56 protein-coding genes and 1 riboswitch (2 of these 57 only partly in view) are annotated in these 56,560 nt (G+C 60.9%); of the genes, 21 read left to right on the top strand and 35 right to left on the bottom strand.

Features of this window, described 5'->3' with window-relative positions; all coding sequences use genetic code 11:
- Both NCHU2750_RS25445 and NCHU2750_RS25440 read right to left on the bottom strand, forming a co-directional pair.
- Positions 1-4,420: the 5' portion of a glutamate synthase-related protein gene (locus tag NCHU2750_RS25445; RefSeq protein WP_119944583.1), read on the bottom strand. The gene continues 1,076 nt to the left of window position 1, outside the view; 4,420 of the gene's 5,496 nt are visible here — the first part of the coding sequence; the start codon lies at positions 4,418-4,420; its stop codon lies off the left edge, out of view.
- Between the two features lie 148 nt (positions 4,421-4,568).
- Positions 4,569-5,657: a LacI family DNA-binding transcriptional regulator gene (locus NCHU2750_RS25440; RefSeq protein WP_119944582.1), complete on the bottom strand. Its 1,089-nt coding sequence runs from the start codon at positions 5,655-5,657 to the stop codon at positions 4,569-4,571.
- A 43-nt stretch (positions 5,658-5,700) separates the two neighbouring features.
- Between NCHU2750_RS25440 and NCHU2750_RS25435 the strand changes: the two genes are divergently transcribed.
- The 8 genes from NCHU2750_RS25435 (at position 5,701) to NCHU2750_RS25400 (ending at position 13,031) form a co-directional block, all read left to right on the top strand.
- Entirely contained in the window at positions 5,701-5,901 is a 201-nt protein-coding gene (locus tag NCHU2750_RS25435) for a hypothetical protein (RefSeq protein WP_162939790.1), read from the top strand.
- Positions 5,898-6,875, top strand: a complete 978-nt coding sequence (locus NCHU2750_RS25430) for a substrate-binding domain-containing protein (RefSeq protein WP_119944580.1) — start codon at positions 5,898-5,900, stop codon at positions 6,873-6,875. Before NCHU2750_RS25435 ends, NCHU2750_RS25430 begins: the two co-directional genes overlap by 4 nt.
- Positions 6,876-6,982: 107 nt before the next feature.
- Positions 6,983-8,473 (top strand): sugar ABC transporter ATP-binding protein, encoded by a 1,491-nt coding sequence (locus tag NCHU2750_RS25425; RefSeq protein ID WP_119944730.1) that lies wholly within the window; start codon positions 6,983-6,985, stop codon positions 8,471-8,473.
- Positions 8,466-9,479 (top strand): ABC transporter permease, encoded by a 1,014-nt coding sequence (locus tag NCHU2750_RS25420; protein WP_119944579.1) that lies wholly within the window; start codon positions 8,466-8,468, stop codon positions 9,477-9,479. Before NCHU2750_RS25425 ends, NCHU2750_RS25420 begins: the two co-directional genes overlap by 8 nt.
- Positions 9,479-10,474, top strand: a complete 996-nt coding sequence (locus NCHU2750_RS25415; RefSeq protein ID WP_119944578.1) for an ABC transporter permease — start codon at positions 9,479-9,481, stop codon at positions 10,472-10,474. The genes NCHU2750_RS25420 and NCHU2750_RS25415 overlap by 1 nt, the downstream gene beginning before the upstream one ends.
- A gap of 1 nt (position 10,475) precedes the next feature.
- Positions 10,476-11,324, top strand: a complete 849-nt coding sequence (locus NCHU2750_RS25410; protein WP_119944577.1) for a sugar phosphate isomerase/epimerase family protein — start codon at positions 10,476-10,478, stop codon at positions 11,322-11,324.
- Positions 11,325-11,382: 58 nt separating this feature from the next.
- A complete protein-coding gene (locus NCHU2750_RS25405; RefSeq protein WP_119944576.1) occupies positions 11,383-12,039 on the top strand; it encodes a nucleoside triphosphate hydrolase in 657 nt (218 codons plus the stop codon).
- Between the two features lie 122 nt (positions 12,040-12,161).
- Entirely contained in the window at positions 12,162-13,031 is an 870-nt protein-coding gene (locus NCHU2750_RS25400; protein WP_119944575.1) for a D-psicose 3-epimerase, read from the top strand.
- Between the two features lie 92 nt (positions 13,032-13,123).
- Here NCHU2750_RS25400 and NCHU2750_RS25395 read toward each other — a convergent pair whose 3' ends face one another.
- The 7 genes from NCHU2750_RS25395 to NCHU2750_RS25365 form a co-directional block, all read right to left on the bottom strand.
- The gene (locus NCHU2750_RS25395; RefSeq protein WP_119944574.1) at positions 13,124-13,345 is read right to left on the bottom strand and encodes a hypothetical protein; all 222 of its coding nucleotides are present in this window, start codon (positions 13,343-13,345) and stop codon (positions 13,124-13,126) included.
- Positions 13,346-13,435: 90 nt separating this feature from the next.
- Positions 13,436-13,870, bottom strand: a complete 435-nt coding sequence (locus tag NCHU2750_RS25390) for a helix-turn-helix domain-containing protein (protein WP_119944573.1) — start codon at positions 13,868-13,870, stop codon at positions 13,436-13,438.
- 77 nt (positions 13,871-13,947) lie between these two features.
- On the bottom strand, positions 13,948-15,072 hold the full coding sequence (locus NCHU2750_RS25385) for a hypothetical protein (protein WP_119944572.1): 1,125 nt from the start codon (positions 15,070-15,072) through the stop codon (positions 13,948-13,950).
- On the bottom strand, positions 15,069-15,797 hold the full coding sequence (locus NCHU2750_RS25380; protein WP_119944571.1) for a TfuA-like protein: 729 nt from the start codon (positions 15,795-15,797) through the stop codon (positions 15,069-15,071). Before NCHU2750_RS25380 ends, NCHU2750_RS25385 begins: the two co-directional genes overlap by 4 nt.
- 3 nt (positions 15,798-15,800) lie before the next feature.
- Entirely contained in the window at positions 15,801-16,949 is a 1,149-nt protein-coding gene (locus NCHU2750_RS25375) for a YcaO-like family protein (RefSeq protein WP_245480490.1), read from the bottom strand.
- Positions 16,950-17,020: 71 nt separating this feature from the next.
- A complete protein-coding gene (locus NCHU2750_RS25370) occupies positions 17,021-17,452 on the bottom strand; it encodes a hypothetical protein (protein WP_119944569.1) in 432 nt (143 codons plus the stop codon).
- Positions 17,453-17,462: 10 nt separating this feature from the next.
- Positions 17,463-19,370 (bottom strand): AfsR/SARP family transcriptional regulator, encoded by a 1,908-nt coding sequence (locus NCHU2750_RS25365; RefSeq protein ID WP_119944568.1) that lies wholly within the window; start codon positions 19,368-19,370, stop codon positions 17,463-17,465.
- A gap of 89 nt (positions 19,371-19,459) precedes the next feature.
- Here NCHU2750_RS25365 and NCHU2750_RS25360 point away from each other — a divergent pair, with 89 nt between their 5' ends.
- Entirely contained in the window at positions 19,460-20,011 is a 552-nt protein-coding gene (locus tag NCHU2750_RS25360) for a hypothetical protein (RefSeq protein WP_119944567.1), read from the top strand.
- Between the two features lie 294 nt (positions 20,012-20,305).
- Here NCHU2750_RS25360 and NCHU2750_RS25355 read toward each other — a convergent pair whose 3' ends face one another.
- From NCHU2750_RS25355 to NCHU2750_RS25335, 5 genes are read right to left on the bottom strand one after another with little or no spacing between them, the layout of a single operon-like run.
- On the bottom strand, positions 20,306-22,033 hold the full coding sequence (locus NCHU2750_RS25355) for an acetyl/propionyl/methylcrotonyl-CoA carboxylase subunit alpha (RefSeq protein WP_119944729.1): 1,728 nt from the start codon (positions 22,031-22,033) through the stop codon (positions 20,306-20,308).
- Positions 22,034-22,050: 17 nt separating this feature from the next.
- Positions 22,051-23,652: a 5-oxoprolinase subunit B/C family protein gene (locus tag NCHU2750_RS25350; protein ID WP_119944566.1), complete on the bottom strand. Its 1,602-nt coding sequence runs from the start codon at positions 23,650-23,652 to the stop codon at positions 22,051-22,053.
- A gap of 7 nt (positions 23,653-23,659) precedes the next feature.
- Positions 23,660-24,469 carry a putative hydro-lyase gene (locus NCHU2750_RS25345; RefSeq protein WP_119944565.1) on the bottom strand — a complete coding sequence of 270 codons (810 nt, stop codon included), beginning with the start codon at positions 24,467-24,469 and terminating at the stop codon, positions 23,660-23,662.
- Positions 24,470-24,479: 10 nt separating this feature from the next.
- Entirely contained in the window at positions 24,480-25,247 is a 768-nt protein-coding gene (locus NCHU2750_RS25340; protein ID WP_119944564.1) for a LamB/YcsF family protein, read from the bottom strand.
- A gap of 53 nt (positions 25,248-25,300) precedes the next feature.
- Positions 25,301-26,554: an NRAMP family divalent metal transporter gene (locus NCHU2750_RS25335; RefSeq protein WP_119944563.1), complete on the bottom strand. Its 1,254-nt coding sequence runs from the start codon at positions 26,552-26,554 to the stop codon at positions 25,301-25,303.
- Positions 26,555-26,802: 248 nt separating this feature from the next.
- Here NCHU2750_RS25335 and NCHU2750_RS25330 point away from each other — a divergent pair, with 248 nt between their 5' ends.
- The gene (locus NCHU2750_RS25330) at positions 26,803-27,459 is read left to right on the top strand and encodes a GntR family transcriptional regulator (protein WP_119944562.1); all 657 of its coding nucleotides are present in this window, start codon (positions 26,803-26,805) and stop codon (positions 27,457-27,459) included.
- Positions 27,460-27,483: 24 nt separating this feature from the next.
- On the opposite strand, the gene NCHU2750_RS25325 is transcribed toward NCHU2750_RS25330, so the two are convergent.
- The 11 genes from NCHU2750_RS25325 to NCHU2750_RS25275 all read right to left on the bottom strand — a co-directional run bounded on the left by NCHU2750_RS25325 (position 27,484) and on the right by NCHU2750_RS25275 (position 37,953).
- Positions 27,484-28,251: a 3-oxoacyl-ACP reductase gene (locus NCHU2750_RS25325; RefSeq protein WP_119944561.1), complete on the bottom strand. Its 768-nt coding sequence runs from the start codon at positions 28,249-28,251 to the stop codon at positions 27,484-27,486.
- A gap of 3 nt (positions 28,252-28,254) precedes the next feature.
- Positions 28,255-29,064 (bottom strand): bifunctional hydroxymethylpyrimidine kinase/phosphomethylpyrimidine kinase, encoded by an 810-nt coding sequence (gene thiD / locus NCHU2750_RS25320; RefSeq protein ID WP_119944560.1) that lies wholly within the window; start codon positions 29,062-29,064, stop codon positions 28,255-28,257.
- A complete protein-coding gene (thiE, locus tag NCHU2750_RS25315) occupies positions 29,061-29,696 on the bottom strand; it encodes a thiamine phosphate synthase (protein ID WP_119944559.1) in 636 nt (211 codons plus the stop codon). Before thiE ends, thiD begins: the two co-directional genes overlap by 4 nt.
- The gene (gene thiM, locus NCHU2750_RS25310; RefSeq protein ID WP_119944558.1) at positions 29,693-30,508 is read right to left on the bottom strand and encodes a hydroxyethylthiazole kinase; all 816 of its coding nucleotides are present in this window, start codon (positions 30,506-30,508) and stop codon (positions 29,693-29,695) included. Before thiM ends, thiE begins: the two co-directional genes overlap by 4 nt.
- Before the next feature lie 46 nt (positions 30,509-30,554).
- Positions 30,555-30,651, bottom strand: a riboswitch (TPP riboswitch).
- 74 nt (positions 30,652-30,725) lie between these two features.
- Positions 30,726-32,123: an FGGY-family carbohydrate kinase gene (locus tag NCHU2750_RS25305; RefSeq protein ID WP_119944557.1), complete on the bottom strand. Its 1,398-nt coding sequence runs from the start codon at positions 32,121-32,123 to the stop codon at positions 30,726-30,728.
- Positions 32,120-32,440, bottom strand: coding sequence for an L-rhamnose mutarotase (rhaM, locus tag NCHU2750_RS25300; RefSeq protein WP_119944556.1), 321 nt, complete (start codon positions 32,438-32,440; stop codon positions 32,120-32,122). The genes NCHU2750_RS25305 and rhaM overlap by 4 nt, the downstream gene beginning before the upstream one ends.
- On the bottom strand, positions 32,440-33,462 hold the full coding sequence (locus NCHU2750_RS25295) for an ABC transporter permease (RefSeq protein ID WP_119944555.1): 1,023 nt from the start codon (positions 33,460-33,462) through the stop codon (positions 32,440-32,442). Before NCHU2750_RS25295 ends, rhaM begins: the two co-directional genes overlap by 1 nt.
- Positions 33,459-34,448: an ABC transporter permease gene (locus tag NCHU2750_RS25290; RefSeq protein ID WP_119944554.1), complete on the bottom strand. Its 990-nt coding sequence runs from the start codon at positions 34,446-34,448 to the stop codon at positions 33,459-33,461. The genes NCHU2750_RS25295 and NCHU2750_RS25290 overlap by 4 nt, the downstream gene beginning before the upstream one ends.
- Positions 34,449-34,457: 9 nt before the next feature.
- On the bottom strand, positions 34,458-35,981 hold the full coding sequence (locus NCHU2750_RS25285; protein WP_119944553.1) for a sugar ABC transporter ATP-binding protein: 1,524 nt from the start codon (positions 35,979-35,981) through the stop codon (positions 34,458-34,460).
- A gap of 105 nt (positions 35,982-36,086) precedes the next feature.
- On the bottom strand, positions 36,087-37,082 hold the full coding sequence (gene rhaS, locus NCHU2750_RS25280) for a rhamnose ABC transporter substrate-binding protein (protein ID WP_119944552.1): 996 nt from the start codon (positions 37,080-37,082) through the stop codon (positions 36,087-36,089).
- Between the two features lie 52 nt (positions 37,083-37,134).
- Positions 37,135-37,953, bottom strand: coding sequence for a DeoR/GlpR family DNA-binding transcription regulator (locus NCHU2750_RS25275; RefSeq protein ID WP_119944551.1), 819 nt, complete (start codon positions 37,951-37,953; stop codon positions 37,135-37,137).
- A gap of 197 nt (positions 37,954-38,150) precedes the next feature.
- Here NCHU2750_RS25275 and NCHU2750_RS25270 point away from each other — a divergent pair, with 197 nt between their 5' ends.
- Positions 38,151-40,247 (top strand): bifunctional rhamnulose-1-phosphate aldolase/short-chain dehydrogenase, encoded by a 2,097-nt coding sequence (locus NCHU2750_RS25270; protein ID WP_119944550.1) that lies wholly within the window; start codon positions 38,151-38,153, stop codon positions 40,245-40,247.
- 21 nt (positions 40,248-40,268) lie between these two features.
- Here the strand turns inward: NCHU2750_RS25270 and NCHU2750_RS25265 are convergent, their stop codons facing one another.
- Positions 40,269-40,427, bottom strand: a complete 159-nt coding sequence (locus tag NCHU2750_RS25265) for a YqaE/Pmp3 family membrane protein (protein WP_119944728.1) — start codon at positions 40,425-40,427, stop codon at positions 40,269-40,271.
- An 84-nt stretch (positions 40,428-40,511) separates the two neighbouring features.
- On the opposite strand from NCHU2750_RS25265, the gene rhaI reads away from it, so the two are divergent.
- The 8 genes from rhaI (at position 40,512) to NCHU2750_RS25225 (ending at position 47,435) form a co-directional block, all read left to right on the top strand.
- Positions 40,512-41,804: an L-rhamnose catabolism isomerase gene (gene rhaI / locus NCHU2750_RS25260; protein ID WP_119944549.1), complete on the top strand. Its 1,293-nt coding sequence runs from the start codon at positions 40,512-40,514 to the stop codon at positions 41,802-41,804.
- A 341-nt stretch (positions 41,805-42,145) separates the two neighbouring features.
- On the top strand, positions 42,146-42,829 hold the full coding sequence (locus tag NCHU2750_RS25255; RefSeq protein WP_119944548.1) for an amino acid ABC transporter permease: 684 nt from the start codon (positions 42,146-42,148) through the stop codon (positions 42,827-42,829).
- A 10-nt stretch (positions 42,830-42,839) separates the two neighbouring features.
- The gene (locus NCHU2750_RS25250; RefSeq protein WP_119944547.1) at positions 42,840-43,493 is read left to right on the top strand and encodes an amino acid ABC transporter permease; all 654 of its coding nucleotides are present in this window, start codon (positions 42,840-42,842) and stop codon (positions 43,491-43,493) included.
- Complete coding sequence (locus tag NCHU2750_RS25245; RefSeq protein WP_119944546.1) at positions 43,477-44,205, top strand: amino acid ABC transporter ATP-binding protein; 729 nt, start codon at positions 43,477-43,479, stop codon at positions 44,203-44,205. The genes NCHU2750_RS25250 and NCHU2750_RS25245 overlap by 17 nt, the downstream gene beginning before the upstream one ends.
- A gap of 61 nt (positions 44,206-44,266) precedes the next feature.
- Positions 44,267-45,094: a transporter substrate-binding domain-containing protein gene (locus NCHU2750_RS25240; protein WP_119944545.1), complete on the top strand. Its 828-nt coding sequence runs from the start codon at positions 44,267-44,269 to the stop codon at positions 45,092-45,094.
- 69 nt (positions 45,095-45,163) lie between these two features.
- A complete protein-coding gene (locus NCHU2750_RS25235; protein WP_119944544.1) occupies positions 45,164-45,982 on the top strand; it encodes an SDR family oxidoreductase in 819 nt (272 codons plus the stop codon).
- A complete protein-coding gene (locus NCHU2750_RS25230) occupies positions 45,976-46,758 on the top strand; it encodes a FadR/GntR family transcriptional regulator (RefSeq protein WP_119944543.1) in 783 nt (260 codons plus the stop codon). Before NCHU2750_RS25235 ends, NCHU2750_RS25230 begins: the two co-directional genes overlap by 7 nt.
- Positions 46,755-47,435: an RraA family protein gene (locus NCHU2750_RS25225; RefSeq protein WP_119944542.1), complete on the top strand. Its 681-nt coding sequence runs from the start codon at positions 46,755-46,757 to the stop codon at positions 47,433-47,435. The genes NCHU2750_RS25230 and NCHU2750_RS25225 overlap by 4 nt, the downstream gene beginning before the upstream one ends.
- An 81-nt stretch (positions 47,436-47,516) precedes the next feature.
- On the opposite strand, the gene NCHU2750_RS25220 is transcribed toward NCHU2750_RS25225, so the two are convergent.
- On the bottom strand, positions 47,517-47,696 hold the full coding sequence (locus NCHU2750_RS25220) for a hypothetical protein (protein WP_119944541.1): 180 nt from the start codon (positions 47,694-47,696) through the stop codon (positions 47,517-47,519).
- A 60-nt stretch (positions 47,697-47,756) separates the two neighbouring features.
- Positions 47,757-47,945 (bottom strand): hypothetical protein, encoded by a 189-nt coding sequence (locus tag NCHU2750_RS25215; protein ID WP_119944540.1) that lies wholly within the window; start codon positions 47,943-47,945, stop codon positions 47,757-47,759.
- A 323-nt stretch (positions 47,946-48,268) separates the two neighbouring features.
- On the opposite strand from NCHU2750_RS25215, the gene NCHU2750_RS25210 reads away from it, so the two are divergent.
- Both NCHU2750_RS25210 and NCHU2750_RS25205 read left to right on the top strand, forming a co-directional pair.
- On the top strand, positions 48,269-48,871 hold the full coding sequence (locus NCHU2750_RS25210) for an RBBP9/YdeN family alpha/beta hydrolase (RefSeq protein WP_245480489.1): 603 nt from the start codon (positions 48,269-48,271) through the stop codon (positions 48,869-48,871).
- 109 nt (positions 48,872-48,980) lie between these two features.
- The gene (locus NCHU2750_RS25205) at positions 48,981-49,427 is read left to right on the top strand and encodes an RrF2 family transcriptional regulator (protein WP_119944727.1); all 447 of its coding nucleotides are present in this window, start codon (positions 48,981-48,983) and stop codon (positions 49,425-49,427) included.
- Here the strand turns inward: NCHU2750_RS25205 and NCHU2750_RS25200 are convergent, their stop codons facing one another.
- The 7 genes from NCHU2750_RS25200 to NCHU2750_RS25170 all read right to left on the bottom strand — a co-directional run.
- On the bottom strand, positions 49,428-50,645 hold the full coding sequence (locus NCHU2750_RS25200) for an SfnB family sulfur acquisition oxidoreductase (RefSeq protein ID WP_119944538.1): 1,218 nt from the start codon (positions 50,643-50,645) through the stop codon (positions 49,428-49,430).
- A 106-nt stretch (positions 50,646-50,751) separates the two neighbouring features.
- Positions 50,752-51,312, bottom strand: a complete 561-nt coding sequence (msuE, locus tag NCHU2750_RS25195) for an FMN reductase (protein WP_119944537.1) — start codon at positions 51,310-51,312, stop codon at positions 50,752-50,754.
- A gap of 33 nt (positions 51,313-51,345) precedes the next feature.
- A complete protein-coding gene (locus NCHU2750_RS25190; protein ID WP_119944536.1) occupies positions 51,346-52,527 on the bottom strand; it encodes an acyl-CoA dehydrogenase family protein in 1,182 nt (393 codons plus the stop codon).
- A gap of 111 nt (positions 52,528-52,638) precedes the next feature.
- Positions 52,639-53,742, bottom strand: a complete 1,104-nt coding sequence (locus NCHU2750_RS25185) for an LLM class flavin-dependent oxidoreductase (RefSeq protein ID WP_119944535.1) — start codon at positions 53,740-53,742, stop codon at positions 52,639-52,641.
- Between the two features lie 183 nt (positions 53,743-53,925).
- Positions 53,926-55,650 (bottom strand): dipeptide ABC transporter ATP-binding protein, encoded by a 1,725-nt coding sequence (locus NCHU2750_RS25180; RefSeq protein ID WP_119944534.1) that lies wholly within the window; start codon positions 55,648-55,650, stop codon positions 53,926-53,928.
- Positions 55,629-56,477 carry an ABC transporter permease gene (locus NCHU2750_RS25175; RefSeq protein ID WP_119944533.1) on the bottom strand — a complete coding sequence of 283 codons (849 nt, stop codon included), beginning with the start codon at positions 56,475-56,477 and terminating at the stop codon, positions 55,629-55,631. Before NCHU2750_RS25175 ends, NCHU2750_RS25180 begins: the two co-directional genes overlap by 22 nt.
- Positions 56,474-56,560, bottom strand: partial view of an ABC transporter permease gene (locus NCHU2750_RS25170; protein WP_119944532.1) — the final stretch only. 924 nt of this gene lie beyond the right edge of the window; 87 of the gene's 1,011 nt are visible here — the last part of the coding sequence; its start codon lies beyond the right edge, outside the window; its stop codon occupies positions 56,474-56,476. Before NCHU2750_RS25170 ends, NCHU2750_RS25175 begins: the two co-directional genes overlap by 4 nt.

The following is a 56,560-nucleotide window of genomic DNA, read 5'->3' as shown; positions in this document are numbered from 1 at the left end:
TCGTCCCGCCATTGGCGCTCTTTCCCACGCCGTCATTGCAGGTGCCGGTGTGGGTGAGTGCAAGGCCATCGTTGCAGAAGGCGCCATAGGATTGCCCGGCCGAGCCGGATGTAGCGATCTTCACCGAGCCTGCATCGAGGAACCGGCGGCCGCGACCGTCCTGCCGCACGGCGGGGAGGCCGCGCGCCTGATCCTCCGTCAGCTCATAGTTCAGCATGCGCTCGATATCGACCGACAACTGGCCGCCGACGCTCTTGTTGCGATTGTTGAGGTGCTGGTTGCCGCCAAGCTCGACCACCGGATGGCGGCCATCGATGAGCGCCGAGCGCACCATGTCGATGAAGGCGTCGTCGACCGCATAATCCTTTTCCATATAGACCGGGTCGGCGATCTTCACCTCCTCGACCACCTGCAGCATCGCGCGGAGGTCAAGCTGCCCGACGCTGGAAGGGTGGTCGAGGAGGTGGAGGAGATCGCTGCGCCCGCGGGCCTCGCGCAGAGACCGAAGGCCCAGCGACGCCAGGATTTCGCGTGTTTCATGGGCGATGTTGAGCAGATATTGCGCCAGCGCCCGCGGGTCGCCATCAAAGGCTTCCGCATTGGTGGTGAGACCGGCCGGGCACTTGATGTTGCAGTTCTTCGCCATCACGCATTTCAGCATCATCAGCGCCGTCGTGCCGAATTCGAAACTGTCGCCGCCAAGCAGCGCCGACTTGACCACGTCGCTTGCCGTTTGGTGGGCGCCGGAACAACGCAGCGTCACCTTCTGGCGTAGCCCGTTGGCGCAGAGTGCCTGATGCACCTCGGCAATGCCGATTTCGGCGGCACGGCCGGTATATTTCAGGCTGGTGACCGCGGCCGCACCCGTGCCGCCGGTATTGCCGGCGACGTTGATGACATCGGCGCCCGCCTTGGCGACGCCGACGGCAATCGTACCGATGCCTTCGGAGGAGACGAGCTTGACGATGACGCGCACCCGCGCCGCCTTGCAATCGTGGATCAGCTGCGCGAGATCCTCGATCGAATAGGTGTCGTGATGCGGCGGTGGCGAGACGAGCTCGACGCCGGGTGTGCCACCACGGGCCGCGGCAATCTCGACCGTCACCTTGGCTGCCGGAAGCTGGCCGCCTTCGCCGGGCTTAGCGCCCTGACCGATCTTGATCTCCAGTTCCTCCAGCATCGGATCGGCGAGATAGCCCGCCCAGATGCCGAAGCGGCCTGAGGCGAACTGCTTGATACGCGAGGCGCGGATCGTGCCGTAGCGCGAGATATGCTCGCCGCCTTCGCCCGAATTCGACATGCCGCCGACCATGTTGGTACCGTGGGCGACCGCCTCGTGGGCATTGGCAACAAGCGCGCCATGGCTCATGGCGCCGGATGCAAGCAACGGGGTGATGTCGCTTGCCGGCTGTACCTCGTCGAGCGCGATACCGGCTGCGGCTGTGCCGAGAAGCCGCAGATAGGCGAGCGCCTGTCCTTCGGCGTGAATGGCAAGCGCCCCGCCTTCCAGCCAGTGGCCGAGGATGTCGGTGCCGAAACGCGTGACCAGCGATTGGCCGAGTGCGGCAAGCCTTGCCAGATCACCGCCGAGAGGGCCGGTCAGGCCGAGCCGGAACGTGTCATCGTCGATCGCCTGGCAGGTGAGGCCGCGGACCAGGAAGCTGTTATTGCCCTTGCGGGAGAACCGCTTCATCTCCTTGCGGAAATCTTCCGGCGATGTGGCATAGGTGACGTCGGCCGGGAAGGCCAGCACATCGCGGAGCGCAGCCGGCCGGCGAGCACGCTCTTCGGTCATCATCCGCACGAAGGCCCGATAGCCTGGCGTGATGGCAAACCGGTCGATGGCCTGCGGCGACAGCCGGTCGTAGCTGGTGTTCGTGTAGGCTGCATCGTTGATGCCGAAGGCATCATCGAGCCGGTTGAGCGTCAGCAGGCGCAGGAAAGGGTCTTCCTCACCATCCGGTTCGGAGAAGGCCAGCTTCTCCTCCGTCATGTCGACGAAACCCCGCACCGCCGTAGTGCCGAAGGAATGGCCCGCACCCTCGGCGCGCTCCTTGAACAGGCCGAGCAGGGGGATGTCGTCTTCTGCCGCCACCGTCAGCGCCTTGGCGTGCCAGTCGGCAACTGCCTGGGCGATCACCTTGAAGTTCACGCCGCCGACAGGCGTCTTCACGTTGGGGAAGTAACGCTTCAGGACCGGATCGCTGGTATCGAGGAAGTTCGGCTCGAAGAATTCGCCGCCGACATAGCTTTCGGCAGTGCAGAGCCCGACCTTGCCCATGGTCTTCATCAGCGACTTTTCGGCAGCCTTGGCGAAGCGCTTGAACGCCTTGTCGGCCTCGGCCCCGAACTTCTCCTCGGCGCGAAACTGCACGCCGAGCGGATAGACTGCCGCTGCACCGAAACCGAGGGCTGCCGCCACATGATGTGAGGAGCAGATCTGGCCGCTTTCGACCACCAGCGAGACGCGCAGGCGCATCCCTTCCTCGATGAGCTTCTGGTTGATCGCCGAAACGACAAGGATCATCGGCAGAGCCGCACGATCTCTCGCAACATGCCGGTCGGTGACGATGGCGATGCCGCCTTCTTCGCGCGCAAAGGCGGCGATAGAATTGCAGAGCCTGTCGATGCCCTCTTCCAATGCCTGGGAATTGATCCCGGCATCGTCGAGAACGGGCGTATAGAGCATTTCGAAACGACGGACCGGCGTTTCCGCCTGTTCGCGCAGTCGCAGCATGTCGAGATGGGTAAGGATTGGGGAGGGCACGACAATCTGGCGGGCGGCCTTCGCACCGATATTCGGCTTGGCGCCGAGCGCGATGCGCAGCGTCATGCCATCCGCCTCACGGATACTGTCGAGCGGCGGGTTGGTGACCTGGGCGAAGCGTTGGGAGAAATACTTGGCAACGCCGCCTTCCTGGTCGGAGAGCGCATTGATGGCATTGCCATAACCCATGGCGGAGATCTTTTCCGCGCCGGTTGCCAGCATCGGGTCCATCAGGAACTTGAAGCTTTCCTGGTTGAGCGAATAGGCGACGTAGCGCTGATGGCGTTCTAGATCGCCATTGTAGCGCAGCGGCGACCCCTGGGCTTCGGCCGGGATTTCCGGCAGGTCGACGAGACGGACACGCGCGCCGACGAGAAGATCGCGGTAGGGACGCCGCGCCGCCAGCATTTCCAGTGCCTCGATCGTGCCATAGGCGCGCTTTTCGGTATGGTCGTAGACCAGCATGCCGCCCGCCTCGATGCGGCCGCGGCGCAGAACCGTTTCCGGCGGAAAGGCGATCTGGCCGGCTTCCGACATGACGCAGAGATAGTCTTGCGTCTCGACGGTGCGCAGCGGGCGGAGGCCAAGACGATCGAGACGTGCGCCGATGACATCGCCATTGCCGAAGATCAGGGCGGCCGGACCGTCGTTCTTCTCTTCATAGAGCGAGAAATATTCGAGCATAGCGACGACATCGGCCGAGAGCGTGTCGTCGTTCTCCCATGCCGGTGGCATCATCGACACGACGGCGGTCACGAGATCGAGCCCGTCCTCCACCACGCGCGACTGCAGCGTCTGGTCGAGGCGACAACTGTCGGACTGCCCCTTGGGCCGGATGATCGAGGCATTCTTGGCAGCGGCGATCGCCGCTTCCGACAGCCGGTTCTTGCGGTCGGTATTGAGTTCACCGTTATGGGCCATCTGGCGGAACGGCTGCGCCATCGACGGATGCGGGTCGGTATTGGTGGAGAACCGGGTGTGGAAATACATGGTATGGATCGCATGATCCGGATCCACCAGATCGCGGAAATAGGGGATGACTTCGTCGGAATTCAACCGGCCCTTCAAGACCTGCGTGCGGGCGCTGAGCGAGATCGGATAAAGGCCGCCGAGCTCCGCCCGCGTATAGGCCTCGCCCTCGATCGCCAGCAACGCCTTGTGGATACGGAAATCGAATTCTTCCAGCGACGCGGTTTCGCTGTGGCAGCTGAACACCCATTGGCGGATCGGCAGCTGGAACCGCACCGCTGCAGGGCGGATGGCATCATTGTCGACAGGCACGTCGCGCTTCAGGAGCAGACCCAGTCCCTGCTCGGCAAGGGCGGTCTCGATAAGGCGCTCGGCTTCCACGTGAAAGGCGGGATCGGCGGGCAGGAAGAAATTGCCGACGCCGAAGCGCCGTGCCTGAAGATCCGGGCGCCCGGTCAGCTTGCGGAAGAAACCGAGAGATAGGTCCGCAGAGATACCCGCTCCATCGCCCACACCTTCGGCGGACATGCCGCCGCGATGGGGCACGGCACAGAGCGCCTCATGGCCCTTGAGCAGGACGTCATGGGTCTGAATGCCGCTCTTTCGCGTTATGAAGCCGACGCCGCAGCTGCTTTTCTCGTCAGCGGGATCATACAGACCGAAGCCTTCATTCGTCGCGCCCATGCTCAACTCCCCGCGTAAAATAAGTCAACTGTGCTGACCTATATAACGTGATTTAAAGAGTCAAGTTTAAACGATTCTGCGGTGCACAATAACGCTTGGCAACGTGTGATATTGATGCGCCACGGTGGGCGTTTTTTTTGGGGGGGAGTCAAGCCTGCCGCTGCAGGGCGCCCGGCAAAGGCATGGGATCCCTTATGTCGTCGAGAGGTCCTTCGAGCGCGGTTCTTGGGGGGATCAATTGCGGCTCGACAATCGTGATGACCGGTCGGGCTGGTGGAGCCTTTAGGAGCTCGAACCCCTTTTCGAGCATTTCGGAAATGTTCGGCTTGGCCATGTAGACGGGAAACGGCAGGAAGGATGCGAACGGATCGTAGTCGAAGCAACCGACGACGATATCGCCGACGATCTCTCCATCATGCCGGCCCATGAAGCGCAGCAAGCCTTCGAAGTTGATCGACGAGTTTATGAAAAGACAGCGGGGCAGGCGGCCTTCGCGGGCAAAGAACCGTTCGAAGGCGAGCTCGGTCATGCGCGGCGAATAGCCGGTGATTTCGATGTCGTCGCCGGCCTCCATGCCGAAGAAGCTCTTCTTGGCCGCGTGAAAGCCGGCAATACGTTCGCGGCTTGCGTGGTCGTCATGGCCGCCGAACAACACGACATCATCCGGGCCAAGAGGGCCGCCCTGTGCGGCATGGCGAAGGATTGCCGACGTCAGGACCTCCGCACCATTGCGGTTATCGGAGATGACCGAGGATGCGAGCTTGCCGGGCAGGTCGATATTGACATGAGGAAGGCCGGCGCGGGCACAGACTTGATGGACGCCGTCGGGGTCGGTAACGCCGGCTATGAACAGGGCATCGATCGAATAGGCGATCAGTGTCTCGACGGTTCGCCGCTCCTCCTCGGGATCGCGCCGACCGGAAACGACCATCGGAGACAGGCCGCGGAGGCGCGCCTGCGCCTCGAAGGTCTGCGCCATCGAGGAGAAGAAGCGGTTGTCGTAGACGGGGACCAGCAGCCCGACAAGGCCGGATTTCGAACTGCGTAAGCCGCGCGCCTGAAGATTGGTCGTGTAGCGCTGTGCCTTGGCAAGCGAGAGTATCTTGTCTGCCGTCTCTTCGGAAATCCGCCGTTTGCGCCATGATCCGTTCAGCACCGCGCTGACGGTCGAGGCCGAGGCACCTGACAGAACGGACAGGTCGTAGATGGTGGCTTTCTTGGATGTCTGGTCCGTCATCCTCATCTCCCGAATGATTCCGATTGCTAGGATATTCGTCCTCTTGACGAAAGGCATCTTCGTGTTATTGTTATTGCACCATCGATTGTGCAAAAAAGCAATATCGATTGTGCTGTGGATGGTTGCTGGGAGCGGCAAGGGAGTGTCTCGAATAGTCGAGACGGTGGATTTCAAATGCGGCTGGGAAGAGTTGCCGCGTGAGGATCTGCCTGCCGATGTGTCTTTGGAGGAGGATCACCCATGAAAAAAATAATCGCGGCCGCTATGGGCCTGTCTTTGGCGTTGCTTGCATCCGCAGCGTTTGCCGATGGACCGAAGGTCGGCGTCGTCGTCAAGATCGGCGGCATTCCGTGGTTCAACGCCATGGAAGCGGGCATCAAGGAACAGAGCGCCAAGCTCGGCGTCCAGGGCTTCATGGTCGGCCCGACCAGTGCCGACCCGGCGCTGCAGGTTCGGGCGATCGAGGATCTGATCGCCCAGAAGGTGGATTTCATCGGCGTCGTGCCGAATGATGCGAAGGTGCTGGAACCGGTGCTGAAGAAGGCGCAGGACGCCGGCATCAAGGTCATTACCCATGAATCACCGAAACAGGTCGGTGCGACCTGGGATTTCGAACTTGCTTCCGCCAAGGGCTTTGGTGAAGCCCACGGCAAGCTGCTTGCTGAGAAGATGGGCGGCAAGGGTTCCTATGCCGTCTTTGTCGGCTCGCTGACCGTGCCGCTTCACAATGCCTGGGCGGATGGCGCAATCGCCTATATCAAGGCCAATTATCCCGACATGAAGCTTATCGGCGACCGCTACGGCGTGGCCGAGGACGTCGACAAGAGCCGCTCGACCGCACTCGACCTGATGGCGGCCAATGCTGATCTCAAGGGCTTCCTCGCCTTCGGCTCGCAGGGTCCGATCGGTGCCGGACGCGCCGTCGAAGAGCGCCGCAAGGATGGCAAGGTCTTCGTTATCGGTCCGTTCTCGCCCGGCCAGGGCGCCAAGCTGATCAAGTCCGGCGCGTTGACCGGCGGGTTCATGTGGAACCCCAAGCAGGCGGGTGAAGTCTTCATCACGCTTGCCGATCGTATCGCCAAGGGCCAGGACCCGAAGGCCGGCGACGACATTCCGGGTCTCGGCAAGATCAATCCCGAAGGCAACACCATCGTGGTCGATCAGCTCTTGAAGATCGACAAGGACAGCATCGACAAGCTGGTATCCATGGGCCTCTGATCCTCCCGGGCCCGGGGCGCGCCGAGTGCGCTTGGCGCGCCCCATCGCTTAAATCCCTGATTCACAGCATCCGCCCATAAGGCGGCTGAGCGAAGAGATTTGCCATGATGAGCGCGAAACCGCTCCTGTCCCTCAACAATATCAAGATCTCGTTCGGCGGTGTTCGCGCCCTGAAAGGCGTATCGTTCGAGGTCAATCCCGGTGAGGTGCATTGCCTCGCCGGCGAGAACGGTTGCGGCAAGAGTACCCTGATCAAGATCATTACCGGCGTCTACAAGCCTGAAGAAGGGGCGGAATTCTTTTTCGACGGAAAGCCAATCACCGCCATGACACCGAGCATGGCGCTGTCGCTCGGCATCCAGGTAATCTGGCAGGATCTGGCGCTGTTCGGTGAGATGACGGTTGCCGAAAATATCGGCTTTCAATACGCGGTCAGCGGCAAATATGGGCTGGTCGACAAGCGTGCGATGGAGACGGCGGCCGAAAAGGCGCTTGCCCGTCTCGGTGTCACACTCGACCTGCACATGCCGCTGAAGGAATTGCCAATCGCCCAGCGCCAGATCGTTGCCATCGCCCGCGCTCTGGTGGGCGAGGCGCGGCTGGTCTTCATGGACGAGCCGACGGCGTCGCTCACCCAGTCCGAGACCGACTACCTGATCGAGATCGTTCGAAACCTTTCGGCATCCGGTGTTGCGGTCGTCTTCGTTTCGCATCGGTTGGCCGAAGTGCTGGAGATCTCAGACCGCATGACGGTGCTGCGCGACGGGGCGCTGGTCGGAGTCTTCCCGGTCGAAGGCATGACCCAGTCGCGGGTGACCGAATTGATGACCGGCCGCAATTTCGACAGCGCCGTCATCGCCGCCGACCATGACGACCAGCCGGTCGTGCTCTCTGTCCGCGGTCTTTCCAGGGCGGGCGAATTCGATGACATTTCCTTCGATCTGCGCCGTGGCGAAACGCTCGGCATCACCGGGCTCCTCGGCGCCGGCCGCACCGAACTGGCGTTGACCCTTTTCGGCATGCGTCATCCCAATGCAGGTGAGATCATGCTGGATGGCAAGCCAGTCCATTTCAGCTCCAATCGGGAGGCGATCCGCGCCGGTGTCGCCTATCTGTCGGAAGATCGCCTGTCGCTCGGGCTCAACCAGCCGCAATCGATTGCCGACAATCTCGTCATGGCCTCGCTTGATCGCATCCTCTCCGGCGGGCTGATCTCGCCGTCAAAAAAAGAAAATGTCGTCGCGCATTGGATCTCGGCACTCGGCGTCAAGATCGGCAGAGCGGAAGATCCGATTCGGACGCTGTCCGGCGGCAACCAGCAGCGCGTCGCGATCGCCAAATGGCTGGCGATCGGACCGAAAATCCTCATCCTCGATGCGCCGACGGTCGGTGTGGATGTCGGCGCCCGGGCGGGGATCTTCGAGATCGTGCGCAAACTTGCGGCCGAGGGCCTGTCGATCATCCTCATCTCCGACGAGCCGCCGGAAGTCTATTTCAACGCCGATCGCATCATCCACATGGCCGAGGGCCGGATAAAGGCGACCTATGACCCGCGGCAAATGTCGTTGGTTGAGCTGGAAGGAGAAGTCTATGCGTAGGTTGATGCTGGGCCATACGACAGAATTCACGCTGTTTGCGGTGATGATCGTGCTGTGCGTCGCGCTGTCCTTGGCGACGGACCGGTTCTTCACCATCTCCAACGCCTTCGATGTCCTCAACGTCTCGGCCGTCAACATCATCTTTGCCGTCGGCCTGCTCGTCGTGCTGATTTCAGGCGGCATCGATATCTCGTTTGCGGTCGCAGCCTCGGTGGTGCAATACGTCACCGCGCTGGCGCTGGCATCGCTCGGCGGCGGCAACTGGGCCGAAGGCTTCATCATCGCTGGAGCGGTCGGCATCGGGCTCGGCCTGATCAATGCGGCACTCGTCTATAAGCTGCAGATCATCTCGATCGTCGCGACCATCTCGACCTTCAACATCTTCTTCGGCCTCCTGATGTTCTTCACCAAGGGCGTGTCGATCTACGACCTTCCGGAATGGCTGACGACGCGTGTCGTCTTCTACGAGCGAGAAATGGCCGACGGGTCCTGGCTGGAACTGACACTGCCGGTGGTGGTGATGATCCTCTGCTGCGTCGCCACCTGGTTCATGATTTCGCGCACGACGATCGGCCGCCAGCTCTATGCCTTTGGCGACAATCCGGAAGGCGCGCGCCGCTTCGGCATCAATATCGGCGCCATGCATTACATCTCCTTCGGCTGGCTTGGCCTGATGGCTGGCATCGGTGGGTTGATGCAGGCGCATTATGCCGAGGAAGTGGTACCCAACGCGCTTTACGGCCGTGAACTCGATGTGCTGGCCGCAACCGTTCTCGGTGGTGCGCGCCTTGGCGGCGGCAAGGGATCGGTCATCGGCTGTGTGCTCGGCGTGTTGATGGTGTCGATTACCCAGAACGGCCTCAACCTGATGGGCGTTTCGCCCTTCGCCTTCAAGATGATCGTCGGTGCAATCATTCTCGTGGCCATCACACTCTCCTCGACGCGGATCGACAAGCTCCTGCCGTCATTTGCCAAGGGCGGTATCCAGAAGGGGAGGACACGCTGATGACGTCGCTTGTCAACTCGTTCAACCGCACCTTCGGCGCCGATATGGCCGGCCCGATCATCGCCTTCATCGCGGTGATGGTGATCTTCGGTCTTGGCGCGGATAACTTCCTGTCGCTCGGCACGTTCGGATCGGTGGCCTTCCAGCTACCCGAACTCGGCCTGCTGACACTCGCCATGCTGCTGCCGCTCCTGACCGGCGGGATCAACCTGTCGGTGACGTTTACCGCCAATCTCTCCGGGCTCGCTGCCGCCGGCGTATTGCAGGCCTTCGGTGGCGTCGATGCGCCAGGAGGTGCCTTCGCGCTTGCAGTCACTGCCGCGCTGGCAACCGGCGCTGCGGCGGGCCTCATGACCGGAGCGGCAATCGCCTATACCCGCGCCCATCCGATCCTCGTCACCCTGTCGATGATGATCTTCCTGCGTGGTCTCGGTGAGTTCCTGACGCGCGGTGGCGATATTTCCGGCTTCCCGAGCTACATGTCGCCGATCGGGCACGGATCGATCTTCGGCCTGCCGATCCCGCTTCTGATCTTCATCGTCTGTGTCGCGCTCTGGCAGGTTCTTTTAACCCGCAGCAAGCTCGGCTTCGGCCTGCTGATGATCGGCTCGAACATCGAGGCCGGGCAGTATTCTGGCCTCAACACTCGCCGGATCATCATTCTGGTCTACACGCTGTCCGGGCTGATGTGCGCCATTGCCGGTATCATCATGCTTGCCCGTTTCAACTCCGTTCGGGTCGGCCACGGGGAATCCTACCTGCTGATCACGGTGCTTGCCGCATTTCTCGGAGGCATCAATCCGTTCGGTGGCTTCGGGCGCGTGCTGCCGGTCTTCGTGGCGCTCGTCGTGCTGCAGCTCCTGTCGTCGGGCCTCAACCTGATGGGCGCCAACCAGCATCTGGCAACCGCGCTCTGGGGCGTTCTGATGATCGTCGTGATGGCGGCACGCACGCTCGCCTCCGCCTATTTCGTATCCCGCAGAAAGAAGGTCTGACGTGAAAGGTTTCGGTATTCACGCAATGATGTGGTCGACCGTCTGGGACCATGCCGGCGCCGAGCGCGCGATTGCCGGTGCGGCACGATACGGCCAGGATTACATCGAAATCCCGCTGATCGATATTCCGGCGGTCGACGCGGTGCATACCCGCGCCCTGCTGGAAAAGCATGGTCTTCGTTCTGTCTGCTCGCTTGTGTTGCCTGAAAGGGCATGGGCTTCGGTTCGTCCGGATGCTGCGATCGAACACCTGACGGCAGCTCTCGACAAGGCGAAGGAGATTGGCGCCGAGGCCCTGACCGGCGTGACCTTCGGTGGCACCAACGAGCGCACCGGCTTTCCGCCGACTGAAGGCGAATACGATAATCTCACCCGCGCGCTCGGCACTGCCGCAAAACATGCCAAAACGCTCGGACTGGAATTCGGCATTGAGGCGGTCAACCGCTACGAGAGCCATCTCGTCAATTCCGCTGAGCAGGCGGTTGCGCTGGTCGAGCGGATCGGCCTCGACAATGTCTTCGTCCATCTCGACACGTTCCATATGAACATGGAGGAGAAGGGCATTGTCAACGGCATCATAGCCGCGCGTGACCATCTGAAATGCATGCATATGTCCGAAAGCGACCGAGGTACTCCGGGTCAGGGCAATGTGGCCTGGGACGAGCTTTTCGCGGCACTGGCGGCAATCGGCTTCAAGGGACTGCTGACACTGGAAAGTTTCGTCACCATGCAGGCGGTGATGCCGGGCGATATCTCGACATGGCGTCCGGTCGCCCGCAATGCAGACGAAGTGCTTGATAACGGCGTTGCATTCCTGCGCAACAAGGCGGAGCAGTACCGCCTCTTTTAATTGTCCGGCCGCCCTTCAGGCGTTCGGTCCTTTTTCAATAATCGTGGCGAGGACCACCTTGAGCACAATAGCAGACAATGCACGCGAAATCGCCGCACGAGCCCGCCAGCGCTTCGGCCAGAAGAAGGGGCGAAGGGTGATGGTTGCGATTGCGGGCGCGCCGGGATCGGGAAAATCGACGATTGCCGAAGAGGTCGTGAGCCAGCTGAACGGCAAGGGCGATGTCTCGGCCGCGCTCTTTCCCATGGATGGCTATCACTATGATGACGCCGTGCTGGAACAGATGGGGCGCCGCCCGTTCAAAGGGGCGATCGATACGTTCGATGCCCATGGGCTCCGGCATATGCTGGAGCGCCTCAAGGCCAACCGGGACGACGTGATTGCGGTTCCGGTCTTCGATCGTGCCATCGAAATTGCGCGCGCCGGCGGACGCCTGATCCCGCAATCGGTCGATATCATCGTCTGCGAGGGTAATTATCTGCTCTCGCGTCAGGCACCTTGGGATCGCCTGAAGCCGATCTTCGATTTCACCGTCTTCGTCGATGTCGACGAAGCTGATCTGCGCGCTCGCCTTCAGGAGCGCTGGCACGGCTTCGGTCTCAGCGCTGCGGAGATCACGAGGAAGGTCGAGGAGAACGATCTGCCCAACGGTCTGTCGATCATCTCGACGAGTGCCGAACCCGACCTTCGGGTGAAGAACCCGGGCAGCAACTAGCAGAAATTCGGTCACCCGAGAATCTTGAAAATCGGCCCGGAGGAAGAGGTGCCATGCAGGCAAACCTTTTGGCCAGCACAGCAGAAGCCTGACACCAAGGCTGGAAATTGAAGGAGGCTCTTATGAAGCACGGAATCTACTATTCCTATTGGGAACATGAATGGAGCGCCAAGTTCGGCCCTTACGTGGAGAAGGTCGCCAAGCTCGGTTTCGACGTGATCGAGGTCGCGGCGCATCACATCAACGAATACAGCGACGCGGATCTTACGGCGATCAAGCAGAGCGCCAAGGATAACGGTATCATCCTGACGGCCGGCATTGGTCCATCCAAGACGAAGAACCTGTCGTCCCCCGATGCGGAGGTCCGCAAGGCAGGCAAGGCGTTTTTCGAGCAGACGCTGACAAATGTCGCCAAGCTCGACATCGGCACGATCGGCGGCGCGCTGCATTCCTACTGGCCGGTGGACTATTCAAAGCCGGTCGATAAGGAGGGCGACCGCGCCCGTGGTGTCGAAGGTATTCACGGCATTGCCGATTTCGCGGGCAATCTCGGAATTAACCTCTGCATCGAGGTGCTCAATCGCTTCGAGAACCATGTTCTCAACACTGCGGCCGAAGGCGTCGCTTTCGTCAAGGATGTCGGCAAGCCGAACGTCAAGGTCATGCTCGATACGTTCCATATGAATATCGAGGAGGACAGTTTCGGTGAGGCTATCCGCACTGCCGGCCCATTGCTCGGTCACTTCCACACGGGGGAAAGCAATCGCCGTGTTCCGGGCAAGGGTCGAATTCCGTGGCAGGAGATTGGTCTCGCGCTTCGCGATATCAACTACACCGGCGCTGTGGTGATGGAGCCTTTCGTCAAGACGGGCGGAACCATCGGGTCCGATATCAAGGTCTGGCGTGATCTTACAGATGGTGCAGACGAGGCGAAGATGGACGAGGATGCCCGGAACTCTCTCGCTTTCTCTCGCTTCGTACTGGGTGGCTGACAGTCTGGCCGGATCGCCACTTATTCGCGCGATCCGTGTCGGGACAGGATGATGGCGGGGCAACCCGGCATCACCCTCGCTTGGGCTGTATATCAGTTCCGCTCGTTGGACAAAGACACCATGTTTTCATTCGCCGCGAAACAGAAGCCCTTCTTGGCGATGTCCTGAACGATGGACCGGAGCGCGACATCGAGGCAATAGGTCGAGAATTCGAGATCCATCGCCTGCGCCTGCTGGCGGGCGTAGGAAACCATGCGACCCAGCGCTAGGATCTCTGCGGCCTTATCGTCGGTGTCGGCGAATTTCTCGATCATTGAGGCTCCGTTGAGCGATGCGGCCGATTGCCGTGATCAACTGCATCACAGTGCCCGTCACAGCATCGTCACACCGAGCGTCGAGTGGCGTCACAGGCCCCCGCTCATCTCTCCGTTATCCTCGTCCGGGGCGTCTTCCGCCAGGCTGCGGGCCAAAGCGACAATCTGGCGGCGCGTATCGGCGCTGCGGATTTTGAAGAACGCCTGGTTGAGCTCAAAACCGTCTGTCGAAAGCAGGAATTCCCGCAAAGCCAGTTGCTCCGGGTCCCTGACAGCCAATGGTGTCGCATCATTGGTCGGGCTGCCTTCGAAAAGCGATGCGACCTCGATGCCGAGAATGGCGGCAATCGATTGTAATCGGGAGGCGCCGACGCGGTTGGTGCCCTTTTCGTATTTCTGGATCTGCTGGAAGGTAATACCGAGCCGATCGGCAAGGGCTGTCTGGCTGAGCCGCAATGCCTTGCGATGCATCTTTATCTGAAAACCGACATGGACGTCGATCGCGTTTGGTGTTCTCGCCCTCATTCCAGTCTCCATTGCCTGCCTTCTGCGGGCGGATCACTATAGGTGGAGTCATCGCATACGCGCAACAAAGAGACGAGTCAGACTTTAGCGTTGAGTTTACCCTGTCGTGCACACCGCTCGATCACTTTCGAGATGCATCGCAAGGCGCCGCTTCTGCTCGCAAGATGGCTCCAGCCGAAGACTTTCCTGACCTCAAATCCCAGGTCTTCCCAAAGCGTGGCATTGGATTGGTCGGTCTCGTCCAGCGCTTCGCTGTCTGAAAATTGTGGCAGCCAGATCAAGGGGCGATCTTTGCCTTCGCGAAGGTCGTTTTCCAGCATGGCGTTGTTGTAGAGGCGCGGCAGCAGCTTGCGCGTGTCTGTCGTGACGGCGAAGGGCACTTGATTGCGGATCACCTCGAAACCCTGCTCTTCCAGAAAGATTACCGATGCGTCGAGGCTGCAGCGCGCGACATCGATGGCACGGGAAAAACGGCCATCCGCAACAGGCTCGCCGACCACCAGCAGAGGCTTGCCGACGCGCTCCAGGCCGGTCAGGGTGACGAATTGGTCGACATGGTAGCCGAACTGATGCATCTTGGAATGCTGCCTCATGCCACTCGCCAAGTCATGGTGATCGGCCTCAGGCATACCCTTCAGACCTGCCGGCGGGCGAACGATATCATTCACCCGATAGCCGAAAACATGGACCGGTCGCTTGTCCAGCGCTCGAATGGCTTCCATCTTGCCGAAGTCCGAATGGCCGATGATCCGGAAGTCGGATCCAATCAACTGATTACCGCCGTCGAGATGGAACGGAAGGATTTTCGAAGCGGCTCCCTGAAGGGTGGCCAGATCCATTGCCGCGCCTGCGCCCGAAAAAGACAGATATTCGTGTCCGGCGCCAGAGACGGAAGAAAGCTCTCGAACGTGGAAGACATCCTGAAGCCATGGGATCGAAATCGGGTGAGCGGCATCTGAGACAGGGCAAACGGTGACGTCGCAGACCGTTGTCAGACCGGCAACCCATCGTTCGGCATGCGCCATCACGATCCTGTCCACGAGGAGGATGGCTTCTATCCCATTGGGCATCGAATCCAGGAGATTGCCGATCGGCGCCAATGGAGCCCAATCGCCTGGCTGGTTTATCCTATCGAAAAACGTTGCCGGAATGGCAAGTGCGATCCGCCGGACAAGCCCGCCGCAATCCGCCAGAAGCTTCATCCGTGCGGACCTTCGCTGTTCTTCAGAGACGAGCCATTGCGTGCGGCAAGTGCGTCGAAGAATATCGTCCTCTGGAATGTCCAGCCAGTCGGTCGCTGACGGCTGAAAGCGTTGTTCCGCACGGTCGAGAGCAGAAGCTCTGCATCCGACCGTTTCACCGATATCGGGTTGGCGGAGAGGACAGCAATCAGCTCTCGATCCAGCTTGGCGCCTGTTACGATCTGCCGCCACGACCGCCGGCTGAAATGAAGTGTTCGCGCGGCCTGCAGGAGGTGTGCCGCTTGCTCGTCGCCAATTCTTTCGCGCAAGCTTTCGATCGTCGCTTCGGCATCGACAAGCGCGATCGTCAGAGGCCGAAAGCCCATTTCTGTCGGTGCGTGAAGCACGGCGACATCCGCATCCGACGTCCGCATACCTGTGCGATAGGCCTGATAGACCTGCCCCAGTCCGATCATGCCGAAGCTGTCGCATTCCGCCGCCCGCAACGCCCCCATGCTGGCCGCGCCGAGAACAAGGACACCTTTCGACAGGGCGTAGAGCAATTCCTTGTGCCAGACGGCCGCTTGGTCCTTGTACAACCCGTCGATCAATCCAATGACGTCGAAGCCGGCATCGACAGCCGACAGCATATCGCCAGCGGCCGCGGGTGGGTGCAACTGAATGCCCCGATAGTTGGAAAGATCGATCCCATGAATGGAGGGGCCGGCAAAGACGATCCTGTTCAAGGCCTAACCCCCGAGAATACTGTTGAGTGCGCCGAGGTTGAGTTTGCTTTCCACCCCGTTGGCGGTGGTCATGCCGCAGGCAAGCGCTCTCACCACGAAGACATCGGCACGCCCCGTTTTCAGCGGAAATAGATAGATATCGGAAACGCCGCAGGAAAACAGGTGCTCGGCAAGGCTTCGCCAGAGCGGACCGGCCTTGTTGTCCGGGAGAAGGTTCGTTGCCTGCACCGGTCTCGGCTTTTCGCTGGAGGACGCCCCTCTGACCGGCGCAGCACGATCAGCCCGGTAGCGGCCCGGCGAGAGGTCGTCGCGGGCGCCGCTGATATCGGTCAGGCGGGATTGTATGGCTTCCTGCAGAGCGGATGATGCAGCCTCCGCCATATTGAGACGGCAGGCGACACCCGCCGAGGCTCGGCTTCCCGGACCATCCTCGGTGCTTAATATGCGCGGTATGCTTGCCAGAACGACTGGAATGCCATTTGCCCCGGTCAGGTCGAAAAAGCGTGCATCCAGATAAACGGCTTCGAGCATCTCGATAAGAGCGTCCAGATCGGCCGACTGTCCGCGCGCGAAGGCGATCGGACGTGTCGCAGCTCCCTGCATTGCCAGGGCGTCGATGAGCAGGCAGGCGTCATTCTCGACGAGTTCGAGGATGGCATGCAGGGCCGCGCGGTCAAAATCGAAGCCGGCGGCCAGACCTTGGGAACTCATCAGGAAGGCATCCCTGTCCCATGGGAAATCGGCCCGGAAGTCCAAGCCGACCAGCTCGAATGGGGCCAGCACCGCGTGATCGTGGCGCAAGCTGTAGCCTTCGACCCAGGCCCTCTCGTGCGAAAAATCTATGCTATTCGATCGGACGCGGGACACGCCTTCGAAAGGTATGGTTCTCACTCCACGCCGGTGCAGAGCGTCAATAGAGCAGAAGTCGCACAGATGGCCCTGTGTATCTTCCGCAACCGCGCCTTCTATCGCTTCCATGATGGCAGAAAGCTGCGCCTGTTGATCCGTCAACCCCTTTCCCTGTGCGACCGACAGGCCGCGGGAATTGGGGCGCGTGGCAAACCAGACCGGCATGCCGATGACATCCAGCCCGGTGACGTCGCCGACCCTGGTGATACCGAAGTGATGGAGGAAACCGGGATCATAGATCACGGCCGTTTCCGTGTGCCGGACTGAGCGACGCCCGCAAGCAGTCTCGCCTGCAGGCGCCATTCCCGGAGTCATCAGGGAGCCTTGTTCGGCGTGTCGGACAGGATCGCCGCGAAAAGGTCTCCCGAGGCAATGCCCGAGGGGCCGACGGCCTTCAGTGCGCTTTCAATCGGCAACTGGATGACACGGTTGAAGTCCCAGCCGGCATCGACGACGTCGCCGACAAAGGCGAAGTCGGCATCCGACATCACGGCACCCGATGCAATGACCGTCTCGATGCCTTGGGCCTGAACCTGGTCGAGCGTGGTTTCAGGCTGCCCGTCCTGGCCCACAAGCATTCCCTTTGCAGCGGCAGCCACGCGGGCATAGCCATCCACGCCCGGATGGCTTGCTTCATATTCGGCGATGACGTCGTGGGAAACCGAAGCCACCCGCAGCGGTTCGGTGCGTACGAAGAGAACGCCGCTACCCTTCTTGCCAATGACATAGAACTGAGAATTAGCCATTTTAAACCCCCTATTTGATACCGGCCAATTGATACGCTTGAAACAACTTCTCATTTACCTGCGGATTGCGATCAGGAGATAACAGGCTGATCTGACGCGCCGTCATTCCCGGATGATTCTCTTTCAGACGATCGCCGTAACGCCTTGCTGTGTCGATATCGCCGCCCAATGCGTGGCTGACGGTCAGCACACGAAGGGCCGGCTCGTCATTCTCCATTCGTCCACACAGCTCTATCGCGGTTGTATATTCCTCCCGCTTCAGAGCGATACTCGCGCCGGCCCACCAGTAAATGTCGGGTGCCAGCGGGTTGAGGTCGATCGCCCGTTCGAACCGTTCCCAGGCATGATCCGTCTGGCCGAAATGCGCTAAGGCATCGGCATGCTGTAACAGAAGATCGGCAGAGTTCGGGGCCAAAGCTTCCGCCTCCAGGAACTGTTCGGCGGATGTGTCGAAGTCGCGCTGATGTAGTGCTACGACGGCGCACATCCATTGCCCGATACCCGAAGCGGCGTCGATTGCCACCGATGCTTCGGCCTCGGCTTTCGCCCGATGCAGGAGATGGGGATCGCCACCCCCGAGCATCAGCCATTCGAGCTGTAGCGTCTGCGCGATCCTTCCCCTGGCAACCGCCATTCCATGATCGAGTTCGACAGCCTTGCGAAATTCGGCCCTTGCCCTGCGCAGAAGCGGCAGGTCGCATTTTCCCTTGATGAGCTGCTGCCCCTGCAGGAGGTGAAGGTAGGCGGGCGCTGCGTGCCTGCGGGATGGAGCGATCTGCCTTTGCTCAAGTGTCTCGGCCAGACAGGCCGCAATTTGCTTGGAAAGAATCCTGAAAATCGCCGGCAGTTCATGGTCGCTAAGCGAGACCTCCAGCGACCAGACGATTTCGCCCGTGCTCTCCGCGATGAGAGAAAGGGAAGCGCGCATATCGGCAAAGACCGTCGTCACAACCACATAGTCGGGCCGCAGCGACACAGCCTGTCCCTGTTTTCCTGCAGCGCTTGCCGCGAACGTGCTGTGCGGGGCAAGGACCGTGAAGGTGCGATAGCGCACGAGGCTATTTGCGACATCTTCGATAAACGAGCGGACGATCGGTGCCGCAGCCGAATCGTCGGCATTGGATGGCAACATGAACGCCACTCGCATCTTCTCCACACGTGGCTTAGGAAGATGCTCCGGTTCGCTGTCGATAAGATCGGCACGAACCCGGCGGCGCAACGCGAGGGTGGCGGGCTCCGGTGCCCGTGCTTCGAGCCGAAGCATGCGGTTCAGGTTTTCGGAGGTATGCTCGTAGCGGCCAATGTCGCCAAGGCGAGCGTACGCGGCCATGACACTACGGTAGGTTTCTTCGCGATCGGGCTCCAGCGTCAAGGCACAATCGGCGATGGCGGCAATCTCATGCGATCTTTGGCCACCAAACCGCGTTATATCCTCAAGCAGTTGCCCGACCGAGGAGAAGAAGATGCTTTTCAGCCGGCCTCTCTCCGATAGCAGCCAGAGATAAAATTCCTCCTGGCCACTTTCGCAGGCCTGCAGGAGTTCGCCGCGCACGGCAAGCAGGCCCTCTTTTCGAATGGCTATATCCGTCGATGAGATGGAGCCGAGAAAACATCCGAGATCGGAGCGATACGCCTTCGGGCCAGCCGTCAGGCTGCTGCCGCTGGCAAGAAGTAGGGGCTCGTTGCCTCCAAACTGCTGGAGCCTCGACAATAGCTGACGTAGGTTTGCAAGAGCGCGCTTCTGTTCGACGTCTTCCCAGAGCAGTGCGGCGAGCGCCTGGCGAGTGAGGGTATTGCCGGGCGACAAAAGCAAAGCAGCGAGGAGCACGAAGCCCTTCTGCGGGAAAAAGGCATTGTTGTCCGCCCATCGGGGGACGCCAAAGAAATGAAGAGATATCGGATCGTCTGATGCGGCCACGGTCGAACTCCAGTTCCGATATCTAACAATGACTTTCACCAAATTGAAAGTGATAGAAATTCCGATTTGACGTCGGTGTGACGCAACTTATGACGTTGTTCGCCATGCTGGAATCGCAGGCGATGCAGCTCTATGTTGTAGTGATACCGATGACAGGAAAAATGGCAAACCCGATCGTGTTCGGTCGTTCCTATATGGCATTCACCGCTGTCACGGAGCCATATCAGCGCGCCGATGATGTCGGCTATGCGATTGCCGAGTTCATGTCGTTCAAGGGCCGGCCCTACTACCCGATAGGAGCGCTTGCCAATACCCGGATCGCTGCGAGCCGTTTATCTGCCGGTGATGTCCTGGAAGCTGACGAGGACAATCTGGATCTGATCTTTCGTATGAGAGAAGCGGAAGGTGGATATTTTTTCGAGATTGTCCTGCGATCCAGCCAGGGAACCCGTTATGGCGGATGGCTTTGGGGCTATGACGTCGAAGTCACGGATGAGATCGTCAATGGCTATAGGGTGATCGAAACGATTGAAGGTAGCCGTCGCTGGCGCTTTGAATTTTGCGACAACGCCAACCATTACCAAAGCGTAGACCCACTTCCGATAGAAAAGATTATTCCAGACTGGGGAAAGATCGGCTGAGTGCTGAACTGCTGTCGCCTCAAGAGAAGATAATCTAGCCGCCCACGGCTCGGTTGTCGGTGATGTTCATGAATAGACCAGCGCCAGTGAGCCGGCTCCGATCAGCCAGAGAGACGCCAAGAACATACCGCCGACGAGAAACGATCTGAAGGTCATGGGATAAACTTTGCCTAAACCGAGTGAAGATCGGCCGTTGCGCAGCGGGGTTGAAGCGCAACGGCCGAGGTGCAACCGACAGGGAACAAGGTTGTGTCAGCGTGATCGCCGATTGAGCGTCACACGGGCGTCACGGCATCAATCGTCGAGCGTGATCAAAGCCTCTCCGGCCGTCACGTAGTCGCCTTCCTTTACCCGCAGCCTGACTTTGCCGGCCCGGGGCGCAACGACCTGCGTTTCCATCTTCATCGCCTCGAGCACGGCGAGCAGGGTGCCTTCGGTTACCATGTCGCCATCTTTCACCTTGAGTGACTGCACCGTTCCGGAAACAGATGCGGTGACGCCCTGATCGGCAACCGGGGAGATCGGAGCAGCAGCGGATGCTGTGCCGCCCGATGCAGCGAGACCTGCAAGGAGGACGGCAGGCAGGCCGACCGAGACGCGTTTGCCGTCGATTTCAAGATAGGTGTGCACGAGCGTGGTGTCGTCGGCCGGTTCCGGGCGCTCCATTGCGTCCGGCATCGCGGCAAATTCCGTCTCGATCCACCGTGTATGTACTTTCATGCCATCAGGATTGACGAAATCCTCCGCGTTGAGCACGGCGCGGTGGAAAGGCAGAACCGTGGCGATGCCGCCGATCTCGAACTCGTCGAGAGCCCTGCGCGCGCGGCGGATAACCTCTTCGCGGGTCGAGCCGGTGACGATCAGCTTGGCAATGAGACTATCGAAGACGCCCGGCACGGCAAAACCTGCCGTAACGCCGCTATCGAGCCGGATGCCGGGACCGGCGGGCGGGACAAAGGTGGTGATATTGCCCGGTGTGGGCAGGAAGCCGCGGCCGGGATCTTCGGCATTGATGCGGAATTCCATCGAATGACCTCGCGGCACAGGTGTTTCGAGCACCCGCAGCGGCAGTCCCTCGGCAATGCGGAACTGCTCGATGACGAGGTCGATGCCGGTCGTCTCTTCGGTCACCGGATGTTCGACCTGCAGGCGGGTGTTGACCTCCAGGAAGGAGATCGTGCCGTCTATGCCGAGCAGGAATTCCACGGTGCCGGCGCCGACGTAGCCGGCCGCCGCGCAAATCGCCTTTGCCGCGTCATGCACCTTGCGGCGCTGATCATCACTGAGGAAGGGGGCGGGCGCCTCTTCTACGAGCTTCTGGTTGCGTCGCTGAAGGGAGCAGTCACGCGTTCCGACGACAAGGACGTTGCCATGCGTGTCTGCGATCACCTGCGCCTCGATATGGCGAGGCCGGTCGAGGAAGCGTTCGAGGAAACATTCACCGCGACCGAAGGCGGCTGTCGCCTCGCGAACTGCCGAAGCATAGAGATCGGCGATCTCTTCCATATTCCAGGCGACCTTGAGACCGCGCCCACCGCCGCCATGGGCGGCCTTGATGGCGACCGGAAGACCATGCTCGCGTGCAAAGGCGATGACTTCGTCGGCAGAGGAAACCGGGCCATCGCTGCCGGCAACCAGCGGTGCGCCGACGCTGCGGGCGATATGGCGCGCCTCCACCTTGTCGCCGAGCGCTTCGATGACCGATGGAGCAGGACCGATCCAGATCAGACCGGCATCGATGACCGCCTGTGCGAATTCGGCACGTTCAGACAGAAAACCGTAGCCGGGATGCACGGCATCCGCACCGGAGCGCTTGGCAGTGGCGATCAGCTTGCCGATGTCGAGATAGGTTTCCGACGGGCGAACGCCGTCCAGCCCATAGGACTCGTCGGCCATCTGTACGAAGGGAGCATTCTGATCGGGATCGGCATAGACGGCGACGGATGTCAGGCCGTAGTCGCGGCACGCGCGGATGATGCGCACCGCAATCTCGCCGCGGTTGGCAATCAGCACCTTCTTCATGGGGCTCTCCTTGATATTCATATCGTGGTCTCGGTCGAGATCTCGGCAAACGGCGCGATCGGACGGAAACGGATTTTTGCATTGATGGGCAGTTGCCCGGCGAGATCGAGATGATGCTCGGCGACCGCCGCGATGACGGGATAGCCTCCGGTCAGCGGGTGATCGGCGAGAAACAGTACCGGCTGGCCGTTATGCGGGATCTGGATGGCGCCGGTAGCCGTCCCCTCGCTCGGCAATTCGGCACTGTCCTTGCGCTCGACGGGTGTCTCGCCCAGAAGACGAACGCCGATCCGGTTCGATTGCGGCGTCACCTGCCAGACCTGGCCGGTCAGTGTCTCGAGCCCCTTGTCGGTGAACCAATCGGTGCGCGGGCCGAACACGATATCGAGCGTCACGATATCCGGCGCGGAGGGAAACTCGATCGCGGGCAACTCGTCGAGGGAGACGCTTGCCAATCCGCGCGAATTGTTTGCAAGGCCAAGGATTGTTCCGGTCCTGACCAGAGCGGGGCCCACGACAGCAAGCGTGTCGGTCGCCGCGCTGCCAAGCACGGGGGCAACCTCAAAGCCGCCGCGCACCGCGAGATAGCTGCGCATGCCGGCCGTCGGATTGCCGAGAGTGACGATATCACCGGGTTCGATCGAAATCGGCTGATAGGTCGTGTGCGCGATCACGTTTCCGGCGGCGGAAACAGTAATGGGGCAGGGCGCGCCGGTAATGCCGATGACGGCCCGTGCGTTACTCTGAAAGGAGAACCCACCGAGCGTGATCTCGATACAGGCGGTTCCTGCCGGATTGCCGACGATGCGGTTTGCGGCCCGGAATGCCGACTGATCAAGCGCGCCGGAGGCTGAAACGCCCTGTCCCGTCTGCCCGAACCGGCCGTGATCCTGGAAGCAGGCCGGAAGCGCGGCAGTCAGGATCTTGAAATGCGGTGCATCTTCAATGGCCTGATCCAGGCGAGTGGCGGTCGGTGCATGGGGCGAAACCTCGGTCGGCGCCTGTCGCTTCCGCATATCGTAGAAGCGGACCCGATATCCGGGCTGGAACAGCGCACCCGGTTCGCGATCGATGTCCCACATCTTCTCGGGCGTGGTACCGATGATCTGCCAGCCGCCCGGGCTTGCCTGCGGATAAACGCCGCTGAAGGCGCCGGCCAGCGCCACTGAACCGGGTGGAATACGGGTACGCGGACTTTGCCGGCGCGGGACCGTGAGGGCCGGATCACCGCCGGCGAGATAGCCGAAGCCCGGTGCGAAGCCACAGAAGGCGACGGTGAATTCGCTTTCGGTATGGCGGCGGATGACTTCTTCGACGGTCATGCCGGTCAGACGCGCCACGTCGTCGAGATCCTCGCCGTCATAGCGAACCGGGATCTCGACGAGCTTGTCGGATGGCTCGGGTCTGACAGACAGATCACGTCGGCTGAGCGCGTTTGCGAGCCGCTCGGCACTGATCGTGTCCGGTCGGAAGCGGATCATCAGCGTGCGCGCGGCCGGTACGGTTTCTTCCACCCCATCGATGGGTTCGGCGGAAAGCGAGGCGAAGAGGGCCAGTGTCTCATCGAGATCGGCAAGTTCGACGAGGATGGTGGTGAGGCTGACGGGGAGAAATCGCATTATGGCGTCACGCGTGGTAGGCGGTGTCTGGGATATCGGTGATGAACATGTGCCCGGGCGCATGGGTAATGGCGAAGGGCACGCCGGACGCCATGACTGCGGCCTGAGGGGTAACACCACAGGCCCAGAAGACTGGAACCTCGCCCGGTTCGATACGCACGGCGTCGCCGAATTCCGGTTTCGACAGATCCTTGATGCCGAGTTCCTCGGGTGCGCCCACATGGACGGGGGCGCCATGGACGGCCGGGAAGCGGCCGGAAATCGTTGCTGCGTCGGCCACGCGGGATGCCGGGATCGGCCGCATGGAGACGACCATGTTGCCCTTGAAGCGACCGGCCGGTCGGCAAGGCCGGTTGGTGAGATACATAGGCACGTTCGACTTGTCCGTCATATGGCGGATCTCGATGCCGGCTTCGACCATCGGCGTCTCGAAGGTGAAGCTGCAGCCAATCAGGAACGAGACCAGATCGTCACGTTCAGCCCAGGCCTTCGTTGCGTCCGCCGTTTCCTCGACCAGCTTGCCATCGCGCCAGATACGGTAGAGCGGCAGGTCGGTCCGCAGATCGGCGCCGGGGGCAAGCAGCGTCGTTGGAGAACCCGGATCGGATACATCAAGAACAGGGCAGGGTTTCGGATTGCGCTGCGCATAGAGAAGGAAGTCGAAAGCCCAGTCGCGCGGCAGCACGATCATGTTTGCCTGGGTGAAGCCCGGAGCTATGCCGGATGTCGGGGCAACGAGGCCGTTGCGATAGGTGGCACGCGCATCCTGTGCTGCACGGGTATCGACATGGTCGAGATAGGCTGTCGGGATCGTCATGGCGCCGTGCTCACGTTTCTGCAATGAAGGAGCGGATGGCGATACCTTCCGCCTTGAAGCGATTGCTGATTTCCTGGGCGATGGCGACAGCGCCGGGGCTGTCGCCATGGACGCAGATCGATTGCGCCTCGACGCGGATCATGCTGCCATCGATTGCTTCGAGCGTGCCGTTGCGGGCAAGCCCGACCATGCGGTCAGCGATTTTCTGGGCGTCATGCAGTACCGCGCCGGCCTCGCGGCGCGATACGAGATTACCTTGCGGCGTATAGGCGCGATCGGCGAACGCTTCGGCGATGACAGTCAGTCCCGACTTTCTCGCAAGGTCGAGGATCGGCGCATTGGCGAGGCCCATCAGCACCAGCGACGGATCGATCGCCTTGATTGCATCGATGACGGCCTGGCCCTGCTTCGGGTCGGTGGCAATCCGGTTATAGAGAGCGCCGTGTGGCTTGACGTATCGAACCGACGTGCCAGCGGCAGCGGCAATGCCTTTCAAGGCGCCGATCTGATAGATGACGTCGGCAGTGAGTTCTTCCGACGTGGCATCCAGATCGCGGCGGCCGAAACCGACGCGATCCGGATAGGAGACATGTGCACCGATGACGACGCCCTTTTGTACAGCGTTCTTTACCGTGCGGTAAAGCCCTGCCGGATCTCCGGCATGGAAGCCACAGGCGATGTTGGCGCCTGAGACGACTGTCAGCATCGCGTCGTCGTCTCCCATGGTCCAGGCGCCGTAGCTTTCGCCGAGGTCGCTGTTGAGGTCGATAGCAGCCAAGTTCGTGTCTCCTCAGTGGTCGTTTCTGTTTTAGCGTTCTGCCGGCTCAGGTTCTATTTAAGCAGGGCGAAGATGGCGCCGACCGAGTTGTAGGCCATGTACCAGGTCAGGATGCAAGTCAGAACGCCGATGATCAGCAGCCAGCGCGGATAGCGATAGCCGTGCATCAGGTCCGTACGCTTCCAGGCCGCATACATGAAGATCGACAGGCCGATCGGCAGGACGAGACCGTTCAGGCCGCCGACGAAGACCAGCATGGCTGCAGGTGGCGTCGTGATCAGAATATAGGCGATCAGCGAGATGGCGATGAAGCCGACGGTGGCGATATTGCGCTGACGCTCCGTCATGTCGGGCTTGAAGGCGGTGAGGAACGACACCGACGTGTAGGCGGCGCCGATGATGCTGGTCATCGCGGAGGCAAGGAAGACCGCGCCGAAGAGGCGGAAACCGATATCGCCGGCCGCGGAATGGAAGGCCTGGCCGGCCGGGTTGGCTGCCTTGCCGGAGAGGTCGATGACGACACCGCTGGCGACGACGCCCAGGATGGCGAGGAAGAGGATGTAGCGCAGGACACCGGTGATGGCGATGCCGCTCAGAGCCGCGCGGTTGACTGCCGCGAGGTTCTCGACACCGACCGTACCCTTGTCGAGCAGGCGATGGGCACCGGCATAGGTGATATAGCCGCCCACGGTGCCGCCGACGATCGTGGTGATAGTGGCGAAATCGATGTTGCTCGGGAAGAAGGTCTGGTGGAAGGCTTCCGCGACGGGTGGGCCGGATTCGATGGTTGCATAGATGATCAGCGCAGCCTTGACGAAGGCGGCGACGAAGACCACGCGGTCCATGGCAACGCCGGCGCGGCGCGACAGGAAGATGCCGATCGCAGCGATGGCACCGATGGCGCCGCCGATCTTCGGGTCCATGTCGATCATGGCGTTGAGACCGAGCCCGGCGCCGCCGATATTGCCGACGTTGAAGAACAGGCCGCCGATGATGACGATGATGGCGAGCAGGAAGCCGGCGCCAGGGATCGCGGCATTGGCGATGGCGGGGGCGCGCATCTTGGTTACGGCGACGATCCGCCAGATGTTTGCCTGCACGGCGAAGTCTACGATCACCGAAATCAGGATCGCGAAGGCGAAGGCCGCACCGAGCTTGACGGTGAAGGTTGCTGTCTGGGTGATGAAGCCGGGCCCAACCGCCGACATCGACATCAGGAACATGGCCGAAAACAAGGCGTAGCGATGGCTGGTAGCGCTCTTCTCGGTGGGCTGCGGGGCGCTTTGTGCAAGCTCGTTCTGCTGCATGGCGTTTCTCCGGTTATTGCTATCCGCCCCTCGCGGATGCTGGCCGATCTTGGCTGGTTTCGGAGGAATGTCAATATTGTTCAACAATTCTATCATATTGTTCCATTATATTGTCTATTTGTTGGACTTTAAGGCCAAGGTTTTGGCAGGAAATCAGGTGATTTGCTCACCGATTGTGCTAAGAGCGGCGAGACGACAATGCCGGAGTCTCAGAGAAGAACTGCCAGCGGGTTTGAGGATAGGGCGCAATGAGTAAAAACCTGGACGGCTTGCCGCTATCGGATCGGCTGGCGCGGGAGATTCGCAGTCTTCTGATTTCAGGCGAACTCGCGCCCGGCCAGCGCCTGTCTGAGGCTGCCTTCAGCGAGCGTTTCGACGTGTCGCGCAATTCGCTGCGCGAGGCATTCCGCCTTCTGACCAAGGACGGCCTTGTGCGCCACGAAGCCAATCGCGGCGTGTTCGTCGCTGTGCCGAACATGGCGACGATCATCGATATCTATCGGGTGCGCCGGATGGTGGAGTGCGGCGCGCTGCGCCAGTCCTGGCCTCGTCATACCGCTGTCGCTGTGATGCACGAGGCGGTCGAGAAGGCCAAGCGCGGACGTGAGGCACTGGACTGGGTTGATGTCGGCAGTTCCAACATGCGCTTTCATGCAGCGGTGGTTGATCTTGCCGACAGCACGCGGCTGAGCGAATTCTACGAGCGCATCGCTGCAGAACTGCGCCTCGGTTTCGGCCTTCTTGCCAATCCGGAACAGTTGCACGCACCATTCGTCGAGTTGAACGAGAACATTCTCCGGCTTGTCGAGGACGGCAAGGCGAATGAGGCAGCTGCCGAAATGGAAGTCTACCTCACCCTGTCCGAACGGACGGTTCTCAAATCGCTGGAACGCCACGGCGAATAGCGAGGACGAGGGTTTGCCTCATCTTCAGCCGTAAACCAGACCACCATCGACGATCAGGTTTTGTCCGGTAACGGATCTTGCCCAGGGGCTGGCGAAGAACAGCACCGCATCCGCGGCTTCCTCCGGCGTGGTGACACGTCTTAGCGGCGTATTGGCTGCAATGATGTCGAAGACCGCATCGGGTGTCGCGCGGCTGGCATCGGTTGTCTGCAACAGCCCGCCGGAGACCATGTTGACCGTGATGCCGACCGGGCCAAGCTCGGCCGCGGCAGTGCGGGTCAGCGACAATAACGCAGCCTTGGCAGCGGTATAATCGTGATAGGGCACCACGGGATTCTGGAAGAGATTGGTGCCGATCGTCACGATGCGGCCGAAGCCTGCCTTCTCCATCGCGGGCCTGACGGCCTGGATGACATTCAGTGCGCCCTTGAGTGCGGTGTCAAGCTGTGCCGAAATTTCACTCCAGGACATCTCATCCAGCTTTGAGCGGGCATCACCGTTGAAGGAGAAGTCGGTCAGCGCATTGTGGACGGCGGTGGTCGGCGGAGCGCCGAAGACTGTCTCGATTTCTGATATCATCGCGCGGACGGCAGCCGGATCACGAACATCCGCCCCGAAGGCATGGGCGTTCGGGCCGAGTTCGGCGGCAAGTGCGTCTGCCTTGTCCTTGCTCTGGTGATAGTTGATGGCGACGCGGGCGCCTTCCCGGGCGAAAGCCGCTGCGATCGCGGCACCCAGGCCACGGCTGGCTCCCGTCACAAGGACGATCTGTTGATTGAGGGCGAGGCTCATTCTTCATTGTCTCCAGAGGTCGATGAAATGGTGGACGGGACCGTGCCCGCTTCCAACGGAAAGGCTGTCGGCTTCAGCGATCGCGCAGGTCAGGTAGGCCTTGGCGATCGTGATGGCGTCGGTGACGGGCACACCCTTGGCGATCTCGGCGGCAATGGCGCTCGACAGGGTGCACCCGGTGCCGTGGGTGTTCCTGGTGGCGACCCTTTGCGCCTCGAACCAGGACAAGCCGGCGGCCTGCGCCAGGACGTCGGGGCTATGTCCGCCATCCAGATGGCCGCCCTTGATCAGCACCGCATCGGGGCCTGTGAGGTGCAGCTGCTTTGCCTGATCGGCCATGGCCTCGCGGTTCGTGGCCTCCGCTTCGCCAAGCAGGGCAGCGGCTTCCGGCAGGTTGGGCGTCATGACGGTGGCCAGCGGTACCAGACGATCCCGGACGGCAGCGATCGCCGTCGGGGCGAGAAGCGGTGAGCCGCCCTTGGCCATCATGACCGGATCCAGGACAATTGGAATGCCTTCGCATCGCCGGGCCAGCAGGTCGGCGAGTGCATCGGCGATTTCCGCATTGGCGATCATTCCGATCTTGACCGCATCGACCCTTATGTCATCAAGGATGGCGTCGATCTGACTGATGACGAAATCGACGGGAAGCGGCAGGACGGCCGTCACGCCTTGGGTGTTCTGGGCTGTCAGTGCAGTCAGAGCGGCCATGCCATAGGTGCCGCGTGCGGAGAACGCCTTGAGGTCTGCCTGTATGCCGGCACCGCCCGAAGGATCGGAGCCGGCAATTGAAAGAACATTGCGGACTGTCATGGGCGTGCCTTCCGGATTTCGTAATGGATGGTTCTTGCAGCATCTTCAGGCGACGCGGTTCCGCAGATGGCTGACACGACCGCAAGTCCATCTGCGCCGGCCGCGAGGACGGATCTTACATGGGCCGTCTTCAGCCCGCCGATGGCGACGGTCGGTACCGGGGCGGCGGCGACAATGCGGGCGAGCCCGTCGAAGCCGATCGGTGCCTCGTGATCCGCCTTGGTTGCCGTGGCGAAGACGGGGCCGACGCCGGCATAGTCGACAATCGCCGGATCGATGGTGCGAGCCAGATCCTCGGTTTCCACCGAGAGGCCGACAATCATGTCCGGCCCGACCCGCTGGCGGGTGATCACCGCCGCCAGATCGCTCTGGCCGACATGCACGCCGTCTGCGCCGATGGCGATTGCGGCCTCGACATCGTCATTGACGATCAGCGGAACGCCGGTGCCGGAAAGCACCGCTTTCAGCAGCCGGCCGGTGGCAATCATCTGTTCGGTCGTCGCATGCTTGTCGCGCAGCTGGACCAGCGTGGCGCCGCCCCTGACGGCAAGCCTCGTCGTTTCCACCATGCCGATAGGACTGCAAAGATCGGGGTTGAGGACAAGATAGAGGGAGAGATCGAACGGCCTCATGCGCTGACGATCCGTGCCCCGGCATCCAGCATGTCGGGTGTCGTGGCAGCCAGCCGATCCAGGAATAGGGGAAGAAAGCTGCCGGGCCCCTGTGCCGTTTCGGCCGCTCCTTCGCCCGCCAGCGCGAAGAGCGCCAGTGCGGCGACCGTTGCCTCGATAGGCGTGTCCGGTGCTGCACCAACGAAAGCGCCGACAAGGCAAGTCAGCGAACATCCAAGTGCGGTAACCTGCGGCATCAGTGGTGAGCCGCCATGGATGCGGATTTTACGCTGGCCATCGGTGACGAAGTCGATGTCACCGGTAACAGCGACAACGCAGGTCCTTTCTGTCGCCAGAGCGATGGCGGCCTGTTCGGCGGAGGCGACGCTGTCACCGGCATCGACGCCCTGCCCCCTGGAATGCGCACCGGCCAGAGCGATGATTTCCGAAGCATTGCCGCGAATGACTGTCGGTCGAAGATCCAGCAGTCGGGCAATGGCGTCTCGCCGGTAGGCGGTGGCGAAATGGGCAACAGGGTCTAAGATCCAGGGCTTTCCCGCCATAGTGCTGGCTTTTGCCGCCTCCAGCATCCCTGCGAGGAAATCGGGGGAGATGGTCCCGATATTGATGGTCACTGCCGCCGCGATTCCGGCAAATTCTCCGGCCTCTTCCGTAGCGTGAACCATGGCTGGCGAGGCGCCGGCGGCGAGCATCACATTGGCCGCGATGTTCATTGCAACGAAATTTGTAATATTCTGAACGAGCGGATTTCGATCGCGCATCGCCGCGAGCAACGCACCTGGTGTTGGATGAATGGGGCTTTCGACTTGCATTTGCTCCTCCCCTGGCGGGGTGAGGCGCAACGGGCCGAACGATGACGTAAAGGCCCTAACGACTCCCTCCGCCAGCATGATCTGGTTCAGGTTCAAAGGGTGCTTCTCAGCCCGGCTTGCGCCAGACGCCCCTGTCATGGATGGAACATAACACCGGTTCTTCGACGGAGGGAAGACCCGTCACGCAATTATGAGCGTGACCGCGCCGGCAAATCCGTCATGCTCGCTTTTTGTCGCGGCGGGCCGATATCGAGCGCCAGCTATCCGCGTAGGCATGGAGGCCGATGGCCGCGAGAGGTGCGACGCGAGCCCCGCCATCCGCCGATGCGGGGCTCGCGCCCGCCAGGAGAGCCGCCCCCTGGCTCGTCCCGGTATCTCCCGCCAGCGCAATCACGTCCCGGCCGAGCAGCGCCGCCAGCGCAGCGAGCGCGACCCGGTTCTGGGCAAACGGCCCTTCGACCAGGGTGGGGCCACCGGCTCCGATCAGGCAAAGGCAGGTATCGGTCATCAATGCCAGATAGAGGCAGGCGGCAGCCCATCGTTCGGCGATCGATGCATTCTCGGCATTCAGCCAGAACGCACGCCTGCCGGGAAACGGACCGGACCCCTCCGCCAGATTGGGCAGGAGCATGATCTGTCTGGCGATTGCCGCCGGCATGGCGGACATCGCCGCCTGTTGATCAAGCGGACCGAGCGCCGCCGTCAGCAGTTCGAACTCGCGTCCTCCCATGAAACGCGAGGACGGAGTGGCGCGGCCATAGGCATCGACATTGGCAAGTGTGTCACGCGTCGGATCGAGATGATCGAGATCTCCGCCGACGGCGAAATTGACCACCCAGGTACCGGAGGAGACGACGGCAAACGGTCCTTCTCGGCCAATGAGGTGACGCAGCAGCGAGGCATTGGAATCGTGAATACCGCATTCTACTGGCACTTCGCCGGGCACCCCGATCCTTCCCGCGATATACGGCGTGACAAAACCCAGGACATCGAAGGCGCTGCGCAATGGCGCAAGACTGTCGCGAAGGCCGAGTGTATCGACCAGCGTCGAATAGTGGTCGTCGCGCGGACACCAGAGATCGGTATGGCAGCCGAGCGAAGTCACCTCGTTGGCTGCCACGCCGGTGAGGCGAAAGGCCCAGTATTGCGGATAGGTCAGGATCGTCTTGACGCGTGAAAACGCCGCTGGAAAGGCTGTTTTCTGATAATGAAGCTGAGCGCCGAGATTGAGGCCGCCGGCAAGTGCCGGAGAGAAGGTTTCGGCGAAGGGAGGCCGGATGGCGGCATAGTCGCGCCGGATCTCTTCGGGATAAAGATGCTCGTAGTCGAGGACCGGCAGGGCCAGCGCACCGTCTTCATCGAGCAATACCGCGCAGGCGCCGTGCGTGGTAATCGAGATCGCATCAAATCCCGGCTCTCGGCCGAGCGCGACAAGAGATGTGAGAATGAAATCCCACAGGCCGTCGACATGGAAATGGGGATAGGGCGGGCCGGAGATGACCCGATTGGCCGTGCGGAATTCGGCAATCTCCTTGCTGAGGGCACAGTCGAGCACGACAACCTTGGCATTGGTCTTGCCGATATCGATGACGGCAACCTTGCGAGGTGGGCTCATGGCAGATGAAACACGGTGACGAGATCGGTCTGGACCGGTGAGTTATCCGGATTGGTCTCCATGATGTCGGCCATGTGTGCCCACCAGCGTTGCATCACAGGGTGATCCCGCAGGCTCTTCATCCCGTGACCTTGCGGCCGCGTCAGCACACCAAACAGAATGTCGGTCTGCTGGTCGAGATAGATCGAGTAGTCGCTGATACCGGTCTCATGCAGCAGATCGACGAGTTCGGGCCAGATTTCGTCATGCCGCTTTCTGTATTCGGCCTCCATGCCGGGATTGAGCTTCATGCGGAACGCGTATTTCTCCGTCTCCATCAGCGCATCTCCCGGATACGGCGCGCGATGATGGGAACGGCAATGGTGATGATCAAAAGCAGGCCGACGAAGATCGACATGACGATGCCCGGCACGTTCAGCAGGCCGAGGCCGAAGGTGACGAGGCCCATGACGAAGGCGGCGATGACGACACCCGCGATTGTGCCCGCACCGCCGAGAATGGATACGCCGCCGAGCACGACCATGGTCACCACTTCGAGTTCCCAGCCCTGCGCGATCGATGGGCGCGTGGAGCCGAGCCGCGACGTGAGGCAGACAGCTGCGATGCCGGACATCAAGCCGGTGAGCAGGAAAAGCTTGAACTTGATCCGCTCGACCGGGATGCCGGAAAAGCGGGCGGCAAACTCATTGTTGCCGATGACGAAGATCTGTCGGCCGAAATTGGTGGCATGCAGAACGACACCGAAAATGACGGCCATCACGACGAAGAGAACGAATTCGAACGAGAATACCCAGACGACATAGCCCTGGCCGAAATAGGCGAAGTCGGCCGGATAATTCCCATAGGCCTGATCGCCAAGCGCGATGTAGGAAATGCCGCGAAACAGGCTCATCGTGCCGATCGTGACGACGATGGAGGGCAGTTTCAACACCGAGACGAGGGCGCCGTTGATGGCGCCGCAGGCAAGGCCGACGCCGATGCCGATCGCCACTAGTCCTGCGGTATCGACACCCATCTGCGCGGCCGCCCCCATGGCGGTGGAGGCAAGCGCGATGATGGCGGCGACCGAAAGGTCGATCTCGCCGGCAATCACCAGCATCGCCATGGCAAAGGCGATCATCGCCTTTTCGGTAAAGTTGAACGTGGCGTCCGACAGGTTCCAGGCATTGAGGAAATAAGGGGAGGCGAAGCAGTTGGCGATGAAGATCACTACCGCCACGCCGAAGAGCAGCACTTCCCAGCTGCCGAGCAGACGGCTGACGGGCGTCCCCAATCGGTCGGGGATCTGCTGGCGGACATGTGTCGAGGCGCCCTTGTGTTCGGTTGTCAGGTCGCTCATGCTGATATCTCCGGGGCGCCGCGATCCCTCAGGATGATGCGCCCGGCGCGGCGTTCGGCCCGGGCATTGAAGACGACCGCCGCGATGATGACGATGCCGGAAATGGCCATCTGGGCGAAGGGGGAGATGCCGATGACCGGCAGCGCATTCTTGATGACGCCGAGAAACAGGGCGCCAAGCACTGCGCCTGCTACGGAACCGATACCGCCGGCGATCGAAATGCCGCCGATGACGCAGGCTGCGACTGTATCGAGCTCGAAACCTGCGGCGACATCGACATAGGCAACCGCATAGCGCGACACCCAGAGATAGCCTGCCAGTCCGGCGAGAGCACCGGACAACACGAAGGCGCGAAAACGGGTCCAGCCGATATCGACGCCGGCATAGACGGCGGCTGTCGGGTTGCCCCCGACGGCATAGGCCGAGCGTCCGAATGGCGTGCGGGTCAAAAGCCCCCACATCATAAGAAGGATGGCGATGGCAATCCAGGAGAGTATCGGCAGGCCGAAAACCGGCAGGCGCGGGAAGTTGAGGAATGTCTGGGTCATCTGGTGGGAATTGACCCATGCGCCCCCGGACAGGACGAAGGCCATGCCGCGGTAGATGGTCAGCGTGCCGAGCGTGACGACGATCGGCGGGATCTGCAGGGCCCAGACGAGATAGCCGTTGATGGCGCCAAGGACTGCACCGAGACCGATCGCGACAACCACCATCAACGCCAGAGGCAGGCCGGGATAGGCGGCGTCCATCATCGCCACGGCCATGCCGGTGAATGCGAGGTTTGCCGCAACCGAAAGATCGATCGACTTGGTGAGGATCACGGTCATCTGGCCGAGCGCCAGAATGATCAGGATCGACGTGTCGTTGAATATGTTTGCGAGATTTCCGGGCGTGGCAAAGCCTGCAGCGCGGGTCGAGAAACCGGCAATCATGATGGCGACGATGCCGACGAGAAGCAGTTCGCGATGTCTGAGCAGATTTTTCATCGGTTCTCCTCACGCATTGCCGGTGGCGGCGCGCACCAGCATTTCGGCGCTGAGCTGGCCGCGATCGAAAATGCCGGCTGACAGGCCCTCGCGCATGACAAGGACACGATCCGACATGCCGAGAATTTCCGGCAGTTCCGACGAGACCATGATGATCGACAGCCCCTCAGACGCGAGTTCGCTGATGAAGCCGTGAACGGCAGCCTTGGAACCGATATCGATGCCCTTGGTCGGCTCGTCGAGGATGATCACCTTGGGCAGGGTCGCAAGCCACTTGCCGATCACCACCTTCTGCTGGTTGCCGCCCGACAGTGTGCCGACCGGCACCGACAGAGCCGCTGCACGCAGATCGAGCCGTTCGGCATATTTGCGTGCCAGCGCCAACTCGTTGGCGGCCTTGAGGAAGCCCGAGCGTGAGGTGCGGGCAAGCGAGGGCAGCGACATGTTCTGGAAGATCGGCATGGGGAGTGCCAGGCCGTGGCGTCCGCGTTCTTCCGGCACGTAGACGATGCCGGCGGCGATCGCATCGCCCGGCGAGCGAATGTCGAGGACCTCGCCTTCCAGCACTAGCCGGCCCGAAGACGGGCGTGATATCCCGAAGAGGGACTGGCATAATTCAGAACGCCCAGCCCCGATCAACCCGTAGACGCCGAGGATCTCGCCGCGCTTCAGTTCGAGGGAGATGTCGCGATATTCCGTCGGGTGGCAGTAGTTCTCGACAGCAAGAACCGTCTGGCCGATCGCCACGTCGATCTTGGGAAAGACATTGGCGACATCCCGCCCGACCATCATGCGGACGATCGTATCCTGCGGTGTTTCCGAAAGCCGGCCATGGCCGACGGCGCGGCCGTCGCGAAACACCACGAAATTCTCGGCAATCTCATAGACCTCGTCGAACTTGTGGCTGATGAAGAGGATCGCCTTGCCCTGCTTCTTCAGCCCCTCGACGATATGGAAGAGATCGTCGATCTCCTTGCGCGATAGGGCGGCGGTCGGCTCGTCCATGATCACGATACGTGCCTCGACGGACAGCGCACGGGCAATCGCCACCAGATGGCGCTGGGCGATCGAGAGGTCCTTCAGCCGGATCGTCGGATCGATTTCGCTTTCGAGCGCCTGCATCAACTCGCCGGAGCGCTGGTTCATGACGCGCCAGTCGATGAAACCGAAGCGGGTGCGCGGCGCGTGCCCGAGGAATATGTTCTCGGCGACGGAGAGCTCGTCGAACAGGACGGTTTCCTGATGGATGGCGGTGACACCGGCATCGATGGCATCCTGAGGACTGGAAAAGGTGACCGGCCGGCCGTCGATGACGATCTCGCCCTCTGTGGGGCGATAGATGCCCGTGAGGATCTTGACGAGGGTCGATTTGCCGGCACCGTTCTCGCCGATCAGTGCCGTCACTTCGCCGGGATAAAGCGCGATGCTGACACCGTCCAGCGCTTTGACGCCCGGAAAAATCTGGGAGATCCCCCGCATTTCCAGGATGGGAGCCGGTTTTTCACCCGGCATCGGATCTTGGATATGCGGCATCTCTAGCCTCGTCTTTTCGACTACGGTCATGATTATGTCTGCCAATTGGAAACTTGAGGTGGCCCGGCGCCTCTTAAGCACCGGGCCTCAGGGTCTCGGGAGAGATCAGAAGATCTTCGAGAACTGGTCGATGTTCTTGGCGTTGTAGACGAAGGGATCGGCCATGGCGGCCTCGCCGTTCTCGCCGATCTTGATTTTGCCCATGCGTCCGGCCGGTATTTCCGAGCCGGGCTTACCGTCAGCGTCACCCTTGACGAGATGATAGGAAATCTGGGCAGCCGAATAGCCGAGGTCGATCGGGTTCCAGATGGCAAATTCCTTGGTCGCACCGGACTTGATGGCGCCTGCCATTTCCGATGGCAGGCCGAGGCCGGTGACATAGACCTGGCCGATCTTGCCGGCGTCCTTCACTGCCTGCGAGGCTGCAAGCACGCCGACAGTGGTCGGGGCGACGATCACCTTGACATTCGGCTGCGAGGTAAGAAGGCCCTGAGCTTCGCGATAGGACTTGTCGGCAAGGTCGTCGCCATAGACGGTGGTCACCAGGTTGAGGCCGGGGAAATCCTTGATCTGCTTCTTCATCTCGCCGATCCAGATGTTCTGGTTGGTCGAGGTGGTGGTTGCCGACAGGATGGCAAAATCGCCCTTGCCACCTTCAAGGTGATCGGCGGCGAGCTGCAGGCACATCTTGCCGATCAGCGCGTTGGAAGACGGGTTGAGCTGCAGGATGCGCCCTGCCGGCGCGACGCCCGAATCCCAGGAGATTACCTTGATACCGCGTTGCGCCGCTTTCTTCAGTGCCGGCACGACGGCGTCGGGATCGTTGGCCGAGATGGCGATCGCATCGACACCCTGGGCGATCAGCGAGTTGATGACTTCGATCTGACCTTCCGCCGTCGTCGTCGTCGGTCCGGTATAGATGATCTGCACGCCGCCAAGCTCCTTGGCGGCTTCCTCGGCACCCTTGTTGGCGGCCTCGAAAAAGCCGTTGCCGAGCGATTTCACCACGAGCGCGATCTTCATGTCGGCGGCGCTCGCCGCCGATGACATCATGGCGGCGGCAAGTGCCACGCCGATTGCCAGTTTCTTCGCAAATTTCATGTCAATTCTCCTCCCAAAGATTGAACTGTCTGCATTTCCTCCCGCCGACGCCTCACGCGGCCGACGTGGTATCCTCCTTGTCCGTCAGAACGGCATCTGTCTGGCCGGCAATGATCAGTTTGACGCCCGCGTCCTCGACCATTCGCGCGGCGTCTTCTGAAATGCCATCATCGGTAATGATTGTGGTGACCCTCTCCAGCGGGCACAGGATCATGCTCGACCGGCGCTGGAATTTCGACGAGTCGGCCATGACCACCAGCTCTTCGGCCTGGTGCATCAGCTTCTGCTCGCTCTGGATGACCAGCGCATCCGGCTCCATGATACCGAGCTGCCCAATCCCCTGGGCGCCGATGAAGATGCGCCGCGCATAGAAATTGCGAATGGCGTCGTTATCGAAAGGCGACAGGATAAGGCTCTGTTCGCGATAGATCGTGCCGCCCGGTATGGTCACATTGTTCTTCGAATGCTTGACCAGGTGCTCGGCGATGGCAAAGGAATTGGTCATCACCTGCAACCGGCGCAATGCCATGTAATGCACCATCTGGAAGGTCGTCGTACCGCCATTGATGATGATCGATTCGCCTTCCTCGCACAGATCGACCGCCTGGCGCGCAATTGAGCGCTTCTTGTCGATATTGACGGATTCGGACACACGAAACGAGCGCGCTGCCAGCTGGCCGATCTGCGGCGGGTGGATGGCTTCCGCACCGCCGCGTACGCGCCGGAGTTTGCCCTGAACATGCAGTGCGGCGATATCCCGCCGGATCGTCGCCTCGGACGCATCCGTCAGTTCGGCAATATCCTGCACCGTGATTACAGGTCGCTCCTGTATCGCGCTCAGGATGATGCGATGGCGTTCGCGTTCGTGCATGGGAGCCTCCTGATGCAAACTATTGTCAGTTTCTTAAACTTGTCAATCATCAACGATCACAAATTCTTTTTGTGCGATGCAATATGCTTGTTTATGATCGATGCTGATTGACAAGTGGCAGTTTTATGCCTGATATCCCTCTCGCACGGTCGGCGCAGGAGGATTGCCGCCGCCGAACAATCGTCAGGGAGGACGAAATGTCGGGACAAACCCGCCTTCTCGATAGCCGTTGGGATGATGCCTATGCCGCTAGGCTCGACGAGCCGGGCAAGCTGCTCTATCGGTCGAACCTGCTCGGTGCCGACAAGCGCATCACCAATTATGGTGGCGGCAACACCTCGGCGAAGGTGCTGGAGACGGATCCGCTGACCGGCGAAAAGGTCAGGGTCATGTGGGTGAAGGGATCGGGCGGCGACGTCGGAACCATCAAGCTCGACGGCTTTGCCACGCTTTACATGGACAAGCTGGAGGCGCTGAAGGGGCTTTACAAGGGGGTAGCGGATGAAGACCGGATGGTCGGCTTCCTGCCGCACTGCACCTTCAACCTCAATGCGCGGGCGGCATCGATCGATACGCCGCTGCACGGTTTCGTGCCTTTCACCCATGTCGATCACATGCATCCGGATGCGATCATCGCGATCGCGGCCTCGAAGAATTCCCGTGACCTGACGCGCCAGATTTTCGGCGAAGAGATCGGCTGGCTGCCCTGGCGCCGGCCGGGTTTCCAGCTCGGCCTCGATCTCGAAGCCTTCGTGAAGGCGAACCCGAGTGCCAAGGGCGTGGTTCTCGAGAGCCATGGTCTGTTTACCTGGGCCAACGACGCGAAGGACTGCTACCTGCTGACGCTTGATATCATCAACAGGGCGATCGAATGGTTTGCCAGTGAGACCGAAGGTAAATCCGTCTTTGGTGGTTCCATTGCCAAAAGCCTCGGCGCCTCCGAACGCCGCGAGATCGTGGCAAGGCTCATGCCGGAAATTCGCGGACGTATCGGCAAGAACGAGCGCAAGCTCGGCCATTTCGACGATCAGGATGCCGTGCTCGAATTCGTCAATTCGAGCACGCTGAAACCGCTCGGCAAGCTCGGGACATCCTGCCCCGACCATTTCCTGCGCACAAAAATACGCCCGCTGATCGTCGAGTTCGACCCGGCCAAGCCTGATGTCGAGGCGGTGATCGCCGGTCTCGATAAGGCGCTGGAGGATTACCGCGCCGATTACACGCGCTATTACGAAGCCTGCCGCCACGACAATTCGCCGAAGATGCGCGATCCCAATCCCGTCATCTTCCTTGTGCCGGGTGTCGGCATGTTGTCATTTGCCAAGGACAAGGCGACGGCACGGATCGCCGGCGAATTCTATGTCAACGCCATCAATGTGATGCGCGGCGCCTCGACCGTTTCCGAGTATCAGGGCCTGCCGGAACAGGAAGCCTTCGATATCGAATACTGGCTGCTTGAAGAGGCCAAGCTGCAGCGCATGCCAAAGCCGAAGAGCCTTGCGGGCCAAGTCGCCTTCGTCACCGGCGGCGCCGGCGGCATCGGCCGCGCTACGGCGAGCCGGCTGGTGGGCGAGGGGGCTTGCGTCGTTCTGGCCGACATCGACCAGGCTGCGCTCGATGACACGCTCAAGGAATTTTCGAACCGGTTCGGTGCCGATGCCGTGCGGGCCATTCAGTTGGATGTAACGCGCGAGGATGCGGTGACGACCGCCTTCGCCGAAGCGTGCGCCGAGTTCGGCGGGGTCGATATTCTCGTTTCCAATGCCGGCATCGCCTCGTCTGCGCCGGTGGAGGACACGACGCTTGCCATGTGGAGCAAGAATATCGACATTCTGGCTACCGGATATTTCCTCGTCTCGCGCGAGGCGTTCCGTCTGTTCAGGCGCCAGAAACTCGGTGGCAATGTCGTGTTCGTTGCTTCCAAGAACGGCCTTGCATCATCGCCCAATGCCTCGGCCTATTGCACAGCCAAGGCGGCCGAGATCCATCTCGCCCGCTGCCTTGCGCTTGAGGGAGCGGATGCCGGCATTCGGGTGAATACCGTCAATCCCGACGCCGTCTTGCGCGGATCGAAGATCTGGAATGGCGAGTGGCGGGAACAGCGGGCCGCGTCCTCGAAGATCGATGTTGGAGAGCTCGAGGAACATTATCGCAAGCGCTCGATGCTGAAGCTCAACGTTTTTCCCGAGGATATTGCCGAGGCGATCTATTTCCTCGCATCCGACCTTTCGGCAAAATCGACGGGCAATATCATCAATGTCGACGCGGGCAACGCGCAGAGCTTTACCCGCTAGCGATCGACTGCCACGTCGCCACTATTTTCGAAGGATCACCCAGATTGCATGGATGATGCCGGGAACATAGCCGCAGATGGTCAGAAGAATGTTCAGCCAGAAATGCAGGCCGAAGCCGACCTGAAGAAAGACGCCGACCGGCGGCAGCAGGATAGCAAGCAGGATACGAACGACGTCCACGAAAAATCCTTGGAGGCTTAGGGATGCAGGGACGGTGAAAACGCAGGTGACGGCGATTGGTTCAATCGTCACTGGGAGGAAAGCATGACGGAAGTGGGAATCTCGGACGAGCTGATCGCGTCCGACAATGAAGGGCGCTCGGCGGCCCTGGCCTCGGACTACGCGGCGCTTGGCGAAAACCTGTCGCGCCGTGGCATCGATATCGAGGCGGTGACGACAAAAGTATCGGAATTCTTCGTCGCCGTACCGTCTTGGGGCGTCGGCACAGGAGGCACGAGGTTTGCCCGCTTTCCCGGCGGCGGCGAACCGCGCGGCATCTTCGACAAGCTTGATGATTGCTCGGTGATCAACCAGCTGACGCGGGCCACGCCGACGGTCTCGCTTCATATTCCCTGGGACAGGATCGATCCGAAGGAGCTGAAGGCAAAGGGCGAAGCCGTGGGCCTCGGCTTCGACGCGATGAATTCCAATACCTTTTCCGATGCGCCGGGCCAGGCCCATTCCTACAAATATGGTTCGCTCAGCCATACGGATGCGGCGACACGGGCGCAGGCGGTCGAGCACAATATCGAGTGTATCGAGATCGGCAATGCGATCGGGTCCAAGGCCTTGACGGTGTGGATCGGCGACGGGTCGAACTTTCCCGGCCAGAGCCACTTCACCCGCCAGTTCGAGCGCTATCTGTCCTCAATGGCGGAGATCTACAAGGCATTGCCGGACGACTGGCGGCTCTTTTCCGAGCACAAGATGTACGAGCCGGCCTTTTATTCGACGGTCGTGCAGGATTGGGGCAGCAACCTTTTGATTGCCCAGACGCTCGGCGAAAAGGCGCATTGCCTCGTCGATCTCGGCCATCACGCACCGAACACCAATATCGAGATGATCGTCGCCCGGCTGATCCAGTTCGGCAAGCTTGGTGGCTTCCATTTCAACGATTCGAAATATGGCGACGATGACCTCGATGCCGGCTCGATCGAGCCCTACCGGCTGTTTCTCGTCTTCAACGAACTGGTCGATGCCGAAGAGCGTGACGTGAAAGGGTTCCACCCGGCTCACATGATCGACCAGTCGCATAATGTGACGGATCCGATCGAAAGCCTGATTTCCAGTGCCAACGAGATACGCCGGGCCTATGCGCAGGCGCTTCTCGTAGACCGCGCGCTCCTTGACGGCTTCCAGCAGGACAATGATGCGCTGATGGCGACCGAAACGCTGAAACGTGCCTATCGCACCGATGTGGAGCCGATCCTTGCCGAAGCCCGTCGCCGCACCGGCGGCGCGATCGATCCGATCGCGGCCTACAGGGCGAGCGGGTATCGCAGCAGGGTCTCCGCGGTTCGCCCGGCCGTGGCGGGCGGCAGCGGCGGCATCGTGTAGGGCTGCGGCCGACTTCTTCTAGCGCAACGCGACAACTTCGAAAATATCCTGAATGCGGCGCCGGACGCTCTCAGGCCGGGAAACCTTGGCCTGAGGACTTGTGCGCTGCCGCATCGATTTCTCCCATTCGAACTCTTGACATATGTCATATGTCAAGAGTAGCGTGAGCTTGCAGCCTTGATCTTGAGGAGGATCACAGCCGCGACTTGGGAGGAATTACCTTTGAATGTCTTTTATGCTGAGCCCGCCCTGTGCGGGGTCGCGGTCGTGTGCGCGCCTTTCGCGCCCTGCTATCGGCTGACGGCCGCGCGCCGCCATCCCATTCACGGGGGCCGGGGCGCATGAACTATCAATTCAGTTTCGATTTCCTGCGAGAATACTGGCCGCTTCTCGCGCACGGGACGCTGGCGACGATCGAGATGTCGCTCATCGTGACAGTGCTTGGTTTCATTCTCGGCACGCTATGTGCCGTCGCCAGCGCCAGCCGCTACAAGATCCTGCGTATCGTCGTGGCGATCTATGTCGAGGCCATCCGCAACACGCCGCTGCTGGTGCAACTCTTCCTCGTCTATTTCGGACTTTCGTCCCTGGGACTCAAGTTTTCGGCCCAGACATCGGCGCTGATCGGCTTGACGATCAATGTCGGGGCCTATTCGAGCGAGATCATTCGGGCCGGCCTGCAGGCGATCCATCCCAGCCAGCTGGAAGCCGCCGATGCGCTGGGCTTGTCGCGCCTACAGATGCTCGCCGGCATCATGCTGCCGCCGGCATTGGAAAAGGTCTATCCAGCGCTGGTCAGCCAGTATGTGCTTCTGATGCTGGCGACCAGCGTCGCCTCGCAGATCTCGGCGGAAGAACTGGCAGGGGCGGCCGCCCGCATCCAGTCGATCACGTTCAGATCCTTCGAAGTCTATATCGTCATCCTGATCGTCTATCTCGTCCTGTCGTTCCTGATGCGCGGCCTGTTCAGCGCTCTGGGTCTTCTGCTGTTCCCGCGCAAGCGGCGGCTCGGCACGAACCTTTAAGGAGCGGTCGATGTTTACAAGCTTCTCGTGGATTCATGTCGAGGTTCTGCTGGTCGGCCTGTGGTGGACCGTCGTGCTGTCGCTGATCAGCTTCGTCTTCGGTGGCCTCCTGGCATTCTTCGTAGCGCTCGCCGGCATCTCGAAGAGCGCGGGCCTGCGCGCTGCCGCAAGCACCTATATCGCGCTCGTGCAGGGCTCGCCGGTGCTGATCCTGATGTTCCTGATCTATTTCGGGCTGCCCGTCTTCGGCATCGAGGTCTCGTCGCTGTTTGCTGCAAGCGTCGCAATGATCGTGTTCTCGAGCGCCTTTCTCGGCGCCATCTGGCGGGGAAGCCTGCTGTCGGTGTCAAAGACCCAATGGGAGGCTGCCGATTGCCTGGCCTTGACGGGCTGGCAGAGGTTGTTCCTGGTGATCCTGCCGCAGGCGGTGAAGATCGCCACGCCGCCGACCGTCGGCTTCATGGTCCAGATCGTCAAGAACACCTCGCTCGCGTCGATCATCGGCATGGCCGAGGTCACCTATATCGGCAAGCAGATCAACGCCTCCACCTTCCAGCCGTTCACCACCTACCTGGTCATCGCGATCTTCTATTTCGCCATTTGCTACCCGCTGTCGGCACTCAGCCGCAGGTTCGAGAGGATATACAGTGTCAGCCATCATTAAATTTGCGGGCGTCCACAAGAGCTACGGTGCGTTGCAGGTGCTCAAGGGGATCGATCTCGACATCGAAAAGGGGCAGGTCGTGGCCCTGATCGGCCGAAGCGGATCGGGCAAGAGCACGGCACTGCGCTGCATCGACCGGCTGGAGATCATCAATCAGGGTGATATCTGGGTCTGCGGCCACCGGGTCAACGATCCCGAGCTCGACCTCAGGGCCTTGCGGCAGGATGTCGGCATCGTTTTCCAAAGCTACAATCTGTTTCCGCATCTGACAGTGGAGCAGAACATCACCCTTGCCCCCCGCTGGGTGAAGAAGGTCGACAGAGCCAGTGCTCGGGCGCTAGCCCAAGAGGTGTTGCGTCAGGTCGGGCTCGCGGAAAAGATCGATTCCTATCCCGAACAGCTTTCCGGCGGCCAGCAACAGCGTGTTGCCATCGCGAGATCGCTGGCGATGAAGCCGAAGGTCATGCTGTTCGACGAGGTGACGTCGGCGCTCGACCCGGAGCTGACCGGCGAAGTGCTGAAGGTCATTGAGGATCTTGCCCGCAACGGCATGACGATGCTGCTCGTGACCCACGAGATGGCCTTTGCCGAGCGCGTCGCCAACATGATCGTCTTCATGCATCAGGGGCAGGTCTGGGAGAAGGGTGGCCCGACCATCCTGACCAGCCCGCAAACGCCCGAACTCAGGAATTTCGTCGGCTCGCATCACTGACCGACGAGACAGGCGCTGGTTGAGGAGCCACGCCGATCAACGTTCACCGGAGGAGAAACCCATGCCTGCAATCAACACACCAAGAGGACTGCGAACGCTGGCGCTCGGCTTAGGCCTTGTCGCGCTTTTCACCCAGTCGGCATTTTCGGACCAACTCGACACGATCCGCCAGCGCGGCAAGCTTCAGGTCGCGGTCGATCTCGGCAACCCGCCCTACGCAATGATGGATGCATCCTTCCAGCCGACCGGCTCGGAAGTCGAGACCGCCAAGCTGCTGGCGCAGGATATGGGCGTAAAGATAGAGTTTCTGACGGTACCGACCTCCGCGCGCATTCCATTCCTGGTGTCCGGTAAGGCCGATATCGCGGTCTCTACCCTGTCGATCACGAAGGAGCGCCTGCAGGTCGTCGATTTCAGCATTCCCTATTCCGATACCAGCATCGTGGTCGCCGGCCCCAAGGCACAGAAGATCACCGGCTATGCCGATCTTGCCAACACGCAGGTGGCCGTTACGCGCGGCACGGTGAACGATACCAATCTGACGGAAGCGACGGCCAACGTTCCAGGCGTCCAGATCGTCCGTTTCGAGGATGACCCGACCTCCAGCGCGGCCGTCACCAGCCATCAGATGTCGGTTTATGCGACCTCGCGGCCGCTCCTGAACGCGCTGATCAAGTCCAATCCGAGCCTCGACCTGGAGGAGAAGTTCGTGGCCAAGTCCTATCCGCTGGGCATTGCCATCCGCAAGGGCGAACCGGCGCTCACCAAGTGGATCAACGACTGGATCAAGACCAATCTCGACAACGGCAAGCTGGAAGCGATTTACGAGAAATACCAGAACGCCAAGCTCGACCCGAAGCGCTTGGCGGAAATCGACATCCCACGCTGAACAGGACGTGGAGGGGGCAAAGCCCCTCCCTCATACCAATCGCATCCTCATCTAGTCAGGGACAATCACATGACCAATCTATTCAGCGTGGAGGGCAGGATCGCAGTCGTTACCGGCGGCCTCGGCCAGCTCGGCACACAGTTCAGCAAGTCGCTTGCGGAGGCGGGCGCCAGGGTAGCGATCTTCAGCCGCCGACCGGTCGACCAGTCAGTGCTCGACGAGAAATTTCCGGGGCTCACGGGCAATATCCGGGTCTATGTCGCAAGCGTCACCGACAAGGAAGCCCTACAGACAGCGACCGATCAGCTGATCGCGGATTGGGGCGTTCCCCACATCCTCGTCAACAATGCGGGCATCGATTCCAAGCCATCCGGTTCTGCCGACCAGAACAGCCCGTTCGAGGTCTACCCGAAGAAATACTGGGACGAGATCATCGACACTAACCTCACCGGCGTCATGTTATGCTGCCAGGTAATCGGATCGAAAATGGCCGATGCCGGGCGCGGCAGCATCATCAATGTCGGCTCGATCTACGGTATCGTCTCTCCCAACCAGGCGCTTTATGCCTATCGCGAGGCACGCGACGGAGAGCCCTTCATCAAGGCGGTCTCCTATGCCGCATCGAAATCCGGTCTGGTCAACCTGACACGCTATCTCGGCACCTACTGGGCCAAGAAGAAGGTTCGCGTCAACCTGATCTCCTTCGGCGGCGTGAAGACGGCCAATTTCGACAGGGAATTCATCGAGGCGTTCCTTGAGCGCGTGCCGATGGACCGTCAGGCGGAAATCGATGAGTACAACGGTGTCATCCAGTTTCTCGCCTCCGATGCCTCGTCTTATATGACGGGTTCTAACGTCGTTGTTGATGGAGGCTTTACGGCATGGTGACAGACGGCCCGGCAGAGAACAGGCACATGGTCAGGCGCGGCAATTCAGACCGCGGAAAACTGCATGTGTCCGTGGTGGAAGCCTTCGAAGCGCAGATCCTTTCGGGGGCGCTCAAGATCGGCGACCGCCTGCCTGCCGAGGCCGAAATTGCACGGCTCTACAATGTCAGCACGCGCTCGGTGCGTGAAGCGCTGCAGATCCTGGAGACCAAGGGCCTGGTCCGTCGCAAACATGGCGAGCGGGCGCTGGTCGTCCGCGACGATGTCGGCGAGTTTCTCGGCTCGTTGGCGGCAACGGTCAAGCAGCTCTTCGCCAACAACTCGGACTATCTCGTCCAGTTGATGGATGTCCGGCGCATTATCGAAACGGAAGTGGTGACGCGGCTGAGTTCGGAAGACCTGCCGATCGCAGCTGAAGTCGGGGAGGCTCTGTCCAACATGAGGGCTGCAGCCGACGCCAAGGATATTTCTCGCTTTACCGACAGCGATGCCGCCTTCCATCTCGGCCTGGTGCGTTCGGTGGGGAACGAGATCCTCAACGTCGTCTACGACAACCTGTTCTCGATCATCATCGACGTCATCCGCGTCACGAGCCGTGTTCCTAACAAGTCCCTCGATGACGGCTATGCCGAACACGAGGAAATCCATCGACTGATCATCACCAAACAGCCGGATGCCGCCCGCGCGGCCATTCGCAAGCAGATCGATCACAGTGCGAGCTACCTGAAGGTTGCGCTCGACAATGCCAATCTCAAGAACAAGGGCAAAGCGAAATGAGCAAATTCGACTATTCCGACACCGACTGGGCTGCCATCGAACGGCTCTCCAAGTGGTATTCCGGCGACGTCCATGACAGTTTGGAGCAACTGGGTGGCTGGGGTTACCTCGAAGGCATTTCGCTGCAGGGTTCGCTTGGCGCCGGCGAGGTCGTCTGCGGCCCGGCCGTGACGGTTCAGTTCGAGCCGAGCGAGCGTAAGAACCAGCCGCAGGACGTCTATCACAATGCCATCGACAACGCCCCGAAAGGCGGCATCCTTGTCGTCGACGCATCCTGCGCGCAGGGCTCCTGCTCGGGTGAATTGATGAGCACGGGGGCAAAGACGAAGGGAGCCGCCGCCACCATCGTCAGCGGTACGGTGCGTGACATCGCACAGGTACGTGCACTCGGCTATCCCCTGTTCGGGCGTTCTCTCTCGCCCGTCTCCGTCTCCGGCAAGATGGAGCCGAAGCACTCGCAGGTCGAGATCCAGATCGGCAAGGTCAAGATCGCGCCGGGTGATATCATCTTCGCGGATATCGATGGGGTGGTCGTCATTCCGAAGGGGATGCTCTCCGCCGTTGCCGATCAGGCGGACAAGCTGGGCGCAAACGAGGCTTCTGCACGCGACCGCATTCTCGGCGGAGAGAAGCTGCAGTCTGTGTGGCCGGTGGAATCGACCTACGCCAAGGGCTGATTCAGCGCACCCAAAATCCGGCTCGACACGGATGTCGGGCCGGATCTGATGGCTGATGATGACAAAGCAATTGGGTGGCGTTCAGGCCGGTCCAGTTGATCTCCCAAGTGCGAAGATCATCAGGATGGAGCCGGCGGCGATGCCCGCGCAGCCAAGGCTTTCGGGCACGAGGCCGAAACTGCGCAAGGCGAGGCTCAAGGCCACAAGCGCGCTCCCGGCAACCAGCGCCCGGCTGCCGACGGATTTCAATTTGTCTTTCATATCGATCTCTGGGCAATGGGGTTCAGACGTCGCACAGGACTTTACCTGTACGAGGTAAGCTCAGGCCGCTATCGGCCTGACCTCACCCAGATGATCACGGATCGCCGCCTTCAATTCGCCGACCGTTGCGAACCGTCGTTCGTCCAGATCGATGACGTGAAACTTCACGGCTATGAAACGCAGCTTCCCGCTGTCGGGGATGGCGATGCCGACCGGCAATCCGCCATGTTCAATGACCTGCTTCTGCATGTCCCTCACTCCAATCTCGCAATCGTTCGTCGGTGCTGGCGTTATCGAGAAGCGCGCTACACATGAGCGTTTTGGGGTGAAGGCTGCATAGGGAAACGGACGATCCCACAATATCGAAGGCATGTGCCAGGATTTGAGTGCTGATGCTGTTCATGTCCGGTTTCCAATTATTCCTCGGTTGACGGTGATAACCTATCGGAGGGTCTTGCGGCTCACGAGGCAAATTAATCTATCTTTATTGTAGAATTTGGATGCACTTTCGCCGACGCATCCCGGATGGCCGCCTATCTTCTCGTTGCGTTGGATTTGCAGCGAGGTCGACGATGATTGAGACCCTCATCATTCCGGGGCTGAACGGCTCCTCCGATGATCATTGGCAGCGGCACTGGGCACGAGAACAGCAGCGCTCCCTTGTCGTCGAGCAGGATGACTGGACATGTCCTGTTCTCGAAGACTGGCAGATGAGGCTTGATGAGGCACTGTCGAAAACCGATGGTGCCTTTCTTGTTGCACACAGCCTGGGTTGCCTGCTGGCGGCCAGCTATGCCGGGCGCCATCAGGCCTCTCTCATCCGCGGTGCGCTTCTGGTCGCGCCCTGCTCCCTGGATGCCGCACTGAAGCTGCATCCCTGCATGATCGATTTCGGCCACGAGCCTCTGGAGCGGCTACCTTTCCCAAGTCTCGTCGTCGGCAGTCTGAACGATCCCTATATGGGAGTGCAGCAGCTCGAGCGGCATATGAAGGCCTGGGGTAGCGAGCTGGCGACGATCGGCTTTGCCGGCCATATCAATGTCGCCAGCGGTTTCGGGCGGTGGCCGGAAGGATATGACTATTTCGAGCGGCTTGTCCGACCTGTCGTGCTTGCTGAACAGCCTATGGCGGTTGCTCCGCCGGTCGGGGCCGGGAGCCAACCGTCGGCGCTTTAAGTCCACTCGTGAGGCCCGTGCCGGATTGAAGCTTGTCCGAGCCTCCTGTAACGATCTTTGTCATGAGACAATGATTGTGGCCGGTTATCCGGCCCATGTGGACTTTCGGATGCTGACCAAAAAGGGCAAATACGGGCTGAAGGCGCTGGTTCATCTGGCGCAACTCGAACCGGGCAAAACCGCGTTTGTCAGCGAGATTGCCGAACAGAACAACATTTCCAAGAAATTCCTGGACGCCATCCTGCTGGAACTGCGCAAGGGCGGTATCCTGCGTTCCAAGAAGGGGCCGGGTGGCGGTTATGCACTGTCAAAGCCGGCATCGCAGATTTCCATAGGGCAGGCCGTTCGCATTCTCGACGGCCCGCTGGCGCCGATCCGCTGTGCCAGCAAGACGGCCTTCGAGGCCTGCGATGACTGCGACGACCCGGAAGACTGTCAGGTCCGCCATTCGATGATGGAGGTGCGGGACGCCGTTTCCGCCGTGCTGGACAACATGACGCTTGAGGAAATGGTTGCCAAGCGTTCGACCCGACCGGCCGAAAAACAGGCACAATAGTCAGAACTGGCCATTCGGCTGCGGCAGCTTGCCATTAAGGTGGAAGTCGCCAAGGGCATGATGCTTCCAGCGCACCGGATCATGCACCGTGTGGGTGCGCGCATTGCGCCAGTGACGGTCGAGGTTGAGGCTTTCATCGGTGGCCGAGGTGCCAGCCAATTCGAAGAGCGTATTGGTTGCTTCCAGTGCCGCCTCGGTTGCCAGGATCTTTGCAGCGGCAACCGTCAGCGACGCATCGGTGACCGTGTCGGCTGATGGCGATACCTGGGCTATGTCCACCTTCCGGCCGGCGCGCTCGATGACGGCTGCCGCCGCCTCGATCCTGGCGGCAACCGATCCTGCCCTGGCAATGGCAAGCGGGTCGCTGCTGGCAATCTCTATGCCGAGGTTGCGATTGCCGCGCGATTTCGTTTTGACGAAATCTATCATGTCGGCAAAGGCGGCGCGCGCGATGCCGAGATCGATTGCAGCATGCAGCAATTGCCCAAGCGAGCCGAGCGGCGAGGGATGTTCGAATACCCTGTAGTAATCGATGACGGAATCGGCTGCGACATAGACATTGTCGATCAGGACCGTTCCACTCGCCGTCGTCCGCTGCCCGAAGCCCGTCCAGTCGTCGATGATCGTCAGGCCTTCGGTCGCGCGCGGCACGATTGCCATCATGATCCGATCCTGGATATCCAGCGCGAATATGGCTATCCAGTCGGCAAACAGCGCCCCGGTTGAATAGTATTTCTGGCCGGAAATGCGAAAGCCGGGTCCATCGGCCACCAATCGGGTACTCACCATGCCGGCGGCCTCGGCATTCTTTTCGGCCAGTGCATTGGCAAAATGATCGCCAGCCAGCGCCCTGCCGAAGAAATAACGTTTCTGTTCCTCGCTGCCGGCAAGCCGCAAGACATCCAGAATATAGAAATGGTTTTGCGGGATCTGACCTATCGAGCTGTCAGCCTCCGACAGGATCGCCAACACTTCTGCGAGGAAAGGATTGGAAATGTCGGCACCACCATATTCGACCGGGACTGTAATTCCGAGCAGTCCCGACTGGCCGGCCATTTCCATCTCGTGATGGGGCAGTATCCGCTGACGGTCGCGAAGGTTCGATCCCGAGCGGATCTCATCCGCCAGAGACTTGGCCGCTTCGATTGCTTCGTCTTCCGTCCTGATGCAAGGGGCCAGGGCCCTGAGCGTTTCTGCCAAGCTGATGACCTTGCTCATAGCAACCTCCCGGATCAGGGCGGCATTCAGCCACGGCGGATGAGGTTAGAGAAGAAATAAACCTTCAAATAGCGCCGTGACCGGAGCGTTTTTTTTCCTCGACGATCTATTCTGCGGCGATCGCGGACGAAAGAGAGCGGGCGCCGATAAGCAGCGAAGCTTCACGAAGGGCCTGGTCGACGCGACCGAGAATGGCCGGGGAGGCGGTGCCGTCGATAAAGTCCCGGCCCGAGGCATAGATTGCCGTTGGCGTGACGAAGGCCTCGAAGAAGGCAAACAGGGGGCGCAACTGGTGCTCGACCACGAGTGAATGGCGATCGCCGCCACCGGTCGCCGTCAGCACGATCGGCTTGCCGCGCAGATCTGCCGGGTCGAGCAGATCGAAGACATGCTTGAACAATCCGGTATAGCTTCCCTTGTAGGTCGGCGAGCCGATGACGAGCGCTTCCGCCTCGATGATCGTCCGCACCACTTTGCGGGCGGCAGGATCAAGATCGGCGACCGAGCGGGCCGCGGCGAGCGATGGCCCCAGATCCTCGATGTCGAAAAGGGCATGGTTGAGGCCGGATTGCCTGGCCAGCGCCTCGGTCACGCTTTCAACGAAGCGCCTTGTGCTTGAAGGGCGGGAGAGATTGCCCGAGAAGCCGACGATCAGATTGTTGCTCATTGCTGTTCCTTCCTGGATGTCGGTGGTTTGACGTCACGCCGTCTTGAGGATCGACAGATTTGCCGGATAGCTCTCTCGGGTGGTTTCCGCCCGGTTCCATCGATCGAAGGCTGCACGGCCAAGGATCGAGATGGCCGTATCTTCCTGCGGCGCATGGACCAGCACCGATTGAATGTCGCGGAAATGTCGCTCAAGTCCCAGATCCGCACTGAGGCCGGGATTACCGATGCCGCGCACGGCGATCTGGGCAGCCTCGCGGATCTGCCGGCCGGCCAGAAGCCTTGCCCTTATCAGCCGCTCGGCGTCGACCTGGCCGCTTTCAAGGGTCGAAAAGATGATCTGCCGCGCGCCGGAAACGAGGAGGTCGATCTCACCTGACAGGGTGACGAAGCGCTCGGTACGGGCGATCGGGTGGCCGAGATTGGCGGGGACGCGTTCATGGGCAAAGCGGATGAATGCATCCTGCGCCGCCTCTGCCGCGCCGAGATAGATCGCCGTCATTGCCAGGTTGATCGCCGCATGAGCCCGGTTATCCTGCTGGGCGATTGCCGGATCGACCAGTTCCAGGACGTTTTCGGCCGGGATCTCGACATCCGTGTATTCGACATCATGGGAGCCGGTGGCCCGCATGCCGAGGCTCTTCCAGTTCTCGATGATCCGTATGCCGGGAAGGCCGTTGGGAACGACGAAGGTTCCCACCCGCGCGGGTGTTTCGTCCGTCTGCGCCCAGACGAGGAAGTGCGTCAGCCCGTGAGCGCCGGTGACGAACCGTTTGCGGCCGGTGATCGACCAACCGCTCGCGGTGCGTCGCGCACGCGTGGCTGGAAGCCCGCCGCGGGCAGGTGAGCCGAGTTCGGGTTCGACCCGGGCCGCATTGAGAAGCAGCGGACGCTGTTTCGCCTCCGCCAGAAGACGCCGGTAGAGACCATCCGGCCAATGGCTCTTGGTCGCCTGACCGAGATGGTTGAAAATCGTCATGGCGCTGATCAGGGCAACCGATGGATCGCCCCGCCCCAGTGCGGCGAGAATATAGGCGGCGTCAACGAGCGTGCCGCCTTTGCCGCCGTAGCGCAGCGCGACCGTGCTTTCCAGAAGCCCGCTTTCGTGGACGGCATGAATTCCGGCCCAGGGAAATTGGCCGGTCTGATCAGCATCCGCGGCGGCATCGGTCAGAACGCGCACGGTGGCGTCAAGAGTGACTGGATCATAGGGCATGGGGTGGGGACTTTCTGGTTGTCGGATAGTGTCATCTTGCGGCGGCGCAGATTTGTTGCGGGCACGTGCTTTCGGGGAGAGCAGCCCGACTTTGCGGCCGGGCCCCTCATGTCAGGCGGCGGCCTTCCGCTTGGCCTCTTCGCGCTCGCGGATGCCCTCACGCACCAAAGGCAGCACGTAGCGCCCGTAGTCGACCGCATCATTGTAATTGTCGTAGCCGCGGATCGAGATCAGATCGGCCCCGAGGTCGATATAGTCGAGGATGGAATCGGCGATCGTCCGCGGTGAGCCAACCAGCGCCGTCGTCGCACCGCTGGCATTGGTCGCCGTGACGGTCGGGTACCAAAGCGCGCGATCATGCACGTCGCCGCGTTTGGCGATATCGAGAAGCCGTTGCGAACCGACATTGGCCGGCGGCGCGGCATTGACCGGTGCGCGGTGGAGGCCCTTCTGGCGATTTTCCGTCAGTCGGTCGAGAACCTTGTGGGCCTTCTCCCAGGCCAGTTCGTCAGTCTCGGCAACGATCGGGCGGAACGTAACCCAGATGCGTGGGCGGTCCGTACGACCGGCCTTGGCGGCTTCGGCATAGATCCGGTCAATCTGTTGCCTGGTTTCAGCCAGCGGTTCCCCCCATAGGCCGAAGATATCGCAGAGCGAACCGCCGATCCGGTAGGCGGCATCGGACGAGCCGCCGAGCGAGATCGGAATCAGCCCGTTGGTCGGGCGAACGGCGCTGCGGAACTGCTTGAACTGGTAATATTTTCCGTCGAAATCAAAGGGCTCTTTCGACGTCCAGGCGAGGCGCAGGATGCGGATATATTCTTCCTGACGCTCATAGCGCTCTTCCTTGGTGAGGAAGTCGCCTTCGCGGGCCTGCTCCTCGTCGCTGCCGCCGGCGATGAAGTGGACCACGACGCGGCCACCGCTCAGCTGATCGAGGGTCGCGAGCGACTTGGCGGCGACGGTCGGATAGACCGTGTTCGGCCTCAGCGCGACGATGATCTTGATGTTTTTCGTGTGAGCAAGAACCGTGGCACCCAGAGTGAAGGGGTCGAAGGAGGATGAGGAATAAGGGATCAGCGTATAATTGAACCCATAATCGTCGAGAGCGCGGGCGTACCGTTCGAGAAAGCGTGGGTCCGCCGGGGCATCGGGAATGGGGTTCAGGTCGTTCGATGCATTGGGAAAGCTGACACTGATGAATTCCGCAGCCATGGGAGCTCCTTGAGGTTTCGGAAGAGTGAGATGAGGTTAGGGGGAGGTGAACGGACGAGGAAGACAGCCTTTTCTTTTTCTATCGATTATGTAGAAAATATTCTCTGCCTTGCCCTTACACCGCAATACGCGGTTACGCCGGACTACAAGGTGGACGAGATGTGCTGGTCATCGTCGCGATCGTCATGCGATCTGCTCCTGTTTGACGCGCAGCCGGGATGGAGGTTGAGGCACACGAACCGGATCGACCAGACCCGCCGGAACCGATTCCAGCAATGATGCCGTATAGGCATGCTGCGGATTGTCGAAAATGTCCCTGACCGCGCCATGCTCAACGATGCTGCCGCGCCGCATGACCGAGACCGTGTGTGCCAGCTGGCGAACCAATGCGAGATCGTGCGAGACGAAGATATAGGTCAGTCCAAGGCGCGCCTGCAGGGAAAGCAGGACCTCAACAATATCGGCCTGGACGCTGACATCGAGGGCGGATGTCGGCTCATCGAGGACGATCACATCGGGCTTGAGAACCAATGAGCGGGCAATCGCCACCCGCTGGCGCTGGCCACCAGAGAGGGCGCCAGGTTTGCGATCCAGCAGATGTTCTGCCAGCCCGACATTGGCGAGCGCCTCGCGAACCTGCCGATCGCGCTCGTCGCGCGTGCCGATCCTGAACCGGTCGAGAGGTTCGCGGACCAGTTTCCCGACGGTCCAGGTGGGATCGAGGGATGTGAACGGGTTCTGATAGACGAGCTGGAGATGCCGCCAGACCGATCGGAGGGAAGCTTGCGATCGTCCTCTCAGGAGCTCGCCGGCTACCGAGATTTCACCGCTGTCCGGTTCGTCCAATCCAAGCAGGAGACGGATGGTCGTCGTCTTGCCTGAACCGGATTCGCCAACCAGAGCATGGGTCGTGCCGGCCGCGACCGAGAAGGACACATCATCGACAGCGGTCAGAACCTTACCGTCTACTGAAAATGTCTTGGTGACCGAATTGACCTCAATCTTGGGCGCATCATCTATGTTCCGCAAGCGAAGTAGCGGATCACGCAGCGCTGCATAACGATCCGGGTTGAGAGCCGGAACGTCCGCATGCAGCTTGCGCGCATAGGCAGATGTCGGTGAGGAGAAGACGGCTGCTGTCCTGCCGGCTTCCTGTATCGTGCCGTTCTTCAGCACGACCAGCCTGTCCGTGCGTTCGGCAGCAATCGCAAGGTCATGGGTAATCAGGAGAAGGCTGATATCCAGATCGTGCTGCAGGCGGGAGAGCAGGTCGAGTATCCGTTTCTGGATCGTCATATCGAGGGCAGATGTCGGCTCGTCGGCAACCAGCAGGGCGGGGCGAGGCAGGACTGCGAGGCCGATCAACACCCGCTGCAGCATGCCGCCGGAGAGTTGATGCGGATAGGAATCGTAGACCCGTTGCGGGTTGTCGAGCCCGACCTGCGCGAAGGTTTCCAGAACGACGGCCTTGCGAACGGCCGCATCCGTTTCATCCGTCAGGGCCGCGGCTTCCATGGCCTGCGCGCCGATCGTGCGCACCGGATTCAGCGCATTGCCCGGATCCTGTGGCACGAACCCGATCTGTCGCCCCCGCAAGGGTCGGAACCGGCGCTCGGGAAGCGCCAGCAGATCTTGCTTATCGAGCCTGACGGTGCCTGTAGCCGAGGCGCCATTTGGCAACAGGCGTAACACGGCGCGGGCGATGGTCGACTTGCCGGAACCGGATTCGCCGATCAGCGCAAGGCTCTTGCCACGTTCCAGTTCGAAGCCGACGTTATGGACAACCGCTCTTTTGCCGTAGGAAACCGACAGGTTTTCCACGCTTAGCAGAGCCGGAGCCGTTTGTTGGGCCGGGGGCACGGTAATGGCATGAATGAGTGCTGTGGTCAGTCTGTCTTGCGAAGCCATCGGCTGATCCTGTTCACGGAGAGTACGGTGAGGATGGTGATGAAGGCGGGGGCGTAAACGAGCCAGGGCCATTTGAGGTAGTCCTTGCCGATCGAGATCAGCAGGCCCCAGTCGGAGGCGGGCGGCGGGTCGCCGTAGCCGAGAAAGGCGAGGCTGGCGATCACCAGGATCGAATCGCCGAATTGCAGGACGGCGAGCGGCAACACCGAACGCGACGCATTCGGCAGGATATGGCGCCAGAGGATGAAGGCGCGCGAACCGCCGAGCAGAAAGGACGCTTCGACGAAGGTTGCCTGCCGTGTCTTGATGACTTCCGCACGGGTGACGCGGGCAAAGATCGCTACCGCGGAGACGCCTGTCGCAATTGCTGCATTGATGGTCTCGAAGCCGATGGCGGTGACGACGATCACGGCGAGCAGGAATTTCGGTATCGAGAGCAGGACATCGACGAGACGGGCGAGAACGACATCCACCCAGCCACCGAAGAAACCGGCCAGCAGGCCGATCAGGCCGCCGACAACGACGCCGATGACGACGGCGACGAGCGCGCTGGAGACTGAGGAGGCAGTGCCGTAGACGACACGGGCATAGACGTCGCGCCCGAGATGATCGGTACCAAACCAGTGATCGAGGCTTGGGCCATGCAGCTTCTCAGCCGTGACCCCGACGACGGGGCTATGGCCGGTGAACAGCCCGGGTGCCAGAGACCATCCGATGATCGCTATCACGACCAGAAAGGAGAGCGCAACGGTCGGCGGCATGCGAAGCGCCGACAGCCAGCGGCCTTGCCTTGTCGTGGAAAGTTCAGGGCTGGAAGTCATACTCATGGAGTGGCCACCTTGGTCGTGCCGATTGAAGCCTCGTCGGTCGTGGTCGGTCGCCGTTTCGATCCACCGAGGAGTTTCACGCG

The organism is Neorhizobium sp. NCHU2750 (assembly GCF_003597675.1).
GTDB lineage: Bacteria > Pseudomonadota > Alphaproteobacteria > Rhizobiales > Rhizobiaceae > Neorhizobium.
This window is presented reverse-complemented; position numbering and strand designations above follow the sequence as displayed.

Bases quoted from the DNA above. Each gene is read 5' to 3' on its own strand.
- NCHU2750_RS25440 (WP_119944582.1), bottom strand. From the start codon at position 5,657: ATGACGGACCAGACATCCAAGAAAGCCACCATCTACGACCTGTCCGTT.
- NCHU2750_RS25430 (WP_119944580.1), top strand. From the start codon at position 5,898: ATGAAAAAAATAATCGCGGCCGCTATGGGCCTGTCTTTGGCGTTGCTT.
- NCHU2750_RS25425 (WP_119944730.1), top strand. From the start codon at position 6,983: ATGAGCGCGAAACCGCTCCTGTCCCTCAACAATATCAAGATCTCGTTC.
- NCHU2750_RS25420 (WP_119944579.1), top strand. From the start codon at position 8,466: ATGCGTAGGTTGATGCTGGGCCATACGACAGAATTCACGCTGTTTGCG.
- NCHU2750_RS25415 (WP_119944578.1), top strand. From the start codon at position 9,479: ATGACGTCGCTTGTCAACTCGTTCAACCGCACCTTCGGCGCCGATATG.
- NCHU2750_RS25400 (WP_119944575.1), top strand. From the start codon at position 12,162: ATGAAGCACGGAATCTACTATTCCTATTGGGAACATGAATGGAGCGCC.
- NCHU2750_RS25395 (WP_119944574.1), bottom strand. From the start codon at position 13,345: ATGATCGAGAAATTCGCCGACACCGACGATAAGGCCGCAGAGATCCTA.
- NCHU2750_RS25390 (WP_119944573.1), bottom strand. From the start codon at position 13,870: ATGAGGGCGAGAACACCAAACGCGATCGACGTCCATGTCGGTTTTCAG.
- NCHU2750_RS25385 (WP_119944572.1), bottom strand. From the start codon at position 15,072: ATGAAGCTTCTGGCGGATTGCGGCGGGCTTGTCCGGCGGATCGCACTT.
- NCHU2750_RS25370 (WP_119944569.1), bottom strand. From the start codon at position 17,452: ATGGCTAATTCTCAGTTCTATGTCATTGGCAAGAAGGGTAGCGGCGTT.
- NCHU2750_RS25360 (WP_119944567.1), top strand. From the start codon at position 19,460: ATGACGTTGTTCGCCATGCTGGAATCGCAGGCGATGCAGCTCTATGTT.
- NCHU2750_RS25355 (WP_119944729.1), bottom strand. From the start codon at position 22,033: ATGAAGAAGGTGCTGATTGCCAACCGCGGCGAGATTGCGGTGCGCATC.
- NCHU2750_RS25350 (WP_119944566.1), bottom strand. From the start codon at position 23,652: ATGCGATTTCTCCCCGTCAGCCTCACCACCATCCTCGTCGAACTTGCC.
- NCHU2750_RS25345 (WP_119944565.1), bottom strand. From the start codon at position 24,469: ATGACGATCCCGACAGCCTATCTCGACCATGTCGATACCCGTGCAGCA.
- NCHU2750_RS25335 (WP_119944563.1), bottom strand. From the start codon at position 26,554: ATGCAGCAGAACGAGCTTGCACAAAGCGCCCCGCAGCCCACCGAGAAG.
- NCHU2750_RS25330 (WP_119944562.1), top strand. From the start codon at position 26,803: ATGAGTAAAAACCTGGACGGCTTGCCGCTATCGGATCGGCTGGCGCGG.
- NCHU2750_RS25325 (WP_119944561.1), bottom strand. From the start codon at position 28,251: ATGAGCCTCGCCCTCAATCAACAGATCGTCCTTGTGACGGGAGCCAGC.
- thiD (WP_119944560.1), bottom strand. From the start codon at position 29,064: ATGACAGTCCGCAATGTTCTTTCAATTGCCGGCTCCGATCCTTCGGGC.
- thiE (WP_119944559.1), bottom strand. From the start codon at position 29,696: ATGAGGCCGTTCGATCTCTCCCTCTATCTTGTCCTCAACCCCGATCTT.
- thiM (WP_119944558.1), bottom strand. From the start codon at position 30,508: ATGCAAGTCGAAAGCCCCATTCATCCAACACCAGGTGCGTTGCTCGCG.
- NCHU2750_RS25305 (WP_119944557.1), bottom strand. From the start codon at position 32,123: ATGAGCCCACCTCGCAAGGTTGCCGTCATCGATATCGGCAAGACCAAT.
- rhaM (WP_119944556.1), bottom strand. From the start codon at position 32,440: ATGGAGACGGAGAAATACGCGTTCCGCATGAAGCTCAATCCCGGCATG.
- NCHU2750_RS25295 (WP_119944555.1), bottom strand. From the start codon at position 33,462: ATGAGCGACCTGACAACCGAACACAAGGGCGCCTCGACACATGTCCGC.
- NCHU2750_RS25290 (WP_119944554.1), bottom strand. From the start codon at position 34,448: ATGAAAAATCTGCTCAGACATCGCGAACTGCTTCTCGTCGGCATCGTC.
- NCHU2750_RS25285 (WP_119944553.1), bottom strand. From the start codon at position 35,981: ATGCCGCATATCCAAGATCCGATGCCGGGTGAAAAACCGGCTCCCATC.
- rhaS (WP_119944552.1), bottom strand. From the start codon at position 37,082: ATGAAATTTGCGAAGAAACTGGCAATCGGCGTGGCACTTGCCGCCGCC.
- NCHU2750_RS25275 (WP_119944551.1), bottom strand. From the start codon at position 37,953: ATGCACGAACGCGAACGCCATCGCATCATCCTGAGCGCGATACAGGAG.
- NCHU2750_RS25270 (WP_119944550.1), top strand. From the start codon at position 38,151: ATGTCGGGACAAACCCGCCTTCTCGATAGCCGTTGGGATGATGCCTAT.
- rhaI (WP_119944549.1), top strand. From the start codon at position 40,512: ATGACGGAAGTGGGAATCTCGGACGAGCTGATCGCGTCCGACAATGAA.
- NCHU2750_RS25255 (WP_119944548.1), top strand. From the start codon at position 42,146: ATGAACTATCAATTCAGTTTCGATTTCCTGCGAGAATACTGGCCGCTT.
- NCHU2750_RS25250 (WP_119944547.1), top strand. From the start codon at position 42,840: ATGTTTACAAGCTTCTCGTGGATTCATGTCGAGGTTCTGCTGGTCGGC.
- NCHU2750_RS25240 (WP_119944545.1), top strand. From the start codon at position 44,267: ATGCCTGCAATCAACACACCAAGAGGACTGCGAACGCTGGCGCTCGGC.
- NCHU2750_RS25235 (WP_119944544.1), top strand. From the start codon at position 45,164: ATGACCAATCTATTCAGCGTGGAGGGCAGGATCGCAGTCGTTACCGGC.
- NCHU2750_RS25230 (WP_119944543.1), top strand. From the start codon at position 45,976: ATGGTGACAGACGGCCCGGCAGAGAACAGGCACATGGTCAGGCGCGGC.
- NCHU2750_RS25225 (WP_119944542.1), top strand. From the start codon at position 46,755: ATGAGCAAATTCGACTATTCCGACACCGACTGGGCTGCCATCGAACGG.
- NCHU2750_RS25220 (WP_119944541.1), bottom strand. From the start codon at position 47,696: ATGAAAGACAAATTGAAATCCGTCGGCAGCCGGGCGCTGGTTGCCGGG.
- NCHU2750_RS25215 (WP_119944540.1), bottom strand. From the start codon at position 47,945: ATGCAGAAGCAGGTCATTGAACATGGCGGATTGCCGGTCGGCATCGCC.
- NCHU2750_RS25210 (WP_245480489.1), top strand. From the start codon at position 48,269: ATGATTGAGACCCTCATCATTCCGGGGCTGAACGGCTCCTCCGATGAT.
- NCHU2750_RS25205 (WP_119944727.1), top strand. From the start codon at position 48,981: ATGCTGACCAAAAAGGGCAAATACGGGCTGAAGGCGCTGGTTCATCTG.
- NCHU2750_RS25200 (WP_119944538.1), bottom strand. From the start codon at position 50,645: ATGAGCAAGGTCATCAGCTTGGCAGAAACGCTCAGGGCCCTGGCCCCT.
- msuE (WP_119944537.1), bottom strand. From the start codon at position 51,312: ATGAGCAACAATCTGATCGTCGGCTTCTCGGGCAATCTCTCCCGCCCT.
- NCHU2750_RS25190 (WP_119944536.1), bottom strand. From the start codon at position 52,527: ATGCCCTATGATCCAGTCACTCTTGACGCCACCGTGCGCGTTCTGACC.
- NCHU2750_RS25185 (WP_119944535.1), bottom strand. From the start codon at position 53,742: ATGGCTGCGGAATTCATCAGTGTCAGCTTTCCCAATGCATCGAACGAC.
- NCHU2750_RS25180 (WP_119944534.1), bottom strand. From the start codon at position 55,650: ATGGCTTCGCAAGACAGACTGACCACAGCACTCATTCATGCCATTACC.
- NCHU2750_RS25175 (WP_119944533.1), bottom strand. From the start codon at position 56,477: ATGAGTATGACTTCCAGCCCTGAACTTTCCACGACAAGGCAAGGCCGC.